Origin of the sequence: Streptomyces sp. NPDC007896, from assembly GCF_042959425.1 — a bacterium.
GTDB lineage: Bacteria > Actinomycetota > Actinomycetes > Streptomycetales > Streptomycetaceae > Streptomyces.
The window spans coordinates 111,595-167,798 of record NZ_JBIBKX010000022.1; the positions used below are offsets into that span (position 1 = coordinate 111,595).

Consider the following 56,204-nt stretch of genomic DNA (forward strand, 5'->3'; position numbering starts at 1 on the left):
TGTCCCGAACGCGTGCCCCTGACCGCACCCAGTAATCGCGAGGCCCTCATGTCTGCTTTCCCCACCTCCCTCTCCTGTACCTCCCTCTCCTTCGCCTGGCCGGACGGGACCACCGTCTTCGACGACCTCCAGGTCGCCTTCGGCCCCGGCAGGACCGGGCTCGTCGGCGTCAACGGATCAGGGAAATCCACCCTGTTGAGGCTGCTCGCGGGTGAACTGACCCCGACGGACGGCACGATCCGCGTCACCGGCGAGGTCGGTTACCTGCCGCAGAACGTCACGCTCGACACCGCCCTGCGGGTCGACGAGGCGCTCGGCATCGCCGCCACGCGTGCCGCGCTGCACGCCATCGAGGCGGGCAACGCGGCCGAGGAGCACTTCGACGTCGTCGGCGACGACTGGGACGTCGAGGAGCGGGCGCTCGCCATGCTCGGCGAACTCGGACTCGGGCACGTCGAGCTGGACCGCACCATCGGCGAGGTCTCGGGCGGCGAGTCGGTACTGCTGCGCCTGGCCGCGCTACTGCTGCGCCGGCCGGACATCCTGCTGCTGGACGAGCCCACCAACAACCTCGACCTGTACGCGCGCCGCCGGCTGTACGCGGCCGTCGAGGCCTGGTCCGGGGTCATGGTCGTGGTCAGCCACGACCGCGAGCTGCTGGACCTGGTCGACCAGATCGCCGATCTGCGGTCGGGCGAGGTCACCTGGTACGGGGGCAACTTCTCCGCGTACGAGGAGGTCCTCGCGGGCGAGCAGGAGGCGGCGGAACGCATGGTGCGCGTTGCCGAGGCCGATCTGAAGAAGCAGAAGCGCGAGCTGGTCGACGCGCAGGTCAAGCTCGCCCGTCGCAAGCGCTACGGCCAGAAGATGTTCGAGCAGAAGCGCGAGCCGAAGATCGTCATGGGTGCGCGCAAACGGGCCGCCCAGGAGTCGGCGGGCAAGCACCGCATCCTGCACGAGGAGAAACTCGCGGAGGCGAAGGACCGGCTCGACGACGCGGTGGAGGCCGTACGGGACGACGACGAGATCCGTGTCGACCTGCCCTACACGGCCGTACCGCCGGGCCGCACCGTCCTCACGCTGGAGAACCTGGAGCTGAGGTACGGCGCGCGCGTGGACGGTGTGTTCGATCTGCGCGGGCCCGAGCGGGTCGCGCTGATCGGGCGCAACGGCGCGGGCAAGACGACGCTGCTGCGGACGATCGCCGGGGAGCTGGAGGCCGTGTCCGGCCAGGCCCTGGCCCATGTGCCGCTGCGGTTTTTGCCCCAGCGGCTCGATGTGCTCGACGGGGAGCTGACCGTGGCCGAGAACGTGGCCCGGTTCGCGCCCGCGGCCACCAACAACCGGGTCCGGGCGCGGCTCGCCCGCTTCCTGTTCAAGGGGGCGAAGGCCGACCAGCGGGCGGCGACGCTCTCCGGCGGCGAACGCTTCCGGGCGACGCTCGCGGCGCTGATGCTCGCCGAACCCGCGCCGCAGCTCCTGATGCTCGACGAGCCGACCAACAACCTCGACCTGGCGAGCGTCCGCCAGCTCACCACGGCGCTGGAGTCCTACGAGGGCACGCTGATCGTCGCCAGCCATGACCTGCCGTTCCTGGAGTCGATCGGAATCACACGCCGGCTGCTGCTGGAAGGAGGAGAACTGAAAGAAACCACGGCGGAAGCTGTCGGGTATCCGACATAGCGCCGGTGCCCGGAGGCTGGCTAACGTCAGCTTTCGGGCACCGCCCCGCGTCACGTTCGGACGCGGGTCCGCCCGCCGTCCGGTCCGGGGGTGCCGTGTCGGGGGCTGTTGTGCGCGCGAACGGCGCTGCATGATGTGCGCCGATGCACCCTGCCGATTCGGAGACCGCTCGTGCCCAGCCAGAAAGCCCTCATCCGCAGGCCCAGTCCCCGTCTCGCCGAGGGACTGGTGACGCACATCGAGCGCGAGAAGGTGGACGTCGACCTGGCCGTCGAACAGTGGGAGGCGTACGCCGAGGCGCTGCGCACGCACGGCTGGGAGACCGTCGAGGTCGATCCGGCCGACGACTGCCCCGACTCGGTGTTCGTCGAGGACGCCGTGGTCGTCTTCCGCAATGTCGCGCTGATCTCCCGCCCCGGCGCCGAGTCCCGGCGCGCCGAGACCGCCGGGGTCGAGGAGGCCGTGGCCCGGCTGGGCTGCTCGGTGAACTGGATCTGGGAACCGGGGACCCTGGACGGCGGCGACGTCCTGAAGGTCGGCGACACGGTGTACGTGGGGCGCGGTGGGCGCACCAACGCGGCCGGGGTCCAGCAGCTGCGGGCGGCGCTCGAACCGCTCGGGGCGCGGGTCGTGGCCGTACCCGTGACCAAGGTGCTGCATCTGAAGTCGGCGGTCACCGCGCTGCCCGACGGGACGGTGATCGGCCATGAGCCCCTGGTGGACTTGCCCTCGCTGTTCCCGCGCTTCCTGCCGGTGCCGGAGGAGTCCGGGGCGCATGTCGTGCTGCTCGGCGGCGGGAAGCTGCTGATGGCGGCGAGCGCCCCGAAGACGGCGGAGCTGCTCACGGGCCTCGGTCACGAACCGGTTCTCGTGGACATCAGCGAGTTCGAGAAGCTCGAGGGGTGTGTGACATGCCTCTCGGTACGGCTTCGGGAGCTGTACGTCTGAGCACGCCCGCTCCCCGCTGGGACCCCCACTGATCAGGCACTCTTTACAGCGAACTTAACCTACGGTTTCGTAACCTACGGATACGTAGCCTACGATGCCGTAGGTTTCGTCTCCGCTCGGTAACCCGCCGAGCAACTCGCTCGGCTGCACGCCCGGCAACACGCTCAGTAACTCGCTCAGTAATTTCACGTCCCCCTGGAGCACCCGTGACGATCACTTCTCCCCACCTTGGCAGCCCGTCCACCGACTGGACCGACGCTCGGCTGCTCTACGCGTTGGAAGAAGTGGTCGAGACCGAGCTCAACCGCCACCTCAAGGTGGCCAAGGACTGGATGCCGCACGAGTACGTGCCGTTCAGCGACGCCCGGAACTTCCCCGGCTTCTTCGAGGACGGCGAGGCCTGGGACAAGAAGCAGTCCAAGGTCACGGAGATCGGCCGGATCGCGCTGGTCGTCAACCTGCTCACCGAGGACAACCTGCCGAGCTACCACCACGAGATCGCCGCGCTCTTCGGCCGTGACGGCGCCTGGGGCACCTGGGTGCACCGTTGGACCGCCGAGGAGGGCCGACACGGCATCGTGATGCGCGACTACCTGCTCGCCTCGCGCGCCGTGGACCCCGACAAGCTCGAGGCGTCCCGTATGGCGCACATGAACGAGGGCTTCGAGTCGGACAACCGCCACTCGATGCTGCACACGGTCGCGTACGTCGCCTTCCAGGAGCTCGCGACCCGCGTCTCGCACCGCAACACCGGTCACCAGTCGGGCGACCCGGTCTGCGACCGCATGCTGGCGCGCATCGCGACCGACGAGAACCTGCACATGGTCTTCTACCGCAACCTGCTCAAGGCCGCGTTCGAGCTGGCCCCCGACCTGACCATGCAGTCCGTCCGCGACGTCATCGTCAACTTCCGGATGCCCGGACACGGCATGCCCGGCTTCGAGCGCGCCGCCGCGCAGATGGCCATCGGCGAGGTCTACAACATGCGCATCCACCACGACGACGTGCTGCAGCCGGTGCTGCGCCACCTGAAGGTCCTGGAGATGGACGGCCTCGGCCCCGAGGGCCTGCAGGCCCAGGAGGAGCTCGGCTTCTTCATGGGCGGCCTGGACGCGGAGGCCTCGAAGTTCGACGAGAAGCTCGCGGCCCGCAAGGCGCGGATGGCCGCGCGCGCCGCCGGCTGACCCTCTCCGGTCGAAGCCGCCTCACTCGTACGCCGTCACCTGGTCCAGCGCCGCGTCCCGCACGTCGGCCACCGGGTGGCGGCGCAGTGCTCTCAGCCGCTCACGCCAGGGCGCGGCCCAGCCCGTGCGGGCGCCGATCGCCCCGGTGACGGCCGCCGCGAGCAGTCCCTCGCCGTGACCGCCGTGCGCGTCCAGCCGCCGCACCACGTCCAGCAGGACGTCGGGATCCCCCTCGTGCGCCTGCCGCCGCAGTCGCTCCCCGAGTTCCTGGGCCGTCCGTGCGGCCAGCGCCGGGCGTCCCTCGGTGAGGGCGGCCAGGCGCCGCAGGTCCCCCGGTTCCCCGTCCAGGTCCAGGTGGAACGCCGTGATCGCGGCGGCCTGCGGTACGAAGGCGTCGTACCCGGCGAGCAGCTCGCCGGCGGCGAGAGCCGCGGGCCGGATGGCTCCCGGGGCGGTTCTGGCCTGCTGGGCGAGGCGCACGACGAGGTGGTCGACGCGCCGCCTGGCCGGTCGGTCGCGCCGTTCGTCGGCATCGGCACGGCCGGTCTCCTCCGTCGCGGCGGCCGTCTCCGCCTCCGCCAGCGCCCGCAGCGCCTGCTGAAGGCCCCGGCCGCCGCGCGGTGAGCCCGCCGCCGCGGTCACCAGTCCATTGGCCGCCGCGCGCCAGCTGATGCGTCCCGTCAGATCGGTGACGGCGTCGGCGAGGACCGTCGGCGACTCGGGGGACCAGGGCGCCCAGCGGGCCAGGGCGTCGAAGGCGAGGGTGGCGGTCTCGGGGTCGTCGGTGGAGGACACGTCGCGGACCAGCCCGGCGTACCGCTCGCGGTGGGGTTCGGGCAGGTCCAGCGGGGTGACGCGCAGGATCGCGGTACGGAGCACCGGCTCGGCGCCCGCGGCGTCGCGCAGCAGGCCCCAGACCGGTTCCTCGGCGAGCAGGCCGCCCGTGAAGGCGACGATGGCCGCGCGGACGTCGACATGGGCGCCCGGCGCCGCGTACGCCTCGGTCAGCAGTGCCACCGCCCGTGGCATCGGGAGCCGTACGGCGGCGAGCCGGGCGGCCTCCTTGCGGCTGGTCACCTTGGCGCGTGGCGCGAGAAGCACCGCGCGCAGCTGCGCGGCCAGGTGCGAGGGTGCCGCGTACCGGGATGCCTGCGTGGCCGCGTAGACCGCGACCCGCGCCCGCTCGCCACCCGCGTGCGCCAGCAGCTCGGGCAGCGCGTCGGCGGGCCGGTCCGTACGGGCGAGTGCGGCGAGCGCCGCCTCGGCGAGCAGCACGTCCGCGGAATCGGTCCAGTGACGTACGAGATCGGCGCCGCGGCCCGGGACGAGGGCGGCCTGCGCGACGGCTGCGGCGCGCTCGAAGAGCGGCAGCGCGGCGTCCTCGGCATGGTACGCCAACTGTCGTGCCACCGCGCGCTGTTGGCGTGGCACCCAGCGCCGTATGTCACGGACCACCGGTACGGTCCAGGGGGTGCCCTTGGTCAGGAAACGGCCGTACGGAGGAGCCTCGGCGAGCAGCGGGTCGAGCAGATCGGTGCGGCGCCGGGTGACGATCCCCACGACGGGCCACAGCACGCCCGCGGACGGTTCGAACGCGAGCACACAGGCGACCCGTTCGTCGCGGGTCGCGGGCGGTTCGAGCCATAGTTCGACCGCGCAGCGCATGGTCACGTCATCGCCGTACCGGATGGCCTGCCAGAGCAGGTCCTGCAGTTCGGGCATACCGGCGGCGCGCCGTCCCACCGCGCGGGCGAGCGTGAAGGCGAGGCTGTAGTCGGCCTTTTCCGCGCCCGCCTCGATCCAGGGGCGCAGGGCCTCGTACACCTGGTGCTCCTGGCCGCGCCGCAGGGTCGTGTCGAGGCGGCCGAGGTCGGCGTCACCGGTGTTGCCGGATATCCGGACCAGGGTGCGCAGGGCCCAGTTCACCAACTCCCGCCGCCCGCCCGCCGCGTGCTCGCGCAGGACGGACAGGGCGAGGCGACTGAGGTTCTGCCGGGTGGCGGGCGAGGAGTCGCGGGCCTCGACGGCGTCCGCGGCGATGCGGTCGAGGTGCGGCTCGGCGTCCTCGGTGAACAGCGCGGGGCGTACCCCGGACAGTGCGCCGAGCGCGGCCGAGCGTACCGGGTCGTGTTCGTTGCGCAGCCGGCCCATCTCCTCCAGGACGGAGGTGACGGCCGCGCTGTCGCCGGAGCGGGCGGCGTTGCGGATCAGCAACGGCCAGGCCTCGGCGCGGTCTTCGGCGGCCGGGCGGCGGGTGGCCTCGACGAGTCGGGCGCGCGCCTCCGCGACGGGCAGGAAGGACTCGGCGAGCAGCAGGGAGTTCCAGAGGGCGCCGCGCTCGCGTGCGACGGCGGCCATGCGGCGGGCCTCCTGCGCCACACAACTGCGCGGCAGGACGTCGAGGATGACCGCGTCGATGGTGACGTGTCCGGCCCCTCGGCCTTCCTGGGCGGCCTGGTAGAAGGCGTGGCGTCGCGCAGGCGGCAGCGCCTTCACGAGCGGCGCGAGATCCCCCCAGTCGGCCAGGACCTGGCCGAACGCCAGGAGTTCGGGTGCGTCGGAACGGGCAAGCCTGCGCAGCACGGCGGGGCTCAGGGCCCGGTGGCGGCGCGCGGCGAATCCGGTGGGGGTGAGCAGCAGTCGCAGCAGTCGGCTCGGGTCGGCCGCCGCGAACCGCGGGAAGTGGTCGTGCAGTGGGAGGGGCAGGCCGGCGGGCCCGAAGCGTTCGAGAAGGTCGAGCACGCGCAGGGGCTCCGCCGCGACCGTGGCGGCCACTCCTGGGACGTACCGGCCCCACCAGGTGTCCCGCAGGGCCTCGGGGAGCGCCGCCAACTCGTCTTCGGCGACGTCGAGAAGGGTTCCGGGATGCCGCTTGGCGAGGGTCTTCCAGCCGGTGACGGCGTGGAAGAGTTCGGGCAGCAGCCGGGCGACCGTCTCCGGCGCGCACGCCGGCAGCAGGCGGGCCGCCTCCGCGTCGCCCCAGTCCCGCCGCAACCCTGGCAGCAGCCGGTCGGCCAGTGCGGTGCGCCGTCCCACGACGACCGCGCGCAACAGCTCCCTGCGGACCGCCTCCGGGGCGTCGTCGAGCGCCGACTCGTAGGCGGAGTCGGGCACTTGGAGGCTGTCCGCGACCCGGAGAGCCTGTCCGCGCACAAAGGCGTCCGGGTCGGCGATGCGGTCCGCGATCCACTCGGCGTCGCCGCCGACGGCGGCCGCGACGACGGCGATCCCCCGTTCGTACGGTCCGCGGGATGCGAGTTCTTCCAGCAGGGGCCGCAGGGGGACCGGCTCCCGCACCCGCAGGGCGAGTTCGCGCATGCGCTGGGGGAAGGGCAGCGGGTCGAGGGCGTTGAGCAGACTTTCGGCATGCCGCTGCGGGGTGCGATCCATGCGGGGATTGTGCCTGCTGGAGTACACGCGGCGTACTGATTTCCCGGTGCGCTCCGGCGGGCCGGGGCCATCGTCCGAAACCCGGGGGGGAAGGGGGCGGGGCGGCTGGATTCGAACCATCGTGTTCCGGTTTTGGAGACCAGGTGCGCCTGCCTCTGCGCTACGGCCCCGCCCTTGAGGCCTAGCGTAGCGGCGCCGTGCGGTGGACGCTGCGTACGGCGGCGACGTCGGCGGGGACCGACGGCATCGGGATGTGCGCGCTGAGCGCGTCCAGGCGCCGCTTCACACTGGTCGCGATGGACTGTCCCAGCACGAACCGGGTCGCGGTCGCGGCGCGCGGGGCGGTGTCGAGGAGACGGTGGGCCTCTCGGCTGCGCATGCCGGTGTGGGCGAGGACGAGGTGGGTGAGGCGGTGTTCGGCGCTCGCGAGGGTGTGTGCGATGTCGGTGGCCGCCGTGAGGTCGACGCTGTTGTCGGCGGCGCCGAGCACAGCGGCCGCCCGCACCCGCCCGAGGTCGAGCAGGGCGACCCCCGCCGCGGTCGCCGCCGCCACCAGCCGGGCGGCGGCGTTCGGCCCGATGCCGTTGCTGGCGACGGAGAGCCGGGCGAGCCGTCCGTGCGGTGCCCGTGCCAGCGTGTCGGCGAGACGCAGCGCGCCCGCGTCACCCAACTGTGCGGCGGATACGTAGAGTTCGTCGACCGCGCCCTCGGCGATCAGCGCGGACAGCGGCACCGCGCCCGCCGCGCCCAGCGGATTGCCGCCCACGAACAGCCGCTCGATGCGGCGGCCGTTCTCCGCCGCGGCGAGGAGGGCGTCGGCGAGGACGACGGCGCCCGTCGCGTCGAGCCCGGTCTGCACGAGGTCGAGCGTGCGCAACGACCGTGCGGCCTCGACGAGTTCGGCCGCGGCACGTCCTCCCCCGCTGCCGAGCGGGTTGCGTTTGAGCCAGACGCCCGTGACGACCCGCGGTGAGGCGCGGAGGTTGTCGGCGATGCGGCAGGCGCCGCCCGCGGTGATCCCGTTGCAGCCGAGGTACAGCGTCTCGACCTCGGCACGCGCGGAGACCGCGGCGGCACCCTCGTCGCCGAGCGCGTCGGTGCCGAGCAGCAAGTGGCGTACGGGAGAGGGTCCGTCCGAGACGGTGGACATCTCGGAGAGGGCCTCGGCGACCAGCGCCGCGCCCCGGGCTCCGAGTCCCTGCTTGCACAGGTCGAGGCGCCCGTCGGGCAGCGCCGTACCGGCCGTGAAGTCCAGCCGCTCGCCGGCAGGGCGCCCGTCGCGCAACCAGTCGAGCAGCGGGGCGAGTTCGGTCATAGGGCGCGGTACGACCGCCGGTACGCCCGCGAACCGCGGGTCCGGCTTCCGCTCCGGCTCGGTCACCATTCCGCCTCCTGGTAGTCCTTGAGGAACACCCCGGACACGGGTGTGCCCGCCTCGCCCCGCACGATCGGGTCGTACACCCGGGCCGCTCCGTCCACGATGTCGAGGGGGGTGCGGAACCCCGCGCCCGCCATCCGCTCCTTCTTGGGGGCGGGGTTCTCGTCGGTGATCCAGCCGGTGTCGACGGCACACATGTGCACGCCCTGCTCGGCGAGTTCGGTGGCGCTGGTGCGTGTGAGCATGTTGAGGGCGGCCTTGGCCATGTTGGTGTGCGGATGGCCAGCCATCTTGTTGCGTACGGTGAAGCGGCCCTCGACGGCGGTCACGTTGACGACATATCGCCGCGGGTGGGGCGAGGCGAGCAGCAGGGGCAGCAGTCGGTCGCAGAGCAGTGCCGGGGCGAGCGCGTTGACCAACTGGGTCTCCAGGACCTCGGCCGGGTCGAGTTCGCCCAGCCGGGCCGACCAGGAGTTCTCCGGGGAGGGATCGGGCAGCAGCCCGGCCTCGTCGGCCTCCCGCAACGCCGCGGGGAGCGCCGAGGGACCACCACCGGCCAGCGCGCGCATCGGTGTGAACCCCGGTGCCTCCCGGGCCCCTTCGGGCAGTCCGGCGCGCTCCCCGGCGGCCAGCAGCGCGTACGAGTCGGCGGGCCGCCGTACCGTCTGAGCGGCGTTGTTGACCAGGATGTCGAGGGGCTCGCCCTCCTGCCTCAACTGCTCGCAGATCCCGAGCACCTGGCGCGGATCACGGAGATCCACCGCCAGCACCGTCAGTCGGTCCAGCCACTTCGCGCTGCCCGGTTCGGCGCGGAAGCGACGCATGGTGTCGTGCGGAAAGCGGCTGGTGACCAGGAGTTCGGCGCCGTCGCGCAGCATCATCAGGGCCAGCTGGAAACCGATCTTGACCCGGCCTCCGGTGAGCAGCGCGCGACGGCCGCTCAGGTCGGTGGTGAGCGCACGCCGGGCGGTGTTGTCCGAGGCGCAGTCCGGGCACAGCCGGTGGTAGAAGGCGTCGACCTGTCGATAGGACGTCTTGCAGACATAGCAGGAACGGGGCTTCACGAAGACGCCGCCGCCCCCGGGACGGTCGAGCGGTGCGTCCTCCCGCCGGTCGAGCGCTCCCGTCGCGGTCGCGGCCATCACGGCCGCGTCGGCGGCGGAGAGTTCGGCGCCGCGCACCTTGCGCCTGCGCACCCGCCCGTCCCGCGCGAAGGACGCGGCGACCTGCTCGGCGCGCAGCCTCACCGGGTCGTCGACGGGCAGCGCCCGCAGCTTGCCGACCATGCGATGGAATGCCGCCAGTTCGTCCTGCGTGATCGCGCCGCCGTCACCCATGTGTCCCCGCCCCGCGTGTGCGCCGCCGTGGCCCTGACCGGATTCGAACCGGCGTATCCGCCTTGAGAGGGCGGCGAGTCTGCCTCTGCTCTACAGGACCCTGCTGTCCCGGTCCGTCCGGCCGGACGCAGCCCGGACGACCGGATTCGAACCGGCGTATCCGCCTTGCCAAGGCGGCGAGTCTGCCTCTGCTCTACGCCCGGGTGCGCCACGGCGATCGTAGCCACCGCCACCGGATCGCCCCACCGAATTACGGCAGGGCCCCGGACCGGCCAGGACACCGGACCGGGCAGGACACCGGTCCGGGGCAAGGCGCGGCCCGGACGCGGCTGTTCACGGCGTCCGGCGCGGGGCCCTGCGTCGCAGGGGCCGGTTTCGGCGTCGTTGGGGTCAGTTCTGGTCCGCGCGTCGGAGGCTGAGCCGTTCCTTCTCGGACAGGCCGCCCCAGACGCCGAAGCGTTCGTCGTTGTTCAGCGCGTACTCGAGGCAGGCGGAGCGCATCTCGCACATCCCGCAGATGCGCTTTGCCTCACGCACAGAGCTGCCCGGCTCGGGAAAGAAGAAATCGGCCCCGGTCTGCGCGCACAACGCCTGCTCCTGCCAGGCGGAGTCGGCCGGGGTCATGGTGTCGGTGTGCATGACGAGGATCGTGCCGCGCGGCGAAAAACGTTCGATCAACGTGGGATCAACGCCATGTTCCGAGATACCAGGCGGCTCGCCGCAAAGTATGAAGACAAAACAAACAGAACCGATCACCCAGGGTAATCACAATGGTCCCTCCTGCCCACGGCGGGAGTCCTGGCAGCGATTGTCAGTGGGCGGTGCCAGACTCGGCAGTACAGGCAACGGGACCCCTCAAAGGAGGGCACAACATGCTCACCACCCGCTTTGTCACGGGCGCTCCGAACTGGCTCGATGTCGGCACCCCCGACATCGAAGGCGCCACATCCTTCTATGGCGGCCTCTTCGGCTGGCAGTTCCAGTCGGCAGGGCCCGACGCCGGCGGCTACGGTTTCTTCCAGCTCGCCGGAAAGACCGCCGCGGGCGGTATGCAGACCACCGAGGAGCAGGGCCCGCCCTCCTGGACGGTGTACTTCCAGAGCCCCGACGCGCAGGCCACGGCCAAGGCGGCCGAGCAGGCCGGCGGCAGTGTGATCGTCCAGCCCATGGACGTCATGGGCCAGGGCCACATGGCGATTCTCGGGGACGAGGCGGGTGTGCCCTTCGGTATCTGGCAGCCGGCCCTGACCAAGGGCATCGACGTGGCGGGTGACCCGGGTTCGCTGTGCTGGGTCGAGCTCTACACCCCGGACGAACCGGCGGCCGCCGCGTTCTACAACTCCGTGTTCGGCTGGGAGACCTCGGCCGCCGCGTTCCCCGGGGGCACGTACACCTGTATCAACCCCGCCGGGGCGGAGGAGTCGGACATGTTCGGCGGCGTCGTCCCGCTGGCCGACGACCCGACCGAGGCCCAGTCGGGCGCGTACTGGCTGCCGTACTTCGAGGTCACCGACACGGACGCCACCGTCAGCAAGGCCCAGGAGCTGGGCGGCACGGTCCGCATGCCCGCCACGGACCTTGAGGGCGTCGGCCGCATGGCGAAGCTCGCCGACCCGTACGGGGCGCGCTTCGCGGTCATCAAGAGCGCGTCGCGGGAGGGCTGAACATACGGGCCGAGTCGGTGGGGCCCCTGCGCTTGGGCCCCACCGGCCTCCTCATGGCCGGAGCCGCCGGGCCCCCCGTCCGGGGAATGCACCCTCGGCCCCCGCGCCGAGGGCTCCGCGCCCCCGGCGGCTCCGACGAGCCCGACGAGCCCGACGAGCCCGACCGATATCATCAGTTCCGGGGAGTACTCCCCGGTACTTTCGGGAGGCGACATGGTGAAGGTCGACGTGAACGGGCCCGATCCGGTGCGGCGGCGCGACGCGCGGCGCAACCGTGAGCTGTTGGTCGAGGCGGCTCGCGAGGTGTTCGCCGCGCAGGGCCTGGACGCGCCGCTCGATGTGATCGCACGCCGGGCCGGTGTCGGAAACGCCACGCTCTACCGGCACTTCCCCAGCCGCGCCGCACTGGTCGACGCGGTCTTCCGCGACTCGCTCACGCAGACCATGGACGCAGGAGACCGGGCCCGGACCGCCGAGGACGCCTGGGCGGGTCTGCTGGGATACGTCGAAGAGGTCTTCGAGGGCCTCGCCGCCGACCGCGGCGCCAACGATCTGATGACCACCCACCTGGAGGGCGTCCACTCCCTCGACTCCGTGCACGCCCACAACCGGGAGACGGTGGAGGTGCTCCTGCGCCGCGGCCGTGAACAGGGCACACTCCGCGACGATCTCACCACCGAGGACCTCCTTGTCGCGCTGGCCGTGCTCGGCCGCGCCGTCCCGGCCCTCACGAGCACGGCCCCGGACGCCTGGCGCCGCCCGCTCGCCCTCCTCCTCGACGGCCTGCGCGCCTCCCCCACCGCCGCCCCGCTGCCCGAGCCGTCGCTCACCGCGCCCCAGCTCGGCACGTTCCTGGGCAACTTGGGACCGCACCGGGACTGACGGAAGCGAACGGAGGCGCACCGGAGCGGACGGGCGGGCCACGGGGAGCAACGGTCCTACGCGGAAAGCCGCCGTACCAACGTCGTCGGCAGCACCACGCCGGCGGGGGCGCCGTCCGCCCCCTGCTTGCCCGCCCGGCGATCGAGGTCCCGCAGCAGCAACCTGGCCATCAACCGGCCCATTTCCTCTATGTCCTGACGGACCGTCGTGAGCGGTGGGTCCGTCTGTTCGGCGACCGGCAGCATGTCGTCGAAGCCGATCACGGCGACGTCGTCCGGCACCCGCCGCCCCCGCTCGCGCAGCACCCGCAGGGCTCCCGAGGCCGTCAGATCGTTCGCCGCGAACACCGCGTCAACCTCCGGGCAGCGCTCCAGCAGCTCCCGCATCGCACGCTCGCCGCCCGCGGGCGTGAAGTCGCCCTCGACGACGAGCCGCGGATCGGCGTCGCCCATGACGTCCCGGAAGCCGTCGAGCCGGTCGACCGCGGACGTCTGGTCGAGGGCGCCGGTGATGTGCGCGACACGCGTGCGGCCGAGTCCGACGAGATGGCGCACGGCCTCGCGGGCGCCGCCCCGGTTGTCGCTGTCGACGTAGACGGCCCGCCGCGCGCCGTCGCCCCAGCCGGGTCGCCCGCCGAACACGGTCGGCACGCCCGCGCCGTGGATCAGCTCCGGCAACGGATCGTCGAGGTGCAGCGAGAAGACGAGCGCGCCGTCGACATGGCCGCCGGCGAGATAGCGGCCGACGCGCGCGTGGTCGTCGCGGCCCTCGGTGAGCAGCAGGACGAGCTGCGAGTCGTGCGCGGTCAGCTCCTTGCTGATGCCGCGGAGCTGGAGGGCGAAGAAGGGGTCGGCGAAGACCCTGGTCTCCGGTTCGGCGATGACGACGGCGACGGCGTCGTGGCGCCGGGTGACCAGGCTTCGGGCGGCCTGGTTGGGGACGTAACCGAGCTCCTCGACGGCCCGTCTGACCCGCTCGACGAGCGGTTCGCGCACTCCGTCGCCGCCGTTGACGACGCGCGAGGCGGTGGCCCGTGAGACCCCGGCCCGCGCGGCCACGGCCTCCAGCGTGGGGCGCGACGCTGTCTCGGTCACCTCAGGGCTCCTCCTCGGCGGTTGCCAAGAAGGATAGCCCCGGGCAGCACACGATGAGAGCGCTCCCCGACCGACGTCCACCCCGCCCAAAGCCCGTTGCGCGGGCAGCTCCCCCGGCGAGGATCACACCATGACCATGAGAAAGGCCCATGTCGCCTGACCGCCCGACCACCTCCGCGAGAATCCGTACGACGCGCTCGTCGTCACGGTCGAGGAAGGTGGGCGACCGTACGAGACAGAGTTCAGTGCGGTACGAGCACGGTTCGCCCGGCGTGGGCGACGCCATCGCAGATCTCCTGGTCGACGAGGCCGGTGACATCTGGGTCGGGCCGCCACCGCAACGACAACTCCACAGGCCCTAGGGCCTGTCCGGCGGATCATGCCGGAGACGCGGGGTCTGGCACGCCCATCTGCGCTTATGAGGCGGCGGTACTTTCCTCCGACCTGATCCGCCGGACAGGCCCTAGCCGTCCTCGCGCTTGGCTCGGCTCGGTTGTACCCGTTTGGGCTCGCCCGGCATCTTCGGGTACTCGGGGGGATACGGCAGGTCCCCGAGACCGTGGTCGTGTTCGTCGCGGCTGGCCAGCTCCAGGAGCGCTTCGAGGGAGAAGGCGTGGTCGTCCATGTCGGCGTGCACATCGCCGAGTTCGGCGAAGCGCTTGGGCATGGTCGCCAGGTCGAAGTCCTGGGGAAGCGCGTCGCCCACCTCGTCCCAGCGCAGGGGCGCGGAGACGGGGGCGTGCGGGCGGGGCCGTACCGAATAGGCGGAGGCGATCGTGCGGTCCCGCGCGGTCTGGTTGTAGTCGACGAAGATCTTCTCGCCGCGTTCCTCCTTCCACCAGGCGGTGGTCACCTGCTCGGGCATCCGGCGTTCGAGTTCGCGCCCGGCGGCGATCGCGGCCCGGCGGACCTGGGTGAAGGTCCAGCGCGGCGCGATCGGGACGAAGACGTGCAGCCCGCGACCGCCGGAGGTCTTGGGCCAGCCGCGCAGATCGCCGTACTCGTGCAGGACCTCGCGCAGTTCATGGGCTGCGCGCACGGCGTCGTCGTAGTCCGTGCCGGGCTGTGGGTCGAGGTCGATGCGGAGTTCGTCGGGGTGGTCGACGTCGTCGCGGCGCACCGGCCACGGGTGGAAGGTGAGGGTGCCGTACTGCGCGGCCCACACCACGGCCGCGACCTCGGTGGGGCACATCTCGTCGGCGGTGCGCCCACTGGGGAAGGTGATGTGCGCGGTCGGGATCCAGTCGGGCATGTTCTTGGGCGCCCGCTTCTGGAAGAAACTCTCGCCCGTGACGCCCTCCGGGTACCGCTCCAGGGTGGTGGGGCGGTTGCGCAGGGCGCGCAGGATGCCCTCGCCGACGGACAGGTAGTACTGGGCGAGGTCCAGCTTCGTGAAGCCGCGCTCCGGAAAGAAGATCCTGCCCGGGCTGGACAGACGTACGGTCCTCCCGGCTGCGTCGAGTTCCACCGCATCGGCCATGCGAGCCACGGTAGGCGCACCTCGCACACCTCGCACACCGGGCGAAAGGCGTCGTGTCGCCGCAGAATCGAAGCATGGATCTGCCGGTGATGCCGCCCGTGAAGCCGATGCTCGCCAAGTCCGTGGCGAAGATCCCGCCGGACATGCAGTACGAGGCGAAGTGGGACGGGTTCCGCGCGATCGTGTTCCGCGACGGCGCCGAGGTCGAGCTCGGCAGTCGTACCGGCAAGACGTTGACCAGGTATTTCCCCGAGCTGGTGGCGGCGTTGCGGGAGCGGCTGCCGGAGCGCTGTGTGATGGACGGCGAGATCGTGATCGCCAGGGAGGGCCGGCTCGACTTCGACGCGCTCACCGAGCGCATCCATCCCGCGGACTCCCGGGTACGGATGCTGGCGGAGAGGACTCCCGCCTCCTTCGTGGCCTTCGATCTGCTGGCGCTGGCCGACGAGTCGCTGCTGGACGTGCCGCTCGGGGACCGGCGGGCTCTGCTGACGATGGCGCTGTCGGGGGTGACGGCCCCGGTTCACGTGGCACCGGCGACCACGGACCGCGAGGTGGCGGAGCGGTGGTTCGAGCAGTACGAGGGCGCGGGCCTCGACGGGGTCATCGCCAAGCCGCTCAACCTGCGCTACCGGCAGGACGAGCGGGCCATGTTCAAGATCAAGCACGAGCGCACCGCGGACGTCGTCGTCGCGGGGTACCGCCTTCACAAGAGCGGGCCCGTCGTCGGTTCCCTGCTGCTCGGTCTGTACGACGACGGGGGCGCCCTCCAGCACGTGGGGGTGAGCGCCGCCTTCCCGATGAAACAGCGGGCACAGCTGGTGGAGGAGCTGGAGCCGCTGCGCATGGAGGACGTCGAGCGGCATCCCTGGGCGGCCTGGTCGCAGGAGTCGGCGCACGAGTCCGCGCGGCTGCCGGGCGCGCCCAGCCGGTGGTCGACGAAGAAGGACTTCTCCTGGGTGCCGCTGCGTCCCGAACGGGTGGCGGAGGTGGCGTACGACCACATGGAGAACGGCGTGCGGTTCCGTCACACGGCCCGCTTCCGCCGCTGGCGCCCGGACCGGACCGCGGAGAGCTGTACGTACAGCCAGTTGGACGAGCCCGTCGGGTACGACCTCGCGGAGATCCTCGGCCCGCAGAACTGACTCCGTCACCCGCACAACCGACCCGCGCTCCGATCGGTCCAACAAGTGGGCTGATCGGCCCAACTCGGCGCACGCGATAGAAGTGAGCGGGTATGGCCACCGATGAACCTATGAGCGCACCATCGATGGCACGGGACAGGGTGGCACGTTGAGCATGCGACAGATGGCGCGGACGCGGTGCGGCGCGATGACGGCGGCGCTGCTGACCGTCGCCGCGGCCGGCTCTCTGATGACGGGCTGCTCCTCGGGCGGTAGCGCCACCGACGACGGACGTGCCCCGGCACCGAACCGCATCCAAGGGCAGGAGACGGGACCGGCCCAGACCCCCTCGGGCGCCGCCAGTGCCGGTCCCGTACTCGCCGTGAAGATCGACAATGTGACTGCGGCGCGCCCTCAAACGGGTCTCGACGCCGCGGATGTCGTCTACGCGGAGCAGGTCGAGGGCGGTCTGAGCCGGCTGATGGCCATCTACGCGAGCAAGCTGCCCAAGGCCATCGGGCCGGTGCGCAGTGCGCGCGAGTCGGACCTGGAGCTGCTGCGCCAGTTCCACACGCCGACGCTCGCCTTCTCGGGTGCCCAGCACAAGCTGCTGCCGGTCATCGCCAAGGCGCCCCTGCACGCGGTGTCGGCCGACGAGGGCTCCAGCGCGTACTACCGCAGTGCCTCCAAGGTCGCCCCCCACAACCTCTTTCTGCACCCGCAGCAGCTCATGCGCTCCGCGCCGGGGGCCGCCGCCCTCACCACCGGGTTCCACTTCGGTGCCGCCCCGGCGGGTGGGAGCCCGGAGACCTCCCGCACGGTGCGCTTCCCCGCGGCCCGCTTCACCTTCGCCTGGTCGGCGAGCAAGCACCGCTGGCTGGTGTCGATGGACGGGACGCCGACGGTGACGACGGACGGGAAGCGGGTGGCGCCCGCGACCGTCGTCGTGCAGTACGTGAAGGTGCGCAACTCCAAGTACCACGACGTCCTCGGCAACAACACGCCGTACACGGAGACGGTGGGCTCGGGCACGGCGAAGGTGCTGCGCGACGGCAAGGTCTTCGACGCCGACTGGAAGCGCCCGACCGCCGGCGACGGCACGGACTTCACGACCACCGACGGTGCGCCGATGAACTTCGCGAAGGGGCAGGTGTGGGTGGTCTTCGCCCAGGCATGACGACGAAGCCGTGACCGTGGCGGGCGACGGGACTTGTGGGACTCATGGGGCTATCGGGCTCATCGGGCGGCGGGGCCTACCCGATGACCACCACTCGTGCCCACGCGGGCGGTGAGTCCGGTGTGTAGTCCGGATCGTCCTCGTCCCCCGACCCGGCCGCCGACTCCCGGGGGAACAGACCCACCACCGTCCGGCACGGTGGCCGGTCCGGCCACGGCGTCTGCCCGTCCGTCAGAACCACGACGACGTCCGGTCGGGGCTGCGCCCGGAGCGCCTTGGCGAAGCCCGTGCGCAGGTCCGTACCCCCGCCGCCCACCAGCGGTATCCCCTCGGCACGGCACAGCGGGTGCGCGATCGGGGCCGCCGCGTCGCAGGGCACTACGGTGACCAGGTCGCGGCGGCCGCCCACGGCGCGGGAGATGGCGGTGACCTCGAGGAGCGCGCTGCCCAGTTCGGCGTCACTGACCGACCCGGAGGTGTCGATGACCACGCAGACCCGAGGCGGCCTGCGCCGCAGGCTCGGCAGCACGGCCCCGGGCACCCCGGCCGAACGCCGCGACGGCCGGCCGTACGTGTAGTCCTCCCCCACGCCGGAGGCCGAGGCCGCCGAGCGGACCGCCGCGCCCAGCAACTCGCGCCAGGGCTGCGGCGGGTGGAACGCCTCGTCCGCCCACCGCCGCCACCCGTTCGGGGTGTCTCCCGGACGGGCGGTGATGCCCTGCGCCACCCGGAACCGGACCGCGTCCTGTTCCTGCGGGCTGAGGCCGTGCGCGCCGTCCGGGCCGAGGTCCCACTCCCGTTCGAGTCCGTCGGCGCCGCTTCCGCAGTCCAGCCAGGCCAGGCTCTGGGTGAGCGCCCCGAGGCGGAACTGGCGCAGGTAGTCCTCCATGAGCTGTCCCTCGGGCAGCTTCAAGAACCCTGGCGTGACGACGCCTTCGGGCCGGAGCAGTCCGTCGCCGAACGCGTCGTCGTTGATCTCGCAGTCCGCGGCGATGTTCATCCGCAGCCGTTCCCCCGGGCCGGTCAGTCCGCGCTCCCGCGCGACCCTGTCCCCGCGCCCGTGATGGTCGCGCAGGAGGTGCGACACCTCGTGCACCCACACCCCGGCCAGTTCCTCCACCGGGGTCCGGTCCACGAACGCCGGCGAGGCGTAGCAGCGCCAGTGCCGGTCGACGGCCATCGTCGGTACGCGCCGCGACTCCACGGTGTGCAGGGCGAACAGCGCCGTGGCCAGGTAGGGCCGGACCCGGGCGGCGTGCAGCCGGGCGGCGAAGAGCTTGTCGAGGTCCAGTGTCCCCGGTGCGGGCGCGGGCGCCGTCATCGGCCGGCCTTCGCGGCGGCCGCGGTCCGGGCCGCCGCCCGGTCCGCCCGTCGGGACAGGGACACCGCTCCGGCAAGCCGCTCGATCGCTGCCGGAACGTCCCAGTCCTCCTGGCGCAGCGAGGCGAGTGTGGTCGCGGGGACGACCACGAGGTCCGGGGCTCCGGTCTCCAGCGCCCGCACCAGAAGCGCCCATGCCGCGTCCCAACGGGACTTCTCCGGACGCCCACGGACCGCGGCCACCACACCGTCGAGCACGGCTTGGCGGAGGTCCCCCCGCTCGGGCAGGTCGGCACCCGCCGGGTCGGCGAGCAGCGTCTCGGGGTCCGGGAGGTCCATCCGGTCCAGGCTTGCCAGCAGTTCCAGCCCCGGACCGTCCCCCACTGTGCCCCTGACCAGCAGGGAAAGCACTTCCCGGGAGGAGCCGGCCGCGGTGGCGAAGGCGATGAGGCCCAGGGTCATCTCCCAGCTTCGGGGCGACGGCCAGGGGCCGCCCCGGCGCGTCTCGTTGCTGGGCAGCCGGTGCACGAGCCCAGGCCGGGCGGAGAGGAGCCCGCACACCGCGCGGCGGGCGACGTCCACGGCCTGAGGCAACCGCTCCGGGTCGAGCCGGGGCAGCGTCGCCCGCGGCCACGTCCCACCGAGGCCGCGTACCACGACCTCGTGGTCGTGGGTCCACTGAAGATGCACGAACCGGTTGGCCAGCGGCGGACTCAGCTCCCAGCCGTCGGCAGCCGAGGACCGCGGATTGGCGGCAGCCACGATCCGGACCTCGGGCGGCAGTTGCAGGGCGCCGATCCGCCGCTCCAGGACGAGGCGAAGCAGGGCGGCCTGGACGGCCGGTGGCGCGGTGGACAGCTCGTCCAGGAACAGCAGCCCTCGGCCCGCCCGTACCAGTCGCACGGCCCAGTCCGGCGGGGCCATCGGGACACCCTGCTGCGCGGGATCGTCTCCGACGATGGGCAGTCCGGAGAAGTCGGACGGCTCGTGCACGCTGGCGATCACGGTGGTCAGCGGAAGGTCCAGGGCCGCGGCGAGCTGTGTCAGGGCCGCGGTCTTGCCGATCCCCGGCTCACCCCACAGGAGCACGGGCAGGTCGGCGGCCACGGCCAGCGTCAGTGCCTCCAGCTGGATGTCGGGGCGCGGTTCGGTGCCGGCGTCACGCAGCAGGGCCAGCAACGCGCCGGCGACGTCCATCTGAGAGGCGGGGGCCGGGTCGGACGGAGTGTCGGTCACAACGAATGGTGTACATGTGGGCATATTTCATCACCTTTGGGTCGTGGTGGAACAAGCGGGTGGGTGCTTGGCGGGTGGCCGGTGGGTGCTCGGTGGCCGGGTCGGCCCAGGAGGGGGCGGAGGTCCCCGGGTCAGCGAGAGGTCGTATGGCGCGGGTGCGCTCGGTGCCCACGGGGGCGGTCGGGGCCGGGGAGCAGGCGGCCGGATCCGGGGCCGGGGCCGGTCATGCCCGCCCTGAACAGGCCGTACGTGATCCGCCGTAGCGCGGCCGCCTCGAGCTCGTCCCGTAGAGGGCCGCTGCGCAGCACCGCGTCCGGACCCAGCAGTCTCTCGACGACGTCCAGCGCACCGGCGGTGTCGCCATGGATCAGGCGTTCGCGGACACCGGTGAGACAGTCCGGACGACGGTGCGCCTCGTCGATGGCCCGCAGGCAGGGAAGCGGCGTCCCGCTCAGAGCGACCAGCAGTTCCTCCCGACGGATCTCGGCCGGGTCGTGGTCCAGCGGCGCCAGCACCCCGTCGACCAGGCCGATACGGTGCTGGGCTCCCCGGCAGTCCACCAGGCGCGCCTGCCCGGCCTGGTCCGATGCCCGGGAGGCACCGGCCGGGACATGCCCCAGCGCCCGGGAGGAAGCCGTCGGCGAATGATCCGGCACCAGTGCCGAGGCGACCAGCGGATGCAGCCGATCGACCTCGATCGAACCGGTGCGGATCAGTTCCAGATCGGGCAGCAGCCAGGTGGCCGCGTCGGGCAGGACGGGCAGCGCGGAGACACTGCCGTCCCTGGGCACCGCCGCGATCCGCATATCCGGCGGCCCGACGCCGTCCCTGTCCGCGACCACGTCCAGGACCAGCCGGTCCCGGGCCCCGAGCCGCACGGTGACGGTACCGGCCGTCCGCCCCTCGGCGTGGAGCAGAATCCCCGCCTCGGCCGCCCACCGATCTACGGCACACCCGCGCCCCCGCGGCACGAACCCCAGCGGATCCGGGTTCTCGGGGCGGTCGTCGGCGGGCAGCCGGTCGGCCCCGGACCGCATCCGCAGCTCATCGGTCCTGCGCGCGTCCCACAGATGGCGGTGCAGGTCGAGACGGAACCGGCGGCTGGGACGGGGGTGCGGATGCCGGCGGACACCGGCCTCGAAGTGGGATCGGCCGTGAGATCCGTCGTGCGGCCCATCTCGGGGTCCGTCGCGGGGTCCGTCGCGGGGTCCGTCGTGCGGTGCGGCCCACAGGGCGAGGCTGATCCGCTGGCCGCCGTCCGCCCAGGCCGGCGGAGTGCGGACCACGAGGTGCACCGGACCTACGCCGTCACGGCCTTGGGCGTCGTACCGAGCCAGGGCGATGGTCAGCCCCGGACGGAGCAACCCGTGCGGAGCGATCCTCGGCATGTGCCAGCGCAGCAGGTCGGGAGCCAGATGGCGGAGATCGGCCCGGACCCGAGCCGCGAGGTCGTGGCCGTAAGTACGCGCCACGGAACGCAGATTGAGATCGACATCGATGCCTGCGGCGGCGCACGCCCCCGCCCAGTCCCCGGCACGGCGGCGGGCGGTCGCAGTCTCGATCATGGCGGGCGGCACGGCGAACTCTCGCACGGGCAGCCAGAAGGAAAGGCGGGCATCCCCATTCGCGGTCTGAGTGAGCATCAGCACTCACCTTGCGCGGATGGGACCCCCGTTCTGCCGACAGAGTGAGTCATCATCGCGGGGAGCGTAGCGCTCCTGACCGTGATCTGTCAGATGTTTTCGCCTGGCACCTTCTGGTGAGGGAACGCCTAGCGTTGCGCAGTGAGGGGTTCCGTCGGGTTGCGCAGCCCCTCCGCGGCGTCCGAGACACGCTGGATGAGGTCGAAGAAGACGGTCTGCTCCTCGGCGGAGAGCGGGGCCAGGAAAACCTGGTTCATACGCGCCGTACGCACGGTCAGCTTGCGGTGTGTACGCGCCCCCTCGTCGGTGAGGCGCAGCAGGAAGCGCCGGCCGTCCTGCGCATCGCGCACCTTGTCGAGCAGGCCCCGGCGACTGAGCCGGCTGATGACCTCGGCGATGGTCGACCGGTCCAGGCCCACCCGCTCCCCCACCGTGCGCTGATCCAGTCCCGGCTCCGCGACCAGCGCGTTCAGGACTGCGAACTGCGGCGAGGTGATCTCCTCGGAGACCATCGTGTTCCACAGCAGATAGTGGGCCTGCTGGAGTCGCCGGGCGAGGTGCCCGGGGTGGGTGGTGAGGTCCACCGCGGCCATGTGCGCTCCCCCTGGGTGAGTCCGTCATTTCGTTGGTGCACTGAACGATACCGCGCATCGCCCGGATGCGTACGGGCGTGCCCATGACCGTCCACCCGCCGATCTCCTGGAGGTCTTGACGGCTCGGGCCGCTGATGGCAGCGTGAGTGAAACCTCGCAGAAATAATCAGTGCCCTGAGTAATTGAGGGTCTGGACGCTTGGAAGAGATGGGGCTTCACGGATGGACAAGGTGGTCGCCACAGCCCTGGAGGCGGTGGCCGATGTGCCGGACGGCGCGACCCTCGCGGTCGGCGGTTTCGGGCTGAGCGGTGTGCCGAACGTGCTGATCGAGGCGCTGTACGAGCGCGGGGTCGGCGGCCTGGGCGTGGTCTCCAACAACTGCGGGGCGATGGAGTCCGGGCTCGCGGTGCTGCTGTCCGCCGGGCGGATCGCGCGCGTGACCGGCTCCTACATCGGGGCGAACAAGGAGTTCGCGCGGCAGTATCTGGCGGGTGAGCTGGAGGTGGAGATGATCCCGCAGGGCACGCTCGCGGAGCGGTTGCGGGCGGGCGGTGCGGGAATCCCGGCCTTCTACACCCCGGCCGGGGTGGGCACCCAGGTCGCGGACGGCGGCCTGCCCTGGCGCTACGACGGCTCCGGCGGGGTGGCGCTGGCGTCGCCGCCGAAGGAGGTGCGCGAGTTCGACGGCACCGAGTACGTGATGGAGCATGGTATCCGCACCGACTTCGCGCTGGTCCGGGCGGCGAAGGGCGACCGGCACGGCAACCTCGTCTTCAGCAAGTCCACCCGGAACTTCAACCCCCTCGCGGCGATGGCGGGCAGGGTGACGATCGCCGAGGTGGAGGAGCTGGTCGAGCCCGGCGGGATCGACCCGGACGCGGTGCATCTGCCGGGGGTCTTCGTGCAGCGGGTCGTCGCGCTGACTCCGGAGCAGGCCGCCGCGAAGATGATCGAGAAGCGGACGGTGAGCGGCTGATGGCGTGGACACGCGAGGAGATGGCGGCCCGTGCGGCACGCGAACTCCAGGACGGCCAGTACGTCAATCTCGGCATCGGACTGCCGACGCTGATCCCCAATTACCTCCCGGCCGGCGTCGAGGTGATCCTCGAGTCGGAGAACGGGATCCTCGGCACCGGCCCCTACCCCACCGAGGATCAGGTCGACCCGGACCTCATCAACGCCGGCAAGGAGACCGTGACGGTCCTGCCCGGCGCCTCCTTCTTCGACTCGGCGCTGTCGTTCTCGATGATCCGGGGCGGGCACATCGACGTGGCCGTGCTCGGCGCCATGCAGGTGTCCGCGGGCGGCGACCTGGCGAACTGGGCCATCCCGGGGAAGATGATCACCGGGATCGGCGGCGCGATGGACCTGGTCCACGGTGCCCGCACCGTCATCGTCGTCATGACCCACACCGCCAAGGACGGCACCGCGAAGATCCTTCAGGAGTGCGCGCTGCCGCTCACCGGCAAGGCGTGCGTCAACCGGATCATCACCGACCTCGGCGTCCTCGACGTCACCGACGAGGGGCTGGTGCTCATCGAGACCGCGCCCGGCGTCACGGCCGGAGAGATCATCGCCAAAACCGACGCCAAGCTGACCGTCGCGGAGGGCCTGCAGTGAAAACCGTGTACATCGTCGACGCCGTACGAACCCCCATCGGCCGCTACAACGGCGCCCTGGCGAGCGTCCGCCCGGACGACCTCGCCGCCCACGCCGTCCGGGAACTCCTGGCCCGCACCCCGGACCTGGACCCCGCCCGGATCGAGGACGTCTACCTCGGCAACGCCAACGGCGCCGGTGAGGAGAACCGCAACGTCGCCCGCATGGCCGCCCTGCTCGCCGGCCTGCCCACCACGGTGCCCGGGGTGAGCGTCAACCGGCTGTGCGCCTCCGGACTCGAAGCCGTCATCCAGGCCGCCCGCGCCATCGCCGTCGGGGATGCCCACATCGCCCTGGCCGGCGGTGTGGAGTCCATGACCCGCGCCCCCTACGTCCTGCCCAAGAGTGACCGGCCCTTCCCCGCCGGACATACCGAGCTGTACTCCACCACCCTCGGCTGGCGCATGGTCAACCCGAAGATGGACCCCCAGTGGACCATCCCGCTCGGAGAGTCCGCCGAACTCATCGCGGACAAACACAAGATCGGCCGCGAGCAGCAGGACGAATACGCCCTGGGCAGCCACCGCAAGGCGGCGAAGGCCCAGCAGGAGGGCCTGTTCAACCGCGAGATCACCCCCGTGCCGATCCCCCAACGCAAGGGCGACCCGGTCGTCTTCGCCGCCGACGAATCCGTCCGCCCCGACGCCTCCCCCACGGCCATGGCCAGGCTCAAGCCGTCCTTCCGCACCACCGACGGCACCGTCACCGCGGGCAACGCCTCCCCCCTCAACGACGGCGCCGCCGCCCTCCTCCTGACCGACGAGGAAGGCCTCGAAGCCACCGGCCGTGAGCCCCTCGCCCGTATCCGAGCCACCGGCGTCTCCGCGACCGACCCCCAGTACTTCGGACTCGCCCCCGTCGAAGCCGTCACCCGCGCCCTGGCCAAAGCCGGCAAGACCTTCGCGGACCTGTCCGTCCTCGAACTGAACGAGGCCTTCGCCGCCCAGGTCCTCGGCTGCCTCGCCGAATGGCCCGAGTTCGACCCCGCGATCCTCAACCCCCAGGGCGGCGCGATCGCCCTCGGCCACCCCCTGGGCGCATCCGGCGCCCGCCTCGCCGGCACGGTCGCCCACCAGCTCGCCCGTCAGGGCACCGGCACCGGCGTCGCCACCCTCTGCATCGGCGTCGGCCAGGGCCTCGCCCTCGTCCTCGAACGATAGGAAGTCGACCATGGCCCTCACCCAGTCGGACATCGACGTCGAGATCAAGGATCTCCAGGACGCGTACGACAAGGCGGTCGCCGGCCAAGCGCCGGTTCGAAACCACCCGTCGCGCGACTACCCCCCGTACCGCAGCTCCCTGCTGCGCCACCCCAAGCAGCCGCTGGTCGCCGTCGACGGCGGCGACCCGGAGACGGTCGAGCTGTCGGGTCCGGTGTTCGGCGTCACCGACATCACCGAGCACGACAGCGACCTGACCATCCAGCACCGGGGCGAGCCGATCGGCGAGCGCATGACCGTCTCGGGCCGGCTGCTCGACCGCGACGGGCGTCCCGTGCGCGGTCAGCTCATCGAGATCTGGCAGGCCAACGCCGCCGGTCGTTACGCCCATCTGCGCGAGCAGCACCCGGCGCCGCTGGACCCCAACTTCACCGGTGTCGGGCGCACTCTGACGGATGATCAGGGCCGGTACAGGTTCACCACGATCAAGCCGGGCCCCTACCCGTGGGGCAACCACACGAACGCGTGGCGGCCCGCACACATCCACTTCTCGGTCTTCGGTACGGCGTTCACCCAGCGGCTGATCACCCAGATGTACTTCCCGAGCGACCCGCTGTTCCGCTACGACCCGATCCTGCAGTCCGTGACGGACCAGGCGGCGCGCGACCGTCTGATCGCCGCCTACCGGCACGATCTCTCCCAGCCCGAGTTCTCCATGGGCTACGAGTGGGACATCGTCCTCGACGGTCCCTCCGCCACCTGGATCGAGGAAGGTCGTTGACCATGACCGAGCGGTTGCTCCCCACCCCGTCCCACACCATCGGCCCCTTCTACGGCTACGCGCTGCCCTTTCCCGGCGGCGGTCAGGTCGCGCCGCAGGGCCACCCCGAGGCGATCACCCTGCACGGGTACGTGCTCGACGGCGCGGGCAAGGTGATCCCGGACGCCCTCCTGGACTTCTGGCAGGCGGCGCCCGACGGCTCCCTCAAGGGTGCCCCCGGCTCGATGCGCCGCGACCCGTCGACGGGCGGCTTCCTCGGCCGGAGCGGCGTCGACTTCACGGGCTTCGGCCGGGTCGCCACGGACGCCGACGGTCAGTACGCGCTGCACACCCTGCCGCCGGGCAATGCCGGACTTCCGTACATCAGCGTGTGTGTGTTCGCGCGCGGTCTGGTGCACCACCTCTTCACCCGCGCGTACCTCGCCGACGGCGCCGACCCGCTGCTCGACTCGCTCCCGGCCGACCGGCGCGCCACGCTGATCGCGGCCGAGGGCGCGAACCGGACGTACCGTTTCGACATCCGCCTTCAGGGCGAAGGCGAAACGGTCTTCCTGGAGTTCCAGTGACAGCTGCCGGCCCGGTCCGTTCCGAGTCCGATGGCGACGCCGACACCGGGCTGCTCGCCCCCGGGTGGGCGGGCTCCCCCGCGGCGTCCGTGACCACGGACGGCGCGTTTCTGGGGGCGCTCCTCGACGCGGAGGCGGCGCTGACCCGCGCTCAGGCGGGGCTCGGGCTCGCGCCGGACGCGGCGGCGTCGGCGGTGTCCGCCGTGGCCGCGGCGGACCTCGATGTCAGGTCGATCGCGCTGCGCGCCCGAGGCGGCGGCAATCCGGTGATTCCGCTGGTCGCGGATCTGACGGCGGCGGTCGGCAAGGAGCACGGGCCCTATGTCCACCGGGGCGCGACCAGCCAGGACATCCTGGACACGGCGCTGATGCTGGTCGCCCGTCGCACGCTGGACCTGGTCCTGGCGGATCTGGAGCGGACGGCGCGGGCCCTGGGCCGACTCGCCGCCGCGCACCGGGACACGGTGATGCCGGGGCGGACCCTCACTCAGCACGCCGTACCGACGACCTTCGGGCTGAAGGCGGCGGGGTGGCGGTCGCTCGTGCTGGACGCACGGGACCGGCTCGCGGTTCTCCGGCTCCCCGTCCAACTGGGCGGGGCCGCAGGGACGTTGGCCGCCTTCACGGCGTTCGGCGCCCTGGATCCGGGCGCGCTCGTGACGGCGTACGCCGGCGAACTCGGCCTCGCGGAACCGGCGTTGCCCTGGCACACCCTGCGGACTCCGATCGCCGACCTGGCCGGCGGCCTGGCCTTCACGGCCGGGGCCCTCGGCAAGATGGCGGCCGATGTGCTCACCCTCTCCCGCACGGAGATCGCCGAGGTCTCGGAGGGGAGCGGTGGCGGGTCGTCCGCGATGCCGCACAAGGCCAACCCGGTGACGGCCACCGTGATCGCCGCCGCCGCGCGACGCGCGCCGGGACTCGCCGCCACGCTCTACGGGTCGATGGTCGCCGAGGACGAGCGGCCGGCCGGTGCCTGGCATGCCGAGTGGGAGCCGTTGCGCGAGCTGTCGAGGCTGGTCGGAGGCGCCGCCCACCACGCCGTCGAGCTGGTCGAAGGGCTCCGGGCGAACGCGGACGCCATGCGCCAACACCTCGGTCTCACCCATGGGTTGATCGTCTCCGAACGCCTGGCCGTCGAACTCGCCCCGGTGCTCGGGCGGGCCCGCGCCAAGGAGCTGCTGACCCGGGCCGCCGAACGGGCCGTCGCCGAGCGGCGGCCCCTCGTGGACGTACTCGGCGAGGAGGCGGAGCTCAAGGAGCTCGACCTCGTGGAACTCACCGACCCCACCCGCTACACGGGCTCCGCGGGAGCCCTCACCGACCGTGCTCTGGAGCGAACGTGACCCGCAAACTGCTCAACCACCTCGCCGAGGGCCCCGAGACCGCTCCCCCTTTGCTCCTCGGGCCCTCGCTCGGCACGTCCTACGCCCTGTGGGACGAGGTCGCGCCCGAGCTGTCCGCCACCCACCGGGTGGTTCGCTGGGATCTGCCGGGACACGGGGGGTCGGCGCCGGACCTGATCGGGCCGGGAGCCACCGTCGAAGACCTCGCCGCCCTGGTCCTCGACCTCGCCGACTCGCTCGGCGTCGACCGCTTCGCCTACGCGGGCGTCTCGATCGGTGGCGCGGTCGGTCTGCACCTCGCCGTCCACCACCCGGAGCGTGTGTCGTCCCTCGCCGTCATCTGCTCCTCGGCGCACTTCAACGGCTCCAAGCCGTGGGAGGAGCGTGCGGAGCTGGTACGCCGGGAGGGGCTGGCCGCGCTCGCCGAGAACGCGAACTCCCGTTGGTTCACGCCCGGTTTCACCGTGCCGCGGTTGATCGAGGACCACCGCGACGCGGACCCTGAGGCGTACGCCGCCTGCTGTGACGCGCTCGCCGCCTTCGACCTGCGCGACCGGCTCCCCGAGATCTCCGCGCCCACCCTGCTGATCGCGGGCCGCCAGGACCCGGCGACGCCGCCCGCCCACCTGCGGGAGATCGCGGACGCGGTGGCCAGCGCCACGCTCGTCGAGCTCCCTGGAGCCTCGCACCTGGCGCCCGCGCAGTGTCCGGCGGCGGTGCTCACGGCGCTGCGGGCCCACTTCGACGGGGGCGCCAAGCGGGGCATGGAGGTGCGGCGTGAGGTGCTGGGCGACGCCCATGTGGACCGGGCGCAGGCCCGGCAGACCCCCTTCACCGCCCGCTTCCAGGACTTCATCTCGCGCTACGCCTGGGGCGAGATCTGGACCGATCCGACGCTCTCGCGCCGCGAACGCAGCATGATCACCCTGACCGCGCTGGTCGCGCACGGTCACTACGACGAGCTGGCCATGCACATCCGGGCGGCGCGCCGCAACGGGCTGACCCCGGAGGAGATCGGCGCCGTACTGCTGCAGACGGCCGTGTACTGCGGTGTCCCGGCGGCGAACTCGGCGTTCGCGACGGCTCAACGGGTGCTCGCCGAGGAGGAGGGCGACGACGGCGCAGGCTGAGCCTGCCCGTCCGCCGCGGACACCTCGTTCTCACGCACGGCCTGGCGGCTACCTCAGCCCTCTCCCCGTCGCCAGGACCTCCTCCGCCCTCGCCACCAGCCCGTCCGCCCCGCACGAGCGCGCCAGCGTCAGGCCCTTGCCCAGCTCCGAGACCGAGCGCGCCGCGATGCCGTACTCGACGCGGGCCGCCGCGTGTTCGTACTGGCACGGCGAGGCCTCCAGGTAGGTGACGGCCTGGGCGGCCAGGCGTACCGCGCGCTGGCCCGATTCGAGGGCCGCCGCGCAGCGCAGTGCCTCGCCGATCGCGGTGTCCGTGCCCAAGCGCTCGGCCTGGCGGCGGGCGTCGGTGGCCAGTGCGCCGGCGCGGGCCGGGTCGTCCGAGGCGAGCGCGCGGGCGAGGTCGAGCGCCCAGGGCGCCATCACCGTGTTGTGGTGGCCGCGCGCGGCGGAGGCCTTCTCGGCGGCCTCGAGTTCGTTGATGCCGTCCTTGACGCGGCCGACGGCGAGCAGCAGCCGGCCGCGTACGGACCGGGTGTCGGGCAGCACGATGGTGGACGGGTACGGGGGTGCGAAGCCGTACTGCTCGGCGATCGCCCAGGCCTCCTCGACGTCGCCGCGGGCGAGCAGCGTGTCGACGAGGCCGCAGGTGGCGGACCAGTACAGGGGCAGCCCTCGCCCGACCCGCTCGGCGATGCGCAGTGACTCGCGCAGGGTGGTCTCGGCGTCCCTGAGGCGGCCCCGCCTGCGGTGGGCGAGACCGAGGAAGGCGTGCGCCAGGGCGAGGTGGCCGCCGCTCCATCCGGCGCTCGTGTAGGAGCGCAGCGCCTCGGAGAAGAGGCTCTCGGCCCGGTCGAGCCGGTCCGCGTAGGCGTACGAACTGCCCAGCATCATGAGGAGTTCGATGCCCCACTCGGTGTCGGTCCAGCCGAGTCCGGGCGCGAGGCGGCCGTTGACGAGGGCGCGGTCGCAGAGTTCCACGACCTCCTCCGCGCTCTCGCCACGGGTCATCGCGTCGAAGCCGCGCAGTATCAGCAGGGCGCGCTCGGAGTTGTCGCGTCCGGTGCAGGTCTTGACGAGTTCGGCGAGGCTTCGGGAGCGTCCCGGAACGTGGTCCTCGCCCGCGTGGATGCCCTCCCACATGTAGTGGACGGCCTGAAGCCGCATCCGGGCGGGGCCCGGGTCGAGCCGGGCGGCCTCCGTGTCGACCGTGCGGACGGCCTCGTCCAGTTGATCGTTGTGGACCAGGGCCTGGGAGAGGCGGAAGACGGCGTCCACCCGCAGATCGCCGTCGAGGCCGGACTGGTCGAGCGCGGTGCGCAGATGGCGGATCGTGGTGGCGGGAGCGGTCAGGAGGGTGGCGCAGCCCAGTTCGTAGAGCACACGCGCGTGGACCTCCGGAAGCGGGGGTTCCGCCAGGGCGCGCTCCAGGCAGCGCCTGGCCGCGTCGGGTGCGCCGACGGCGAGGTGTTCGCGGGCGGCCTCGCGCATCTGCTCGACGAGTTCGGGGTCGTCGTCCGGGTGTACTTCGAGGAGGTGGCGGGAGGCGGCAGCGGCGCCGCGGCCCGATTCGGTGACCGCCCAGGCGGCCTGGCCGTGCATCGCGGTGCGCAGCGCGTCGGGGATCGAGCGGTAGACGGCGCTGGCGATGAGGGGGTGTACGAACTCCAGGTCGCCGCCGGTCAGTTCGCGGCTCGCGGGTTCGGTCGCGGCGAGGATGCGGGCCGCGCCGAGCAGTTCGGCGCAGCGCACGGCCTCCTCGCGCTGCATCCCGGCGAGCTGGGCGGTGAGGTCGAGGGAGATCCCGGTGCCGAGGATCGCGGCCGCCCAGGCGAAGCGGGTGGCGTCGATGCCGAGTCCTTCGAGGCGGGCGACGAGTCCGCGGCCGCGTGCCGAGCGGTTCAGGGCGCGCAGTTCGGCGGCCGAGGCCTCGACCGGTTCCAGCTCGCTGTCCTGCACCTTGGCGAGCAGTTCGACGGTCTCGTACGGGTTGCCGCCGGTGACCGCCCACACCTCGCGGCAGAACGGGGCATCCGCGTGCTCGCCGAGCGTGGCGCGGGTCAGCCCGGCGGTGGCGTCGGGGGTCAGCGCGCTGAGCGTGCGGACCGGGCGGGCCGCGGCGGCGACGGCCTCCAGCTGGCGGGCCCGCTCACCGCTGACGTCACCCGGCCTGCGGGCGACCACGACGAGGACGGGCAGGTCGTCGAGGCGCTCGGCGAACGCGACCAGCCACTGCAGGGTCTCCTGGTCGGCCCAGTGCGCGTCGTCGACGATCAGGACGAGGGGCCACTCGCGCTTGGCCAGCCGCCGCACCGCCGCGACCAGGCCGTCGCACACGCCCTGCGGGTCCGCCTGGCGCTCGCCGGGTTCGGCGATGCCGAGCGCGGGTCCGGCGATGTCGTACCAGTCGCCCAGGTATTCGCGGGCCTCTTCGGGCATCAGCGAGACGATGGCGGGCTGGAGGAGTTGCCGTATGACGTTGAAGGGAACAGAGGTGACGGTCTCGCCGCCGCGGGCCGACCACACCGTGCAGCCGTGGGCCTCCGCGATCCGGCGTGCCTCGGCGAGCAGCGCCGTCTTGCCGATGCCCGCCTCACCGCTGAACACCAGCAGGCTGCCGGAGGACGAGGCGTCCGCGCGCAGGGCCCTGACGGCCTCCACGACGTCGGCGATCTCCGCCTCGCGCTCCCACAGGGAGGACGAGGCGGCCGGTTCCGGCCGTGCCTCCGTCATGCCGCTACCTCCCCAGGTCGCCCGTACGACGTACAGACATTGAGCCTAGCCGTCCGGATGCCGATGTGGAGGCGGGTGGGCGCACCTGTTGCCGAGACGGGTGACGGGAGGTGTCCGCAGGCGACGCGGTGGGGCGCCGACCAGCCGTGGTGAAAGTTGTCGACAGTCAAAAGCCCCGAGAATGGCGCTGACTTTCCCATGGACAGCGAGGAGGAGGGACCCATGAGCGGCGCCCGCGTGCACGACTCCGTCCCGCACACCGCCCGTCCCGCGCGCCCGCGGCGCGGGGCGCTGCTGGCGGGCTCGGTCGGCAACTTCATCGAGTGGTACGAGTTCGGGGTCTACGGCTACCTCGCGACCGTCGTCGCGGCGCGGTTCTTCACCCCGGAGGGCGGCAGCGAGACCGAGGGTCTGGTGAGGACGTACGCGTCCTTCGCGCTGGCGTTCTTCTTCCGGCCGGTGGGCGCCGCGCTGTTCGGACGGCTGGGCGACCGCATCGGGCGCCGCCCGGTGCTGATCCTGGTGATCGCGCTGATGACGGGCGCCACAACGCTCATCGGCGTGTTGCCCACCTACGCCACGGTCGGCGCCCTCGCACCGTGGCTGCTGACCTTCCTCCGGGTGGTCCAAGGGCTTTCCGCGGGCGGGGAGTTCGGGGGCGCGGTCTCGGTGATGACGGAGTTCGCGCCGCCGGGCAGGCGGGGGCTGTACGGGTCGTGGCAGTCGTTCACGGTGGCTCTGGGGCTGCTCGGTGGTGCGGGCGTGGCGGCACTGCTGGCGACGGTGCTGACCGAGGGGCAGTTGAACGACTGGGGCTGGCGGCTGCCGTTCCTGCTGACACTGCCGCTGGGGCTGGTCGCGCTCTGGCTGCGGCTGCGGCTGGAGGAGACGCCGGCCTTCCGGCACGAGGGGAAGCGGGAACACCCGCCCGTGCGCGAGGTCGCGCGGACCGTCGTCCTCGGAGCGGGGCGCGTGATGGGCTGGTCGGCGGCCGGCTACACCTTCCTGGTCGTGCTCCCCTCGTACCTCCAGAACACGCTGCACGCCGGCTTCCGGCAGGCGCTGCTCGCCACGGTCCTCGCCAACCTCGGCTTCGCGGCCACGATCGTCCCGGCGGGCCTGCTCAGCGACCGGATCGGGCGGCGCCCGGTGCTGCTCACCGGCGCGGGACTGGTCGTGGTCCTGTCCGTTCCGCTGCTCAACCTCCTTCAGGACACGGGGACTTCGAACGCGGTGAAGGGTGTCGCCGTGTTCGGGGCGGGTGCCGTCGTCGGGCTCATGGCGGGACCGGGGCCCGCCATGCTCTCCGAGATGTTCCCCACGAGCGTCCGCCACACCGGCCTGGGACTCGCCTACGCCCTGTCCAATGCGGTGTTCTCGGGCTGCGCCGGCCTCATCATCACCGAGACGATGAAGCGGACCGGAAGCGTGGACATCCCCGCGTACTACGCGGCGGCGACGTGCGCCGTCAGTGCGCTCGCCCTGGCCACGCTCCCCGACAACCGAGGGAGTTGAGCACGTGCGGGTGATCGGCCTGATGTCCGGGACGTCGTACGACGCGATCGACGCGGCGGCGGCGGAACTGACCCTCGAAGGCGAGGACCTCACCCTGCGGCCGCTCGGAATGGTCGGTGAGCCGTACGACGGCGCACTGCGCCAGGCGCTCGCGGCCGCGCTGCCCCCGGCGGCCACCACGCTGGCCGAGGTGTGCCGTCTGGACACCCTGATCGGGCAGGCGTTCGCCGCGGCGGCGATCCGGGCCGACCGTGAACTGTGCGACGGCGGAGCCGAGTTGATCGCCTCGCACGGACAGACCGTCTACCACTGGGTCGAGGACGGCCGGGTGCACGGCACGCTCCAGCTCGGTCAGCCCGCCTGGATCGCCGAGGCGACCGGGCTGCCGGTGGTCGCCGACTTCCGCCCCAGGGACATCGCCGCCGGCGGTCAGGGCGCGCCCCTGGTGAGCCTGGTCGACCTGCTGTGGCTGCGCGGCAGGGCGGGGACTCCGGTGGCGCTGAACATCGGAGGCATCGCCAACCTCACCGCGCCGGACGGCACCGCCTTCGACTCCGGGCCCGGGTGCGCCCTCGTCGACGTGGCCGTGCAGGGGTTGACCGGGGGACGTCTGCACTACGACGTGGACGGCGCCCTCGCCGCCCGCGGCACGGTGCACGAGCCGTTGCTGGAACGCCTGCTCGCGGAGCCGTACTACGCGCTGCCCGCGCCCAAGACCACCGGCAAGGAGCTCTTCCACCTCGGCCATCTGCGCGACGCGCTGACCGGGTTCGGCACGCTCACCGCCGAGGACGTCATCGCGACCCTCACCCGGCTCACCGCCCGTACGGTCGCCGACGCGGTGCGCTCGGTGGATGCCACGGAGGTGATCGCGTCCGGCGGCGGCACCCGCAATCCGGCGCTGATGTCGATGCTGGGCGCGGAGTTGCCGGGAGTGCCCGTGCGCACGTCCGACGCTCTGGGCCTGCCCGCGGCCGCCAAGGAGGCGTACGCCTTCGCCGTGCTGGGCTTCCTGACCCTGCACGGGCTCACGGGCACCGATCCGGTGAGCACCGGTGCCCGGCATCCGAGTGTGCTCGGCTCGATCACGCCGGGGCGCGGCGGGCTGCGGCTGCCGCCGAGGGCGGCAGCGGCGCCGGTGCGACTGGTCCTGGCATGACATCCGCCGGTCGTGACGCGACACCCGGCGGCGCTTCCGGGGCGTTCTTGAAACGAATCTTCCGGATCCCTCTCATCCGCCTTTCACCCACGGCTCATACGGTGGGGCCATGACGCAGGTGACTCCTCCCGGTTGGTATCCCGACCCGGGGCAGACAAGTGACAGTCCCGCCACCGAACGCTGGTGGGACGGCAAGACATGGACGGACCAGACCCGCCCCGTCGGGTCCGCCGCCGCATGGGGTCCCCCGACGCACCCGCCGGCCGCCGGACCGTATCCGGCGCTCGCTCCGGGCGCCCCGCGGCGCGGACTGCGCACCGGCATAGCCGTCGCCGCCGCGATCGCGGTCCTCGCGGGCATCGGGGGCGGGGTGTACGCCCTGACCAAGAGCGACGGCAACGGCGGGAACAGCGCCACTTCCCAGGCCCCCGGCGGGCAGAACGGCGGCCAGGGCGGATTCGGCGGGCAGGGCGGCGGCAATGGGGGCCTGGAGGGCGGCCAGGGCGGCGTTCCCGGCGGCTCCGGAGGCTCGGGCGGTTCCGGGGGCCAGACCCCGGCACCGGGCCAGTCCGGGCAGCCGCAGCTCGAGGACGGCTACGCCACCGATCTGATCAGCGGCATCAGCATGCCCGTGCCCGACAACTGGACCGGCGGGAGCACCACGAAGGGTGCCGTGCTGTCGACCAAGGACACCTACAAGTGCCCCGGCGACACCTCGCAGGACTGTCAGCGCGGCGGCGCGTACTCGGCAACCGCCGCAGCACAGAAACTGAAGGCCACCACGGCGGAGGCGGCGGCCAAGGAGGACATCTCCAAGAACGCCACCGAGTCGTACGGCAAGGGCTACGGCACGATCACCTCGCACACGGAGCTCGCCTCCAAGGCGGTCACCGTGGCCGGCGAGAAGGGCTACCTCGTCCGCTGGAAGGTCGTCACCAGCAAGGGTGACGACGGCTATGTCGAGTCGCTCGTCTTCCCGTCCCCCGCCGACTCCAAGTCACTGATCGTCGTCCGCTTCGGCATCGACGTCAGCTCCAAGGCGCCCAAGGAGTCCGTGATCGACGACATCACCAAGGGCATCAAGGTGGCGTCCGGCCTGAGCGGCAACGGGCAGAACGTCTAGCCCGTAAGTCCAGCCCCGGACATGGATCGGCCGGGTGGGGTGCCCCTCCGCTCAAGAGGAACCCCACCCGGCCGGGGGGTGCGCGCCGCCCCCGTCCCCACGGTGCGGCGCGAGCAGGCCGACGTCCGGTCATCCCGCGGACGGCGACCTGAGTCTCAGGTCAGGCCGAGGGCCGGAATCACGACGGCCTCGACGAATTGTGTGAGATACGCCGCATCGGCGTCCCGCCCTTCCAGCACGGGACGAACCCGCACCACACCGAACAGCTGCGCCGGGATGAACTCCAGCGCCGGGTGGTCCGCGGCGACCTCGCCCCGGGCGACCCCGCGAGCCAGGATCTCCTTGACCGCGCGGATCTCGGGCTCGACGAGCGCGTCGCGCAGCGCCTCCTGCAGTTCCTTGTCCTGGAACACGGCGTGGCCGAGCGCCTGGTGCAGCTGGCTGTCGCGGCCCGACCAGTTCCCCGCGGCCTGCGCCATCGCGCGCAGGTCCCCGGCGAGCGTGCCGGTGTCGATGCCCGAGAAGCGCGGACAGCTGTTGGCGCGCAGGGCGGCGGCCACGAACTGCGGCTTCGTCTTCCACTGGCGATAGAGCGTGGACTTGCTGCACCGGGTGCTCGCGGCCACGCCCTCCATGGTGAGCGAGTCATAGCCGCACTCGCGGATCTGCTCGAGCACGGCGTCGTAGAACTCCTGCTCACGCTCGGGCGTGATCTTGGAGCGGCGCGAGGCGACGACCGTCTCCGGTCCGTCCGCGGCCTGCGACGTCATGGCTCATCTCCTCGCTCGTGTGGGTGGCTCGCCTGGTGTTCCGCTTCACACAGTGTATATCGATACGCCACTGTACCGGTACGCGTCCGTATCGGTACAGTGGCGTATCGGTACACCTTCGTATCGGTACACTTCCGTATCGGTACACTTCCGTATCGATGAGCCTTGGACAGGACCCACTCCGCTGTCGAGTGAATCTCGAGTGATCGAGTGGATTCTGTCCTGGGCTCACCGCGCACCACCCCAAGCAACACCGTCAGCAAAGGGGCCGGGGGATGGAATCCCGAACCGAGCCTGCGGAAGCAGAACCAGAGCCGGCCGCGGCGATACGGCGGCCGTCGCCGCACAGCACCGCGGCGCGGCCGCCTCTCGTACGTGAGCTCCTGCTCGTCGTAGGGCTCTTCGTCGTCTACAAGGTCGGCAGGCAGCTGGCCGACGGCCACACCGCCGAGGCCTTCCGCAACGCGAACCGCGTGTGGGACTGGGAGCGGACGCTCCACCTGCCGGGCGAAGGCTCCGTACAGGGCGCGCTGCTGCACAGCGACACCCTGGTGCACCTCGCGAACACCTACTACGCGACCGTGCACTTCCCGGCCACCGTGGCCTTCCTGGTCTGGATGTACCTGCGGCGCCCGGTCCACTACGTGTGGGCCCGCCGGGTCCTGGCCGCGGTCACCGCCGCCGCCCTGGCTCTGCACCTCACCTTCCCGCTCACCCCGCCCCGGCTGCTGGCCGCCGCGGGCCTGGTGGACACCGGACAGGTGTACGGGCCCACCGTGTACGGGGCGCACCCCGCGACCGACGAGATGGCGAACCAGTTCGCGGCGATGCCCTCGCTGCACTTCGGCTGGGCCCTGATGGTGGCGATCGGCCTGATCGCCGCGACCCGCTCCCGCCTGCGCTGGCTGTGGCTGCTGCATCCGCTGCTCACCCTGCTGGTGATCGTCGGTACGGCGAACCACTACTGGCTCGACGCGATCGTGGCGACCGCGCTGCTCGGCATCGCGCTGGCCGTGATCCGTCTGCCGCGCGAGGCCGGGGCGACCGAGGCGCACGCCCTTGTCGCCGCCGACGAGGCATCTGACGAAGCCGACGGAGAAGCCGGGAATTCCGGCGGGGCCGGCGGTGCTGGCGAAAAGGAATCCGTACCGGAGCTCGTGGGGGCAAGACGATGAACGCCACACTCGCCGCCGTGGTCCTCTCGCTCTTCTCGGCCGTGGCGTACGCCGCCGCGGCCGTGGCCCAGGAGCGGCTGGCCTCCCGGAACACCGACTCGGGCATGCTGCGGCTGCTGGGCAGCGGGGCATGGTGGTGGACCGTCGTACTGAACGCCTCCGCCGCGCTGCTGCACGTCGCCGCACTGAAGTACGGCACGCTCACGCTGGTACAGCCGCTCGGCGCGCTCACGCTGGTGGCCGCGGTGCCGCTCGGCGCACGGGTCGCCGGACGGCGGGTCAGCGCGGTCGAGTGGCGCGGTACCGCGCTCACCCTGATCGGACTGTCCGCGCTGCTGGTCACGGCGTCCGGGCCCGCGCCCGACGACGTTCTGAGCGTGCCGCAGGCGCTGGGCGTGGCGGGCGCGACGGCCGCCCTGATCGGCATGCTGTCGCGGCCCGGCACCCGGCCGGGGCTGCGGCACGCGACCGCCTCCGGGTTCGCCTCGGGTGTCGCCTCCGCGCTCACGCAGACGGTGACCGTGGCCGTGACGGACCGCTCCGGCCCGCTGCTCAGCGCCCAGGTGATCGTGGTGGCCCTGCTCGTCGCCGCTTTCGCGGCAGGCGGACTGCTCCTGTCGCAGACCGCCTACCGGGGTGGTCTCGGCGCCCCGCTCGCCGTCGTGACGCTCGCCAACCCGGTCGCCGCCGCGGCGATAGGCCTCTTCCTGCTCGGGGAGCAGTTGCAGGGCGGCCCGGCCGGCCTGCTGTTGGCGGCCATGGGCGCGGGCGTGGCGGCGTGGGGTGTGGTGACGCTGTCCCGCTCGGTGCCGGAGCCGGCGCTGCCCGAAGCTCTGGTGGGCAGCGCGGACGAGCACCCCGTCGCCGCGGTACTGGCGCTGGAGCCAGGATCGGCGGCGTACGAACCCTCGTTGCTGCCGAAGCAGTCCGACTCGGGTCAGCTGACGCCCCTTTAGGACTCCACGAGGGCTCCAGGAAAACGCACGACAAGAAGGGTGGCCGCGGAGAGTTCCGCGGCCACCCTTCTTGTCGTGCGCCGGTTCAGCCCAGCCCGCGGGCGTCCTGCTTGAGCGCCGTGTCGACGGTGAGCGCCGTCGCGACGACGAGGCTCAGCAGGGGCTCGGGAAGCTGGTAGTGGATCTGGAGGACGTAGTTGTCCGCCGTGGTGAACATCGTCTTGGCGAGGCCTTCCCAGGTCTTGGTGATCCGGGCGACCTCGTTGTCCGTGTGGTCGACGATGGCGAAGTTCCAGGCGCGCCAGTTCTCCGCCTTGATCGCGCCGACCTGCTGGCCGTTGACGTTGATCGCGAAGTTGATCTTCCCGATCATGTTCTGCTGCACGATCTCGCCGACGGGCTGCCCGTCCGGACGTTCCACGACCACCCGCGACTTGATGAACTTCGCGGGACGCGTGAGCCGCAGCACCGGCTGCCCGTGGGCGTCACGGATCTCCAGCTTGTGCGTCATGTACTGGTCGAGGCTGGAGACGAAGCGGAGCGCCTTCTTCAGACCGCTCTGGCCGACCTCGACGACCGCGCCGAGCAGGTTGCCCTGCTGGTCCATGACCTTGTACTCGTTGGTCAGCTCGATCAGCTTGGCCTTCTGGTTCACCACCAGGACCGGCTCGGTGAACAGGGTGCCACCGCCGGCACCACCACCCGCGACACCCGCCTGCTGCTGCACCTGCTTCTGCACGCGGGGGTCGGGACCGGCCGACGGCTGTCCGTACGGCTGCTGGGCCTGCTGCGGAACCGCCGGCCCCGACGGGGCCGCCTGGTCCGCATTGGTGTGCTCGGTCCACTGCGAGCCGTCCCAGTAACGCAACGTCTGGGGCGCCCCGTGCGGGTCCGGGTACCAACCTGCAGGTGTGTTCGAATGCGTGGTCACCGGGGCACACTACCGTGAGTTGGCCGGAATTTGACCAGAGGCGAGATATCCATCAGAAGGTGAGGATCGCCGGGTCACTCACACCCGCGTGACCGTTCTCGACATGTCCGGCGAACCGCCGCAAGAACCCCGCGTCCGCCGTGGACACGACGGTCAGGTCGTACCAGCGACGGCTCGCCCGCAGGTCCACCGTGTGCCGCACGGTCGCGCCCGCCCGCACCTTGAACGAACTCGGCCGCCCGCCGTAGCCGTTGGTGAGCTTGAGCTCGGCCGTGCCGGACCCCTTGTTGGTGAAGGTCAGCTCCACGTTCCCGTCGACGTGGCGCGCGGTGACCTCGGGTCCCGCGGACTTGCCGGGGCCCTTGAAGACGCGCAGGAAGCCGTTGGGGCCGTGCACCGTCAGGTCGTACGAGCCGCTGGAGTACGCCGAGTTCCAGGTGTCGGAGACGGTCTTGCCGGCCTCGGTGGTGTACGTCCAGGGGCCGTCGGTGCGGTTGCCGGAGGTGACGAAGAAGGCGGCGCCGGCCTTGGCACCCGAACCGAAGGCGAGCGTGAACTTCCCGGCCGCCGCGTCCGCCGAACCGTCCACGAGGGGCGCGTACTTGAGCGGGCGGGCCGGGCGCGAGCCGCGCTCCTGCCGGGGCAGCACGGGGTTCGCGGGCGGGGTCGGCACATAGTCGGGGTGCCGGTCGTGGTCCGGCGGCTGGTAGCCGTCGGTGTCCGGCAGTGCGACCGGCTTGGTGTCCTTGCGCGAGAAGTCGAAGGCGGCGGTGAGGTCGCCGCTGATCGCGCGCCGCCAGGGCGAGATGTTCGGCTCGTGCACGCCGAAGCGGCGCTCCATGAACCGGATGATCGAGGTGTGGTCGAGGGTCTCGGAGCAGACGAACCCGCCCTTGCTCCATGGCGAGACGACGAGCATCGGCACCCGCTGGCCGAGTCCGTACGGTCCGGCGGCACGGCTCGCGTCGCCCTTGTAGAGGTCCGGGCCGACGTCGACCGTGGACTTGCCCTGCGCGGCCGACTGCGGCGCGAACGGCGGCACGAGGTGGTCGAAGAAGCCGTCGTTCTCGTCGTAGGTGATGAACAGGGCCGTCTTCGCCCACACCTCGGGGTCGGAGGTCAGCGCGTCCAGAACCTGAGCGATGTACCAGGCGCCGTAGTTCGCGGGCCAGTTGGGATGCTCGGTGAAGGCCTCGGGCGCGACGATCCACGAGATCTTGGGCAGCTTCTTACCCTTGACGTCGGCCTTCAGCTGGTCGAAGAAGCCCTCGCCCTTGCGGGCGTCGGTGCCGGTGCGCGCCTTGTCGTAGAGCGGATCGCCGGGCTTTGCATTGCGGTACTGGTTGAAGTAGAGCAGCGAGTTGTCGCCGTAGTTGCCACGGTAGGCGTCCGGGATCCAGCCCCAGGAGCCGTTCGCGTCGAGGCCGTCACCGACGTCCTGGTAGATCTTCCAGGAGACCCCGGCCGCCTCCAGTCGCTCCGGGTACGTCGTCCAGTCGTAGCCCACCTCGTCGTTGCCGAGGACCGGGCCGCCGCCCTTGCCGTCGTTGCCCGTGTAGCCCGTCCACATGTAGTAGCGGTTCGGGTCGGTGGAGCCGATGAACGAACAGTGGTACGCGTCGCAGATGGTGAACGCGTCGGCGAGCGCGTAGTGGAACGGTATGTCCTCACGCGTCAGGTACGCCATCGTCGTCGACGACTTGGCGGGCACCCACTTGTCGTACTTGCCCGCGTTGAACGCGGCGTGCCCGTCGCTCCAGCCGTGCGGGAGGTCCTGGATGAACTGCAGGCCCAGGTTGTCGGCGGTGGGCCGGAAGGGCAGGACCTCCTTGGTGCCGTCCGACTGGTGCCAGACCGACTTGCCGCTGGGCAGCGTGGACGGGCGGGGGTCACCGAAACCGCGGACGCCTCTGAGCGAGCCGAAGTAGTGGTCGAAGGACCGGTTCTCCTGCATCAGCACGACGATGTGCTCGACGTCGTCGATCGTGCCGGACCCGTGGTGCGCGGGCAGCGCGGCGGCGCGCTCGATGCTGTTCGACAGCGCGGTGAACGCCGCGGTGCCACCGGCGAGTTGGAGGAAGCGGCGTCGGTTCACTTGAGGCATGACTGGGTGACCTCTTGTCCTGACGTGGTGCTGTGGATGGGACCTGCGCGGGGGGAGTGTTCCAAGAGGAACGAATGTCGGGGAAGACCCCGTGGCGGTGGTGTGACGCACAGGAGTCTGCGATGCGAACACCAGCGTGCGCGCTGTCCGCGCCGATGCGCGGTCTCAGGCGCCCTTGCGGAGCAGGGCGGCCCGGGCCACGGATTCAGGCGCCCCAGCGGTCCAAGACGGCACCGAGCCACGCGTTCACGCACCCTTGCGGAGCAGTGCGGTGATCTCCAGGCCGGCTTCCCGGTCCAGCCTGCCCGGGCAGTCCACGCCCAGCGCGAGGGCCAGGTCACGGCCGTGGAGGTCCACCGCGGACTCGACCAGTTCGGCGAAGGCGTCCATCGCCGACCGGCCCCGGCGCGCTCCGAGCGTCGCCAAGCCCAGCGCGATCACGGCGGACGGCCACCACCAGACGGCGACCAGCAGGTACGGCAGGCTCCAGGCGGTGAGGCGGACGGCGGCGTCGTAGGCCTCCCGCGCGGTGCGCAGTTCGGTGCGGGTGTCGGCGGACAGGACGAGCCAGAGCCGGGACCAGGCCGAGTCGAGGTCGAGCCGGTAGGCCTGGTGGACGCGCAGGTCGAGGGCGCGGACGCGGTCGCCGGTCCAGCAGGGGTGGGCGGGCTCCACCAGGGAGATCCGGTTGCGTACCGCGGCGAGCCGCGCGAGCTCGCGGACCGTGCCGGGATCCAGGGGCGGCCCCTGCTCGACGGCTCGCGCGTCCACCCGCGCGTAGGCGTCCTCGGCCGCCCGCCACCTCCCTCGGCGACGCTCGGTCAGCCGCCCGCCGAGCGGCCGTACCGGTGGGGGCCAGTGCCCCGTCCAGAGCCGCTCCACCGCCCCGCCGAGCGACTGGACGAGCAGGCCGAGTCCGGCCGAGGCGATCACCGTCGCGGAGGCCGCCAGCACCACACCGCCGGTCGACCGGCTCGCCGGATGCCCGGCCAGTTCGTCGAGCGCGCGGGTGACCCGGCCGACGTCGTACCAGTGCGCCTGGCCCAGCAGCCGCCCCGACCCGGCGACCGCGAGGAACAGCAGCCCCGAGGGGACGAGGTGGGTGAGCCAGCGCGCGGCCAGGTTCTTGCCCAACTCCGCGAGCACGGCGTTCATGACAGCCTGCGGCGGCGCATCGGCTCGCCGTACAGACGGCAGGTCTCCGGCACCGGTTGGTTCCGGGCCGGGGCCCGGCGGTCGCAGCGGTCCCCCGGGCAGACGTACGCCTCCACCACCGGGTGCCCCTCCACGGCCGCCGGGAGCCCACCGATGCCCGCGCCCCGGGTGAACGCGCGCAATCCGGTCGCCACCCCGCAGCGGCGCAGGAGTCGGTGGAGGGCGGCCTGTGGACCCGCCGGGTCGCCGCTCCCCCGCAGCGCCCCGAGGATCTCCTCCAACTCCGGCCGGCGCTCGACCGGCACAAAGCCCCTGATCTCGTCCAGCCGTGCGCAGATGTCCGACCGCACCGCCCTCGATTCGCCGTCGCCGCCGCCGGTGCGGATTTCCGCCATCCTTGCAACCTCCCTACACAGCAACCGAGTTGAGAGGATACTGGGCGATCACCGACGGTCACGGGGGGTGATGCCGATGTTCTGGCATCGACGCACGCGGGCACGGAGAGCGGAGCAGGACGGATCGGACGGACCGCGGTTCACGTTCCGGGCGATGCCGTCGGAGGCCGAGCTGCGCCGGGCGGCCGAGACGGGCTCCCCGCAGGCGCTGAACCAGTACGGCGTCAAGCTGCGGCTCGACGGGCGCCTCGAGGAGGCCGTCGAGGTACTCACCGAGGCGGCGGAACAAGGCAGCCAGGACGCCACCGCCAATCTCGCCCTGACCCTCCTCTCGCTGGGGCGCGACGACGAGGCCGCCGCATGGTTCGACCGGAACGGGCCGATGGGCGCGCTGATGGCCCGACGCATCCGCGAGAAGCGCGACGAGCGTGACGCTCCGGGCTCTCCCGGGCAGCACGGTTCCTGATGTCCGCCCCGTACGACCTGTTCGGCGCACCCGGGTACGAGCAGTTGCTCGCGGTGCTCGGCGCCGCCGAGGAGTCGCACACCCGGTACGAGCGCACCGGTCGGCTCCCGGACCTGGAACGGGCCCTGGTCCTCTTCGACGCCGTGCTCGACAGGACACAGAACATCGACCTCCGCGGCGCCGCCATGAACGGGGTCGGCACATCCCTGTGGTCCCGCTACGAACGGTTCGGCGAACCGGCCGACCTGGACGGGGCCATCACCCTGTTCCGCGAGGCCCTGGCCCCGTACGGGGCGGAGGTCACCGTCGCCACGCCCTCCTATTGGACGAACCTCTCGGGCGCGCTGCGGCTGCGGTGGCTGCGGACGCACGACGCCCGGGACCTGACCGCCTCCGTCGACGCGATCCGGACAGCCCTCGACTCGACCCCGCCCGGGGGCGCGCGACGCTCCAACCGTCTGGACAGCCTGGGTGACGCGCTGCTGAGCCTCTATCACCTGCACGGCGACTCCGCCGCGCTCGCGGAGGCCGTCGGAACCTTCCGGGCGGCCGTGGCCTGCGCCGAGCCGGGCACGCAGGAGCAGACCTGGGCCCGCTCCAACCTCGCCGAGGCGCTGCGTCTGCATCACCACCAGTCTCCCGACGGCGCCCCGGAGGCGCTCGACGAGGCGGCTGCGCTGGCGCGGGCGGTCCTCGCCGCAGTCCCGCGGCGTCATCGGCTGTATCCACGGTTCCTGTCGAACCTCGCCTCGATCCTGGCCGAGCGCCATCAGGCCCGGGCGGACCCCGCCGACCTGCGCGAGGCCGCCCGGGCCGCCCGCCGGGCGGTCGCCGCGACCCCGGCGGGGCATCCCAACCTGGTGCAGCGCAACGCGGTGCTGGCGACCGTACGGCGTCTGGAACTGATCGGCGCGGCAGATGTCGCCGCGCCCGCACCCGGGGTTCTCGACGGTGGCGGCAAACGCCGTCCGACGCGCCGCGAACGGCGGGCCGTGCGCGCATGGGTCCGGGCGACCACCGAGGCGTACGCCACCACCCCCGAAGGGCACGCGCTGCGCGGGATCGCCCTGCTGAACCACGGTTCCGCCCTGGGCACGCTGGCGGTGACCGAGGGCGATCCGCACGCCCTTGCGGCGGCGATCGACCTGTACCGGAAGGCCGCGTCCGACCCGACCATGGACGTCAGCGTCCGGGTGGGCTGCGCGCACCTGTGGGCGCTGAGCGTCATCGGCGGCGGTGAGAGCCGCTCGCCCGACGACCACGCCGCGGCCATGGAACCGTTCCGGCTCGCGGTCGAACTGCTGCCGCGCACGGCGTCGTACCGCATCGGACGCATGGACCGCGCACGCCAGTTGGGCAAATTCACGGGTCTCGCGCAGGACGCGGCGGCCTGTGCGCTGGAGCTGGCCGACCCCGAACTCGCGCTGCGGCTCCTGGAGCAGGGCCGTGGCGTGCTGCTCGCCCAAGCCCTCGACGCCCGCACGGACACCACGGACCTTCTGAGCCGGCTACCGGACGAACTCGCCGCCGAGTACGCCCGGTTGCTCCCCCAGCTGGACCGCCCCGAAGCCGCCGCCTTCATCTCGTCCGGACCGGCCGGGACCGGCGCCGGCCACCCGGCGCCCGGCACCCCGCTCGCGGGCGAGGACCGGCACGCCCTGGCCGAACGGTGGGACCGGCTCGTGGCGGCGATCCGACGCGAGCCGGGCTTCAGGGACTTCCTGCGGCTCCCCCGCACCGCCGAGATGCTCGCCGGACTCGGTGACGAGGGCCCGGTGGTGATGGTCAACATCAGCCCGCTGCGCTGCGACGCGCTCGTCCTGCGCGAGGGACGGGTGCGGTGCGTACCGCTGACAAGGCTCAGCCATGCGGAGGTGGTCCGCCGGGCCGACGCCTTCCTCGTCGCCGTCCGTACGACGGGCGACGCCACCCAGCCGTTGTCCCGCCAGCGCGACGCCCAGTCCGAGATCCGGGAGACGCTCGCCTGGCTGTGGACGGCGGTGGCCGAACCGGTCCTGGACGCGCTCGGGCGCCGCGCCGACGACGGGCCCGGCGGGGAGTCCCCGGGACGGATGTGGTGGATCCCCACCGGTCCGCTGACCGCCCTGCCCCTGCACGCGGCCGGGCGCCACGAGAACGACCGGGACAACCTGCTCGACCGTGCCGTCAGCTCGTACGCCCCGACCGTCAACAGCCTCGTCCACGCCCGGCGCCGCCAGACCGCACGACCGGACCGGCGGCCGACCGCCCCCACGGCCCCGCTGGTGGTCGCCGTGCCGGCGCCGCCGGGCGCGGGGCTCGTGCCGCTGGAGGGCGCGCGGGCGGAGGCCGCCCTGCTGGCCGCGCGACCGGGCGCCCGTCTGCTCCTGGACGAGCAGGCGGTACGCCGGACCGTGCTCGACGCGCTCCCCCACCACCCCTGGGTGCACTTCGCCTGCCACGCCGTCGCCGCCGACGACGGGGCCGCGACCGGCCAGGTCCTGCTGCACGACCACGACACCACCCCGCTCACCCTCACCGACATCGCCCGGCTCCGGCTCCCGGCCGCGGAGTTGGCATACCTCTCGGCGTGCGAGACCACCCGCGGCCGCGGCGAGTACGCCGACGAGGCGCTGCACATCACCGGCGCCTTCCACATGGCCGGCTTCATCCACGTCATCGGCACCCTCTGGGCCGTCGACGACGACACCTCCCAAGAACTGGCCGACCACTTCTACTCGGCCTTCGCACCCCGACACCCCTTCCCCGTCCATACGGCATACGCCCTGCACACCGCGGTACACGCCCTCCGGGACGCCGACGAGGGCTACCGCCTGAACCCGAGCCTGTGGGCGCCGTACATCCATGTGGGGCCCTAGGCGTATCGGCCCGAAGCACGCGTGAAGATTCTCCGCGGCCGAAGGTGCAGCCGGGTTCCCAGAGCGATGCCGAACTCACACGGCCCGGTACTGGAGGTCGGGCACGGTCGAGGGGGCGGGCACGGGCGCACGGGGCGGCGGCGAGGGCTGAGGGGCGCTGGTGCGCAAGGCGGACATGCGCCGCTCCTCCTGGTGCGTGCCGGGGCGCCCGGCGGCCGTCCATGCGGCGTACTCCTGGCGCACGTAGAGGCGGCGGCTGCGGTCGAGCGTGATCGCGTCGGGGTGGTGCGGGCCGGCCACCAGGCCGGGATGACGGCGGTCGTAGAGCACGAGTTGTTCGGCGGTTTGTGCGGCGGCGCCGTCCGGGCCGGGGCCGGGGCCGGCCAGGGCCATTCGGTCCATGAGAGCAGCCCTACGCAGCAGCCAGGCGCGTTCGGCGGCCGTCGCGTCGACCGGCGGGCCGGTGACGGTCCGGACTTGGCGGCCGTCGCGTTCGGCTCCGAGGGCGAGCACCTGATGCATCTCGCGGCGCAGGTCGGGGGCGTTCGCGTACGCCTCGTGCGCAGGCGGCGCGTCGATGGCCTCTGCGGTATTCGGGGTGACCCTCATGCTCACACCTCCGCCGGTACACCGAGGCCGCAGCGTTTGCAGAGCACCGTGTCCTGGTCGGGGTCGCCGTGGTCGAGGACCGACAGGTTCGCCGGGGAGGGCACGAGCACCTGCGCCGGGCCCGGGCAACGGTCGATGGGGCACGGCCTATGGGTCGCGAAGGCCCACGCGGTGGGGCCATCGGGTGATCCGGGGCCGGTCATGCCGAGCAACTCAGGCAGGCGCGGACTTCGCGTCCGCCGCGCGTCTGGTGGACCTCGGTCGACTGTGCGAGGTGCTGCACGATGCCGGTGCCGCGGCCGTGTTCGTCCGGGGCGATGTCGGGGCGAACGTGCTCCACGGCCGTTCCGGAGTCACTGACCACTATGTGCAAAGTGCCGTCGTCGAGGACGAGCAGCAGAGTCATGCGCTCGCGTCCGTACTGGGCGGCGTTGGCGGCGAGTTCGTCGACAATGAGAACGGCGGAGTCCCGTTCGCTCGCGGGAACACTCCAGGTCTCCAGCAGATCGGCCGCGAAGTGACGAACGGCGGAGACGTGCACCTCCTGCGCGGGCAGGGTGAGCAGCGCCTGGTGACTGCAGTGCCGGGTGGACAGCGAGCTCGGGCGGGGGGAATCGGTTACAAACATGATCATCTGGCTCTTCCGTGGATGTGCGGAGACCGGAAAGTGGAGAACCGCCAATGACTTCGAGGGGCGGTCGGTAGGCCGGATCCTGCAGGGGAGCGCTCATTCAGTTCCACGGGCGGCGCATGCCGAACGGTTCGGGTTGTTCACGCCTTTTGCTCAACTTCTTGCGAGTCAGGTCAATGCCGATGGCCGGGCCGAGCTCACTCGCCTCGGCCAGGCCCTTCTGAACCTCCGGACGCCGTCACCGGCCATCCGGAGGGCGTGCACGTCTGTCGGGGCACTCACGCATCAAGTGCGGCTGAGGACCGGCCCGTTTCGCGGGAGCCGACAGTCAGGGCGATCGGCTCCCGGGAGCCGTCGGGCACGTCCCGAGTAGGACCGGGGCGCCGCCTTCGACCTCCTCCGGGCGGAGGTTGAGGAGAACGCCACAGACCCCCACAGCCGAGCCCACCCACACACAGCCGGCGCGCCTTCCTCCAGGCACACCGTGAGGAGTCGGCCGGATACGCAGAGAGCCCGCCCGACGCGTCGTCGGGCGGGCTCCACGCCCCTCACGCCTGCATCGTGACCAGCTTCTGACCGTTGCCTGCGACGATCTCGAAGTGCTCGATGGCTTCCGGAGACATGGCAACCGCCCCTGGGATCGTGGTGCCGGGAGGGTACTCGCCTGCCCGCCAGGTGGCGCCGTCCGCCCTGGCCCCGCCGGGCCCGACCGCCTGCAGCCGGCAGGTGATTCCGGCGGGCGCCCCCCTGGCGGAGACCTGCAGGACACTGCCCCAGGCAGAGGGTGAGACCTTCACCGAGGCGGTTACGCCGGTGGCGGGATCGCTTCCGGAGAAGGTACGCCAGGCAGTAGGCGCGGTCGGCCCAGGCGGTGTCGCCTGACTGCCCACCGTTCCGACAGCCGCCAGCCATGTGCCGCCGACCGCTGCCGCGATGAACGTCAGGGAGGCGGCGGCACCGGCCAGTTGCAGACGCCAGGTCCTGCGGCGCCGGGCCGCGGCCTGCTGGAGCAGCCTCTCCAGCACACCCGCCTGCTGCACCGCAGGCACGGTGGGCCGTGCAGGCGAGGAGCCCTGAGCGCTCTCGGCCGCCCGCGCCACCAGCCGGTCGACCAGGTCCTCACCGGCCGCCGGCACCGTCTGGCCCGCAGCTTCGGCTGCGGTCACCGTCGCCAGCAGCGCGGGCAGTCCCGCCAGTTGGGCGTGTTCCGCCCGGCACTCGGCGCATTCCGCGAGGTGGGCGCGCGCTTGTTCCATTTCCGCCGGGGGCAGCGTGCCCAGGACGTATCCTCCCAGCACCACCCTGAGGACGTCGTGCTCCGCGCTCATGTTCGCCACCTCCTGCATGCCACGGTCATGGCTCGATGCCCCGTTCCAGCAGCGCCAGCCGCAGGGCGTGCAGTGCGTAGTACGTCCGCGATTTCACGGTGCCCAGCGGGATGCCCAGCACCCGGGCGGCCTCCGCCATGGTCCGGCCCCGGTAGTAGGTCTCCAGCAGGATCGCGCGATGGTCCGGGGACAGCGTCCGGATGGCATCGGCCACCGCCCAGCTCTGCAGTGCCTTCTCGATCTCGTCCTCGCCAGATACCTGCTCGGCGGCTCGCTCCAGCGCCTCGCCACCGGCCTCGGCCGGTCTGGCCTTCCGGGCCCGGTGGGCGTCGATGACCAGGTGCCGGGCCACGGTACACAGCCATGCCCGGGCCGGGCCGCGTGCCGGTTCGAACGCGGCCGGATGCTGCCACGCTCGCAGCAGCGTCTCCTGCACGACATCCTCCGCCCATTGCCAGTCTCCTGAGGTCAGTCGCAGCACGTAGTGGAACAGGGGGCCTGCGTGCTCCGCGTACAGAGTGCGCAGCAGTTCCTCGTCTGCGGTCGAAAGGGTCCCTTTACCAGAGACACGGTGCGCGGAGTCATCCGGATCGGTCCTTTGATCACGTTTTCGGGAACTCCAGGGCATAAGTCGATCATCGCGCATATGTATTGCTTTGTCGTGTAACGCGTGGCGTGGTGACAGCGACACTCTGTGAGCGCTGCGGGCGGCACGCCCCTGCCGGGTCCGACGACACCGCCAAGACCACGCGAGCGGAGCACCTGGGGCCGGCCGATCTACGAAGATCATCAAGAATCATCATAAAAAGTGCATATCTACCGAACCGAGCGCCCTCGCCGCCCGTGGAACCGGACAAGAGCCGATTTACGCGGCACTCCTCCTCCATCCGTCAAAGGCACGCGGCCGTGACGCGGCATCCACCACACATCACTGCGGTGGCGTGCGCTCAGCGGGCACATGCCCCCGTCTCTGCCTGATCAGCGAGGAACGAACACCATGCACCTGAACTTTCGTACACCAAGTCGGCGATCACGCGCCGCGGCCGGGCTGGCCGTCGCCACCGCCTGCGCGTTGGGGCTCCTCGGCGCATGCGGCCAGTCGTCGCATTCCTCGTCCACCGGAACCGGCGCCATCACACCCGGAGCAGGTCAGCACCAGGTGGCCGGGATGCCCGGTGCCGTCGGACCGGGGGATACGGCGAGCTCCGCTCCCGGCACCTCGCCGATGCCCAGCATGAGCATGCCCATGAGCCCCCCGAGCACGGGCGCGGCTGCCGCGCCGGTGGCCGGGGACGCCGTGGCGATCAAGAACTTCGCGTTCGCCCCGGCCACACTCAAGGTCAAAGTGGGCACGACGGTGACCTGGACCAATCAGGACACCGACGCCCACACGGTCACCAGCACGGGTTCGGGCGGCCCGTTGCAATCGCCAGCCCTGAACACCCACGCAACCTACAGCTACACGTTCACCAAGCCCGGCACCTATTCCTACCTCTGCACCATCCATCCGTTCATGACCGCCACCGTGGAGGTGACCCGATGACCGGCTACTACGACAGTCACGACAGCGCACCGGCCGACGATACCGAGCAGCCCACCACGGAGCACGGTATGTCCCGGCGCCAACTCATGCGCCACGCGGGGTGGTTCGGCGGCGCCGTGGTGCTGACCGTGGCCAGTGGAGAGGTGATCAGCCACATCGCCGACTCCCGGGAGACCAACTCCATGGCCGCCGCCGGCGCCACCGCGGCGGCGAACGGCTCGCTGCGGTTCGTGCAGGTCTCCGACAGCCATATCGGGTTCCATGGCCCGGCGAACACGGACGTGGTCGGCTCATTCACCGAAGCGATCAACCAGGTCAACTCGCTCGGATTCAGGCCCGACTTCGTCATGCACAGCGGCGACCTGACCCACCTGTCCACGGCCGGCCAGTTCGACCAGGTCAAGCAGATGCTGACCGGTATGCAGACAGACCGTGTCTTCACCGTACCGGGCGAGCACGACTCCATCGGCGATGCAGGCCGCGCCTACCGGAAGACCTTCGGCATGGGCACGCTCGGCGATGGCTGGTACAGCTTCGACACCCACGGTGTGCACTTCATCGCCCTGGTCAACACCCTGAGCCTGGAGAAGCTCGGCCATCTCGGCAACGACCAGATCGACTTCGTCCGCAAGGACATCGCCGGACTGTCGTCGGACACCCCCATCGTGGTCTTCAGCCACATCCCGCTGTTCGCCATGTACCCGAAGTGGGGCTGGAGCACCGATGACGCCCTCAAGATCATCGCCCTCCTGCGCCGCTTCTCCTCCGTCACCTGTCTCAACGGGCACGTCCACCAGCTGTTCACCAAGACAGACGGCAACATCACCTTCCACTCCGCCACCACCACCGCCTACCCCCTGCCCAAACCGGGCCGTGGCCCCGCTCCCACTCCGCAGGTCGTCCCCGCCCGGCAGCTCAAGGACGCACTCGGCATCCGCACCGTCGGCTACCGCCAGGGCGACCGCGAACTGGCCGTCAAGGATCAGAGGCTGGCATGAACACCCAAAGACTCCTTGCCCCCACCCTGCGATCGGCGAGCGCCGCCGCCCTCGCCGCCGGCGGATACATACACGCCCAGCTCTACGTCGACGAGTACCGCTTCATCCACATCATCGGTCCGCTGTTCCTGCTCCAGGCCAGCGTCTCCTTCGCCCTCGCCGCCCTGCTGCTGATGGGGACACCACCCCTGCTTCTGAGGGCCGCCGCAGCCGGCGTCACGCTCGGCGCCCTCGCCGGCTTCGCCGCCTCACGCACCGTGGGCGTCTTCGGATTCACCGAACGCGGCCTGCAGCCTGCCCCACAAGCCCTCCTCAGCCTCCTCACCGAAACCGGCACGCTGCTGCTCCTCTCGATCTGGCAGATGACCGTGACAAGACAACACCGCGCCGCCCGAACACCCGTCAGGACACCCCTCCGGGAGCGGGCCACCAACTGAACCACCACGGCCAAGCCGCTCGGGATGGCCCGGTTGGATGGCCCAGAACCAAGGAGTATCCCCATGCACCTGGAACCGCGCCCAGGAACCGCCCGGTCGAGCCCGCACCTCCGCGAACTGAAGGATGCCGTGCGCGCCCTGCTCGGGCTGGACGACGACACCGCCGTCATAATCCGCCAACTCACCTGCAGCGAAGTCGGCCGCCCACCGCTGGCAACCGTCGTCGCCGTGATGCCGATGGACGGCGAGGTCCACCGCTGGACACTTCACCGCCCCGCCGACCAGATCACCGAGAACTACCTGAGGGCCGCCCTGCTCCACCACGGACCGAGCTGACCAGAACAACCGAACGGCTTCCTCGGCCCTGGGACCTCGCACCTGAACAGCCGTTTCGCGGAAGCCCTTCCGCCTGGCAGAAGCCGCCTTGCCGAGTGGCCGCAAGCGTCACGACCCTGAATCCAACCACGGCACGCGGGGCGAGTGCGCCCCGCTCTCAGGGACGGGAACGCCATGCCTCACATGACCGCCTTCGCCAGGAACCAGTGGTACAGCTAGCGCACCTTTCTGACCTGCGCTTGTGTGGGGGCGATGAGGCTGTGACCTGCTAGGACGGGTTGCAGAGGCGTTCGGAGGCAGTCAGAGGAAATCGCTCTGATTCGACCCCGGTTCGACCCGGGTCGCTCGGAGGCAGTCAGAGGCAGCGACCTCTGCAACTGGGCTCCGGGGGACCTGAGTTGGCCGGTGTGGATCACGTGTGTGCGACTCTGGCGGTGCTCTGTTTCGATCTCGGTCGAGCTGCGATGGGGATGCCTGCCTCCGCTCGGTCCGGGCTTACGAGGGCTTCCAGGACGGCCATCCTGGGGACCTTGCCGGCGCCGATGGAGGTCGGTTCCGGATGCCACCCATGGTTTTAGCGGGCCTGGGTGGCGTCCACGTCTTTGCGAGACGACCCCACCGTGGCAGACAGCACCCATCACGCCCTCTCTCAACGAAACTCCACCGCATTCCGCGGCATTGTCAGCCACGCCCAACTGCCGTCGGCCGCAACCGATCTCATTCTGCTCGGCGACCTCACCGGCCGCTACGCCACCGGCAGTTACAGCCGACTCGCCTCCGACGGGCGGACCGTGATCCCGCGCGGGGACCGCCAGGGCGCAGCCGAGCACGGCCACCGGATCACCGCGGCCATCGCCTGCCACGTCGCCCGCGCCGGCGGCAGCATCGACCAGCTCACCCAACTCCTGCTGCACCCCGAGCACGAAGGCGGACGGCACACTCGCGGCATCGCGCTGCGCTCCGGGCAATCGCGCGCCCTGGACTACATCCGCCGGGTCTGGAACAGCGCTTCCAAGACGATCAGCACCACCATCGCGCTGAGCTCCCGGCACTACGCGTACGAGGTCCTCGCGTCACTGCGCGACCGGATCGAGACGACACCGTGGCGTGGTGAGCGAGGACGGACCGCGCTGCGGGTGCTGCGGGCACACCTGAACTTCGCCGAGATCGCGGGCGGCCCCCTGCACCACGCCAGTGAGCGGCAGACCGCCGAAGAAGCTGGCATCTCCCGCACGACGCTGCGAGCCGTCTATGAGACCGTCCTCAAGCCCCACGGCTGGCTGCGCCGACTGCGGGTCGGCCACGGCCGCGAAGGCTCGACCTGGTACCTGGACGCTCGGCCGTCTCGTTTCCGGACCACTCAGTACCCCCCCGACCCGGCACTTGAGGAATGGCCCACCCCTGAGACGGCCACGACGGCCGACATCGACTCCACCGTCCTCGGCCGTCTGATGGGCCACGACGCCTTCGCCCACCACGGCCTCGGCAGCTCCGCCCTCGTGATCATCAGTGCTCTGCACCAGCGCCCGGACCAGACCATCGGCGAGCTCGTCGGTACCTCCTCGGTCCCCCGCGCAACCACCTACCGGACCCTCAAACGCCTCGCCGACCACGGCCTCGTCCAGCACACCGGAGAAACCTGGGCCCTCGCGCCTCGTGCTCTGGAGGGCTTCGGTGACAGCCTCCAAGACCCGGACACCGGCCACACCGCAGCGCCGGCACAGGGCTGGGACATGATCGCCGAGCAGCACGGCACCAGTGGCGTCGCGGCCCATCGCAAAGCTCTGTACACGGCCGAGCGGGCGGCCTACCAGGAGGCACTGGACCGGATTGCGGAGCACCGCAGCAGGGCTCTCGTCGTCGTCCGCGACGGCAACCCAGTCCTGGTCCCAACGCCGCGCCCTGACGAGATCCCACCCACGTGGCACACCCCCGACGGGCGGGTCCTCGACCCGGTCACAGGCCATCCGGCCGCCGACTGGCGGGTCGCCACCGACGGCCGCCTGATCCTCATCACGCCCGCAGACCAGCGCAGTTACGACGAGCTGGCCGCTGCCCATGCCGAAGCCCTCAGCGAATGGGAGTCCGTCGCATGAACCCACGTCCCCCACTCACCTCCGACGCGAGCGAGGCGGTGACGCCCCGGGCCCTGCGCGAGCAGTACGAGTCCGGTGCCACGGTCGACGAACTCGTCGCCGCCAGCGGCCTGTCCTACGGCACCGTCCTCAACCGGCTGCACGACGCCGGGACCGTGATGCGCACGTCGTGGCAGACCCGCAGGATGCGCCAGGACCCACAAGCCCGCAAGCGACTCGCAGCCCACCTGCGCACTCTCTACGAGCAGCACGGCGCGACCCTCACCGAACTCGCGGCAGGCGCCGGAGAGACGAGACGTGCTGCCCGGCGCCTGCTGATCGAGGCCGGCGGCACCGTGCGCACCACCCAGCAGACTCTGCGGATGCGCGCCGCAGCGCGGGCCGCCGAACGGCACAAGCTCGCGCTGTCCCTGCGCGCCCGGTACGAGGCCGGAGCCACGGTGCCGGAACTCGCCAGGGAGCACAGCTACTCCGTCGCCACCGTCTACCGGCTCCTGCACCAAGCAGGCACCCCCATGCGGCCCCAACACCGCCACGGCCCCACTCGCCGTGAAAGGGAACGGCCATGAGCACACCCGACGGCGCTCTCCATCGCTCCGCCCACCGAATTCCTCAGCTGCGCCGCCTGTCCGAAGGCCATCCCGGCTGCAGCCACGGCGCGCGGGCACCTCCCCTGTCCGCACGCCGACGTGCCTACCGAACAGCTCCGCACGAGACAACACCCCTTCCCGATTCAGGAGATCAAGCACACGTGAACGAGAACACCCGTCACAAGACGCTGGCCGCAGCCACAGAACACGTCTGGGACGCGTTCGTGATCGTCGTCGGCATGCTCAAGGGCGGCACCGGCAAGACCACCTCGGCCTGGTTCATCGCCCTCTACTACGCCGTCGTCCTCGGCCTGCCCACGTTGCTGCTGGACGCCGACGCCACCAGCCAGTCCGCCTACGACTGGTTCAAGGTCGCCCAGGCCGCCGGCTTCGAGATCCCGGCCAACTTGGTTGTCGAGCGGTACCCGTTCGACGACATCGCCGAGTACATCCGCGCCAAGCGCGCCGAGTTCGGCGCGATCGTGGTCGACGCCGGCGGCGGCAGCGCCCGCATCTTCCACGAGGCTGTCACCGAGGCGAACCTGCTGCTCGTGCCGGTCGCCCCCACCAAGATCGAGCGCCGCAAGCTCGTGGCCACCTTCGACGAGGCCGAGCGCGCCGCCGCACGCAACGAGCACGGCGTCACCGCCCACGTCGTGTTGGTCAAGGCCGACGACCGCACCAGCCTGCCCAGCCGGGCAAAGGACCAACTCCTCGACCCTGACCAGGGCGAGGGCATCGGCCCGGACCGCGACGAGGCGTTCCCGCTCGCCGAGACCACCATCCACTCCTGGGTGTACTACATGGAGGCCTTCGGCGAGATCCCGACCGAGCTGAGCGAGTACGCCGAGCTGATGAAGGAACTCACCGCATGAGCGAGCGCATGAAGCCCCCAGCCCGCCGCACCGGTCGCACCCTCGGCGGGGCCAAGAAGACAACCCCGCCGCCCCCTCCCCCAGCCGCCGAGCTCACCCCCGAGCAGTTCGCCGCCGAACAGGCCGCTGCCCCGGGCGAAGGCCGTCCCGCTGTCGGCGAGCCGCAGGCTCAGCCCGCACCTTCCGCCGTTCTCGTCGAGAAGGCGGCGCAGGGCCGGACCGGCGCGGTACCCGAAGTGGCACAGGTCTCCGTGCAGCCGAATGCCGAGACGCCGAGCGGCCCCGTGCCGGAGCCGGCCGTAAGTCAGTCGGTTCGCCCGGACGTCGTCGCCCCTGCGGCGGGGACAGGGACCAGTGGCGAGCCGGTGGAGCGGCAGATGCCGCCTGTGGTCCCGGCTGCCGAGCCTGGACCACAGGCGGTCCAGCCCACGCAGCCGACCGAACCTGTTGCACAGCATGGCCCGTCGCCTGTCACGTCCGCGGCTTCCGGTGCGGCTCCGGCAGCCGAGGTGGCCATTCGCCCGGCCGCTCCTACGGTCCCAGGCGGTACCGCTTTCCCGGTGAGGACCGATGGCCCGGGATCACATCAGGAGCGATACGTGCAACCGGAGGCAGCACCCAGCGAGGGAACACCGTGGGCTCACGGCC

50 protein-coding genes and 3 tRNA genes (1 of these 53 running past the window's edge) are annotated in these 56,204 nt (G+C 71.7%); 29 read left to right on the forward strand and 24 right to left on the reverse strand.

The genetic code is table 11. The features are described from left to right. Window positions 1-48: 48 nt before the first annotated feature. The 3 genes from ACFZDJ_RS46405 to ACFZDJ_RS46415 all read left to right on the forward strand — a co-directional run bounded on the left by ACFZDJ_RS46405 (window position 49) and on the right by ACFZDJ_RS46415 (window position 3,815). Window positions 49-1,683, forward strand: a complete 1,635-nt coding sequence (locus ACFZDJ_RS46405) for an ATP-binding cassette domain-containing protein (protein WP_391068455.1) — start codon at window positions 49-51, stop codon at window positions 1,681-1,683. Window positions 1,684-1,854: 171 nt separating this feature from the next. Further along, window positions 1,855-2,631, forward strand: coding sequence for a dimethylargininase (gene ddaH, locus ACFZDJ_RS46410; protein WP_391068457.1), 777 nt, complete (start codon window positions 1,855-1,857; stop codon window positions 2,629-2,631). Window positions 2,632-2,837: 206 nt separating this feature from the next. Beyond that, window positions 2,838-3,815 (forward strand): acyl-ACP desaturase, encoded by a 978-nt coding sequence (locus ACFZDJ_RS46415; protein ID WP_190168283.1) that lies wholly within the window; start codon window positions 2,838-2,840, stop codon window positions 3,813-3,815. A gap of 21 nt (window positions 3,816-3,836) precedes the next feature. Here ACFZDJ_RS46415 and ACFZDJ_RS46420 read toward each other — a convergent pair whose 3' ends face one another. The 7 genes from ACFZDJ_RS46420 to ACFZDJ_RS46450 form a co-directional block, all read right to left on the reverse strand. Then, window positions 3,837-7,205: a hypothetical protein gene (locus ACFZDJ_RS46420; protein WP_391068460.1), complete on the reverse strand. Its 3,369-nt coding sequence runs from the start codon at window positions 7,203-7,205 to the stop codon at window positions 3,837-3,839. A 95-nt stretch (window positions 7,206-7,300) separates the two neighbouring features. After that, window positions 7,301-7,377 (reverse strand) — tRNA-Trp (locus tag ACFZDJ_RS46425). A 9-nt stretch (window positions 7,378-7,386) separates the two neighbouring features. Further along, a complete protein-coding gene (locus ACFZDJ_RS46430) occupies window positions 7,387-8,589 on the reverse strand; it encodes a ribonuclease inhibitor (RefSeq protein WP_391068463.1) in 1,203 nt (400 codons plus the stop codon). After that, window positions 8,583-9,920: an SDR family NAD(P)-dependent oxidoreductase gene (locus ACFZDJ_RS46435; protein ID WP_391068465.1), complete on the reverse strand. Its 1,338-nt coding sequence runs from the start codon at window positions 9,918-9,920 to the stop codon at window positions 8,583-8,585. Before ACFZDJ_RS46435 ends, ACFZDJ_RS46430 begins: the two co-directional genes overlap by 7 nt. 28 nt (window positions 9,921-9,948) lie before the next feature. Beyond that, window positions 9,949-10,020: transfer RNA gene (locus ACFZDJ_RS46440), tRNA-Glu, on the reverse strand. Between the two features lie 31 nt (window positions 10,021-10,051). Next, a tRNA-Ala gene (locus ACFZDJ_RS46445) sits at window positions 10,052-10,123 on the reverse strand. Window positions 10,124-10,310: 187 nt separating this feature from the next. Further along, on the reverse strand, window positions 10,311-10,559 hold the full coding sequence (locus ACFZDJ_RS46450) for a WhiB family transcriptional regulator (protein WP_177324188.1): 249 nt from the start codon (window positions 10,557-10,559) through the stop codon (window positions 10,311-10,313). A gap of 233 nt (window positions 10,560-10,792) precedes the next feature. On the opposite strand from ACFZDJ_RS46450, the gene ACFZDJ_RS46455 reads away from it, so the two are divergent. Beyond that, window positions 10,793-11,584 carry a VOC family protein gene (locus tag ACFZDJ_RS46455; protein WP_391068468.1) on the forward strand — a complete coding sequence of 264 codons (792 nt, stop codon included), beginning with the start codon at window positions 10,793-10,795 and terminating at the stop codon, window positions 11,582-11,584. A 213-nt stretch (window positions 11,585-11,797) separates the two neighbouring features. Further along, window positions 11,798-12,466: a TetR/AcrR family transcriptional regulator gene (locus ACFZDJ_RS46460; protein WP_168513638.1), complete on the forward strand. Its 669-nt coding sequence runs from the start codon at window positions 11,798-11,800 to the stop codon at window positions 12,464-12,466. Window positions 12,467-12,522: 56 nt separating this feature from the next. Here ACFZDJ_RS46460 and ACFZDJ_RS46465 read toward each other — a convergent pair whose 3' ends face one another. Together ACFZDJ_RS46465 and ligD are read right to left on the reverse strand one after the other, a co-directional pair. Then, window positions 12,523-13,560: a substrate-binding domain-containing protein gene (locus ACFZDJ_RS46465; RefSeq protein ID WP_390928927.1), complete on the reverse strand. Its 1,038-nt coding sequence runs from the start codon at window positions 13,558-13,560 to the stop codon at window positions 12,523-12,525. Window positions 13,561-14,023: 463 nt separating this feature from the next. After that, window positions 14,024-15,040: a non-homologous end-joining DNA ligase gene (gene ligD / locus ACFZDJ_RS46470; RefSeq protein ID WP_384915004.1), complete on the reverse strand. Its 1,017-nt coding sequence runs from the start codon at window positions 15,038-15,040 to the stop codon at window positions 14,024-14,026. 74 nt (window positions 15,041-15,114) lie between these two features. Between ligD and ACFZDJ_RS46475 the strand changes: the two genes are divergently transcribed. Together ACFZDJ_RS46475 and ACFZDJ_RS46480 are read left to right on the forward strand one after the other, a co-directional pair. Beyond that, window positions 15,115-16,185: an ATP-dependent DNA ligase gene (locus ACFZDJ_RS46475; RefSeq protein WP_168513632.1), complete on the forward strand. Its 1,071-nt coding sequence runs from the start codon at window positions 15,115-15,117 to the stop codon at window positions 16,183-16,185. Between the two features lie 154 nt (window positions 16,186-16,339). After that, entirely contained in the window at window positions 16,340-17,341 is a 1,002-nt protein-coding gene (locus ACFZDJ_RS46480; RefSeq protein ID WP_391068543.1) for a DUF3048 domain-containing protein, read from the forward strand. 76 nt (window positions 17,342-17,417) lie between these two features. Here ACFZDJ_RS46480 and ACFZDJ_RS46485 read toward each other — a convergent pair whose 3' ends face one another. From ACFZDJ_RS46485 to ACFZDJ_RS46500, 4 genes are all read right to left on the reverse strand, one after another. Next, window positions 17,418-18,662: a VWA-like domain-containing protein gene (locus ACFZDJ_RS46485; RefSeq protein WP_384915079.1), complete on the reverse strand. Its 1,245-nt coding sequence runs from the start codon at window positions 18,660-18,662 to the stop codon at window positions 17,418-17,420. Next, the gene (locus ACFZDJ_RS46490) at window positions 18,659-19,921 is read right to left on the reverse strand and encodes an AAA family ATPase (protein ID WP_391068471.1); all 1,263 of its coding nucleotides are present in this window, start codon (window positions 19,919-19,921) and stop codon (window positions 18,659-18,661) included. Before ACFZDJ_RS46490 ends, ACFZDJ_RS46485 begins: the two co-directional genes overlap by 4 nt. A gap of 107 nt (window positions 19,922-20,028) precedes the next feature. After that, window positions 20,029-21,540 (reverse strand): hypothetical protein, encoded by a 1,512-nt coding sequence (locus tag ACFZDJ_RS46495; RefSeq protein WP_391068474.1) that lies wholly within the window; start codon window positions 21,538-21,540, stop codon window positions 20,029-20,031. Between the two features lie 128 nt (window positions 21,541-21,668). Next, entirely contained in the window at window positions 21,669-22,133 is a 465-nt protein-coding gene (locus tag ACFZDJ_RS46500; RefSeq protein ID WP_391068477.1) for a MarR family transcriptional regulator, read from the reverse strand. 221 nt (window positions 22,134-22,354) lie between these two features. Between ACFZDJ_RS46500 and ACFZDJ_RS46505 the strand changes: the two genes are divergently transcribed. Genes ACFZDJ_RS46505 through pcaD form a run of 7 tightly spaced genes read left to right on the forward strand, consistent with a single transcriptional unit; the run spans window position 22,355 to window position 28,776 of the window. Beyond that, window positions 22,355-23,110: a 3-oxoacid CoA-transferase subunit A gene (locus ACFZDJ_RS46505; RefSeq protein WP_391068480.1), complete on the forward strand. Its 756-nt coding sequence runs from the start codon at window positions 22,355-22,357 to the stop codon at window positions 23,108-23,110. Then, the gene (locus ACFZDJ_RS46510; RefSeq protein WP_390928935.1) at window positions 23,110-23,754 is read left to right on the forward strand and encodes a 3-oxoacid CoA-transferase subunit B; all 645 of its coding nucleotides are present in this window, start codon (window positions 23,110-23,112) and stop codon (window positions 23,752-23,754) included. The genes ACFZDJ_RS46505 and ACFZDJ_RS46510 overlap by 1 nt, the downstream gene beginning before the upstream one ends. Then, the gene (locus ACFZDJ_RS46515; RefSeq protein ID WP_391068483.1) at window positions 23,751-24,953 is read left to right on the forward strand and encodes an acetyl-CoA C-acyltransferase; all 1,203 of its coding nucleotides are present in this window, start codon (window positions 23,751-23,753) and stop codon (window positions 24,951-24,953) included. The genes ACFZDJ_RS46510 and ACFZDJ_RS46515 overlap by 4 nt, the downstream gene beginning before the upstream one ends. Before the next feature lie 10 nt (window positions 24,954-24,963). Next, complete coding sequence (gene pcaH / locus ACFZDJ_RS46520) at window positions 24,964-25,734, forward strand: protocatechuate 3,4-dioxygenase subunit beta (RefSeq protein ID WP_385380988.1); 771 nt, start codon at window positions 24,964-24,966, stop codon at window positions 25,732-25,734. A 2-nt stretch (window positions 25,735-25,736) separates the two neighbouring features. Next, window positions 25,737-26,300, forward strand: a complete 564-nt coding sequence (gene pcaG / locus ACFZDJ_RS46525; RefSeq protein WP_385380990.1) for a protocatechuate 3,4-dioxygenase subunit alpha — start codon at window positions 25,737-25,739, stop codon at window positions 26,298-26,300. Further along, window positions 26,297-27,646, forward strand: a complete 1,350-nt coding sequence (gene pcaB, locus ACFZDJ_RS46530) for a 3-carboxy-cis,cis-muconate cycloisomerase (protein WP_391068487.1) — start codon at window positions 26,297-26,299, stop codon at window positions 27,644-27,646. The genes pcaG and pcaB overlap by 4 nt, the downstream gene beginning before the upstream one ends. Then, a complete protein-coding gene (pcaD, locus tag ACFZDJ_RS46535; protein ID WP_390928945.1) occupies window positions 27,643-28,776 on the forward strand; it encodes a 3-oxoadipate enol-lactonase in 1,134 nt (377 codons plus the stop codon). Before pcaB ends, pcaD begins: the two co-directional genes overlap by 4 nt. 48 nt (window positions 28,777-28,824) lie before the next feature. Here the strand turns inward: pcaD and ACFZDJ_RS46540 are convergent, their stop codons facing one another. Continuing rightward, window positions 28,825-31,506 carry an AAA family ATPase gene (locus tag ACFZDJ_RS46540; protein ID WP_390928947.1) on the reverse strand — a complete coding sequence of 894 codons (2,682 nt, stop codon included), beginning with the start codon at window positions 31,504-31,506 and terminating at the stop codon, window positions 28,825-28,827. Between the two features lie 222 nt (window positions 31,507-31,728). On the opposite strand from ACFZDJ_RS46540, the gene ACFZDJ_RS46545 reads away from it, so the two are divergent. From ACFZDJ_RS46545 to ACFZDJ_RS46555, 3 genes are all read left to right on the forward strand, one after another. Further along, a complete protein-coding gene (locus tag ACFZDJ_RS46545) occupies window positions 31,729-33,021 on the forward strand; it encodes an MFS transporter (protein ID WP_391068490.1) in 1,293 nt (430 codons plus the stop codon). Window positions 33,022-33,025: 4 nt separating this feature from the next. Further along, a complete protein-coding gene (locus ACFZDJ_RS46550) occupies window positions 33,026-34,180 on the forward strand; it encodes an anhydro-N-acetylmuramic acid kinase (protein ID WP_391068493.1) in 1,155 nt (384 codons plus the stop codon). Between the two features lie 109 nt (window positions 34,181-34,289). Further along, on the forward strand, window positions 34,290-35,303 hold the full coding sequence (locus ACFZDJ_RS46555) for a DUF2510 domain-containing protein (RefSeq protein WP_391068496.1): 1,014 nt from the start codon (window positions 34,290-34,292) through the stop codon (window positions 35,301-35,303). Window positions 35,304-35,458: 155 nt separating this feature from the next. Here ACFZDJ_RS46555 and ACFZDJ_RS46560 read toward each other — a convergent pair whose 3' ends face one another. Then, window positions 35,459-36,073 carry a TetR/AcrR family transcriptional regulator gene (locus ACFZDJ_RS46560; protein ID WP_168513608.1) on the reverse strand — a complete coding sequence of 205 codons (615 nt, stop codon included), beginning with the start codon at window positions 36,071-36,073 and terminating at the stop codon, window positions 35,459-35,461. 275 nt (window positions 36,074-36,348) lie between these two features. Between ACFZDJ_RS46560 and ACFZDJ_RS46565 the strand changes: the two genes are divergently transcribed. After that, on the forward strand, window positions 36,349-37,248 hold the full coding sequence (locus tag ACFZDJ_RS46565; RefSeq protein WP_391068500.1) for a phosphatase PAP2 family protein: 900 nt from the start codon (window positions 36,349-36,351) through the stop codon (window positions 37,246-37,248). Beyond that, window positions 37,245-38,204, forward strand: a complete 960-nt coding sequence (locus ACFZDJ_RS46570) for a DMT family transporter (RefSeq protein WP_391068503.1) — start codon at window positions 37,245-37,247, stop codon at window positions 38,202-38,204. Before ACFZDJ_RS46565 ends, ACFZDJ_RS46570 begins: the two co-directional genes overlap by 4 nt. A gap of 85 nt (window positions 38,205-38,289) precedes the next feature. Here the strand turns inward: ACFZDJ_RS46570 and ACFZDJ_RS46575 are convergent, their stop codons facing one another. From ACFZDJ_RS46575 to ACFZDJ_RS46590, 4 genes are all read right to left on the reverse strand, one after another. Then, complete coding sequence (locus ACFZDJ_RS46575; RefSeq protein ID WP_391068506.1) at window positions 38,290-39,135, reverse strand: phospholipid scramblase-related protein; 846 nt, start codon at window positions 39,133-39,135, stop codon at window positions 38,290-38,292. A gap of 52 nt (window positions 39,136-39,187) precedes the next feature. Continuing rightward, a complete protein-coding gene (locus ACFZDJ_RS46580) occupies window positions 39,188-41,239 on the reverse strand; it encodes a phosphocholine-specific phospholipase C (protein ID WP_391068509.1) in 2,052 nt (683 codons plus the stop codon). A gap of 246 nt (window positions 41,240-41,485) precedes the next feature. Beyond that, window positions 41,486-42,394: a hypothetical protein gene (locus tag ACFZDJ_RS46585; protein ID WP_391068512.1), complete on the reverse strand. Its 909-nt coding sequence runs from the start codon at window positions 42,392-42,394 to the stop codon at window positions 41,486-41,488. Then, window positions 42,391-42,789 carry a hypothetical protein gene (locus tag ACFZDJ_RS46590; RefSeq protein ID WP_391068515.1) on the reverse strand — a complete coding sequence of 133 codons (399 nt, stop codon included), beginning with the start codon at window positions 42,787-42,789 and terminating at the stop codon, window positions 42,391-42,393. Before ACFZDJ_RS46590 ends, ACFZDJ_RS46585 begins: the two co-directional genes overlap by 4 nt. 154 nt (window positions 42,790-42,943) lie before the next feature. On the opposite strand from ACFZDJ_RS46590, the gene ACFZDJ_RS46595 reads away from it, so the two are divergent. After that, on the forward strand, window positions 42,944-43,255 hold the full coding sequence (locus ACFZDJ_RS46595; protein ID WP_099944492.1) for a hypothetical protein: 312 nt from the start codon (window positions 42,944-42,946) through the stop codon (window positions 43,253-43,255). After that, a complete protein-coding gene (locus tag ACFZDJ_RS46600) occupies window positions 43,255-46,113 on the forward strand; it encodes a CHAT domain-containing protein (protein ID WP_391068517.1) in 2,859 nt (952 codons plus the stop codon). The genes ACFZDJ_RS46595 and ACFZDJ_RS46600 overlap by 1 nt, the downstream gene beginning before the upstream one ends. A 75-nt stretch (window positions 46,114-46,188) precedes the next feature. Here the strand turns inward: ACFZDJ_RS46600 and ACFZDJ_RS46605 are convergent, their stop codons facing one another. From ACFZDJ_RS46605 to ACFZDJ_RS46625, 5 genes are all read right to left on the reverse strand, one after another. Continuing rightward, a complete protein-coding gene (locus ACFZDJ_RS46605; protein ID WP_391068520.1) occupies window positions 46,189-46,722 on the reverse strand; it encodes a hypothetical protein in 534 nt (177 codons plus the stop codon). Between the two features lie 199 nt (window positions 46,723-46,921). After that, on the reverse strand, window positions 46,922-47,356 hold the full coding sequence (locus tag ACFZDJ_RS46610) for an ATP-binding protein (RefSeq protein WP_390928971.1): 435 nt from the start codon (window positions 47,354-47,356) through the stop codon (window positions 46,922-46,924). A gap of 545 nt (window positions 47,357-47,901) precedes the next feature. Next, complete coding sequence (locus ACFZDJ_RS46615; RefSeq protein WP_390928972.1) at window positions 47,902-48,681, reverse strand: zf-HC2 domain-containing protein; 780 nt, start codon at window positions 48,679-48,681, stop codon at window positions 47,902-47,904. Between the two features lie 25 nt (window positions 48,682-48,706). Then, window positions 48,707-49,309, reverse strand: coding sequence for a sigma-70 family RNA polymerase sigma factor (locus ACFZDJ_RS46620; RefSeq protein ID WP_390928974.1), 603 nt, complete (start codon window positions 49,307-49,309; stop codon window positions 48,707-48,709). Window positions 49,310-49,830: 521 nt separating this feature from the next. After that, window positions 49,831-49,989, reverse strand: coding sequence for a hypothetical protein (locus ACFZDJ_RS46625; RefSeq protein ID WP_391068523.1), 159 nt, complete (start codon window positions 49,987-49,989; stop codon window positions 49,831-49,833). Here ACFZDJ_RS46625 and ACFZDJ_RS46630 point away from each other — a divergent pair. The 8 genes from ACFZDJ_RS46630 to ACFZDJ_RS46665 all read left to right on the forward strand — a co-directional run. Further along, on the forward strand, window positions 49,979-50,224 hold the full coding sequence (locus ACFZDJ_RS46630) for a plastocyanin/azurin family copper-binding protein (RefSeq protein ID WP_391068526.1): 246 nt from the start codon (window positions 49,979-49,981) through the stop codon (window positions 50,222-50,224). The two genes, ACFZDJ_RS46625 and ACFZDJ_RS46630, sit on opposite strands and share 11 nt — an antisense overlap. Then, window positions 50,221-51,222, forward strand: coding sequence for a metallophosphoesterase (locus tag ACFZDJ_RS46635; RefSeq protein ID WP_391068529.1), 1,002 nt, complete (start codon window positions 50,221-50,223; stop codon window positions 51,220-51,222). Before ACFZDJ_RS46630 ends, ACFZDJ_RS46635 begins: the two co-directional genes overlap by 4 nt. After that, complete coding sequence (locus tag ACFZDJ_RS46640) at window positions 51,219-51,659, forward strand: hypothetical protein (protein ID WP_391068532.1); 441 nt, start codon at window positions 51,219-51,221, stop codon at window positions 51,657-51,659. The genes ACFZDJ_RS46635 and ACFZDJ_RS46640 overlap by 4 nt, the downstream gene beginning before the upstream one ends. Before the next feature lie 63 nt (window positions 51,660-51,722). Further along, window positions 51,723-51,995 carry a hypothetical protein gene (locus ACFZDJ_RS46645; RefSeq protein WP_391068534.1) on the forward strand — a complete coding sequence of 91 codons (273 nt, stop codon included), beginning with the start codon at window positions 51,723-51,725 and terminating at the stop codon, window positions 51,993-51,995. A gap of 620 nt (window positions 51,996-52,615) precedes the next feature. Then, on the forward strand, window positions 52,616-54,091 hold the full coding sequence (locus ACFZDJ_RS46650; protein WP_390928984.1) for a helix-turn-helix domain-containing protein: 1,476 nt from the start codon (window positions 52,616-52,618) through the stop codon (window positions 54,089-54,091). Next, window positions 54,088-54,660 (forward strand): helix-turn-helix domain-containing protein, encoded by a 573-nt coding sequence (locus ACFZDJ_RS46655; protein ID WP_390928986.1) that lies wholly within the window; start codon window positions 54,088-54,090, stop codon window positions 54,658-54,660. The genes ACFZDJ_RS46650 and ACFZDJ_RS46655 overlap by 4 nt, the downstream gene beginning before the upstream one ends. A 182-nt stretch (window positions 54,661-54,842) precedes the next feature. Continuing rightward, window positions 54,843-55,556, forward strand: coding sequence for a ParA family protein (locus ACFZDJ_RS46660; protein WP_390928988.1), 714 nt, complete (start codon window positions 54,843-54,845; stop codon window positions 55,554-55,556). 599 nt (window positions 55,557-56,155) lie between these two features. Continuing rightward, on the forward strand, window positions 56,156-56,204 hold the beginning of the coding sequence (locus ACFZDJ_RS46665) for a hypothetical protein (RefSeq protein WP_319648249.1). It continues 209 nt past the right edge of the window; 49 of the gene's 258 nt are visible here — the first part of the coding sequence; the start codon lies at window positions 56,156-56,158; the stop codon falls past the right edge of the window.

Bases quoted from the DNA above. Each gene is read 5' to 3' on its own strand.
- ACFZDJ_RS46405 (WP_391068455.1), top strand. From the start codon at position 49: ATGTCTGCTTTCCCCACCTCCCTCTCCTGTACCTCCCTCTCCTTCGCC.
- ACFZDJ_RS46420 (WP_391068460.1), bottom strand. From the start codon at position 7,205: ATGGATCGCACCCCGCAGCGGCATGCCGAAAGTCTGCTCAACGCCCTC.
- ACFZDJ_RS46430 (WP_391068463.1), bottom strand. From the start codon at position 8,589: ATGGTGACCGAGCCGGAGCGGAAGCCGGACCCGCGGTTCGCGGGCGTA.
- ACFZDJ_RS46435 (WP_391068465.1), bottom strand. From the start codon at position 9,920: ATGGGTGACGGCGGCGCGATCACGCAGGACGAACTGGCGGCATTCCAT.
- ACFZDJ_RS46450 (WP_177324188.1), bottom strand. From the start codon at position 10,559: ATGCACACCGACACCATGACCCCGGCCGACTCCGCCTGGCAGGAGCAG.
- ACFZDJ_RS46455 (WP_391068468.1), top strand. From the start codon at position 10,793: ATGCTCACCACCCGCTTTGTCACGGGCGCTCCGAACTGGCTCGATGTC.
- ACFZDJ_RS46460 (WP_168513638.1), top strand. From the start codon at position 11,798: ATGGTGAAGGTCGACGTGAACGGGCCCGATCCGGTGCGGCGGCGCGAC.
- ligD (WP_384915004.1), bottom strand. From the start codon at position 15,040: ATGGCCGATGCGGTGGAACTCGACGCAGCCGGGAGGACCGTACGTCTG.
- ACFZDJ_RS46475 (WP_168513632.1), top strand. From the start codon at position 15,115: ATGGATCTGCCGGTGATGCCGCCCGTGAAGCCGATGCTCGCCAAGTCC.
- ACFZDJ_RS46480 (WP_391068543.1), top strand. From the start codon at position 16,340: ATGCGACAGATGGCGCGGACGCGGTGCGGCGCGATGACGGCGGCGCTG.
- ACFZDJ_RS46485 (WP_384915079.1), bottom strand. From the start codon at position 18,662: ATGACGGCGCCCGCGCCCGCACCGGGGACACTGGACCTCGACAAGCTC.
- ACFZDJ_RS46490 (WP_391068471.1), bottom strand. From the start codon at position 19,921: ATGCCCACATGTACACCATTCGTTGTGACCGACACTCCGTCCGACCCG.
- ACFZDJ_RS46495 (WP_391068474.1), bottom strand. From the start codon at position 21,540: ATGCTCACTCAGACCGCGAATGGGGATGCCCGCCTTTCCTTCTGGCTG.
- ACFZDJ_RS46500 (WP_391068477.1), bottom strand. From the start codon at position 22,133: ATGGCCGCGGTGGACCTCACCACCCACCCCGGGCACCTCGCCCGGCGA.
- ACFZDJ_RS46505 (WP_391068480.1), top strand. From the start codon at position 22,355: ATGGACAAGGTGGTCGCCACAGCCCTGGAGGCGGTGGCCGATGTGCCG.
- ACFZDJ_RS46510 (WP_390928935.1), top strand. From the start codon at position 23,110: ATGGCGTGGACACGCGAGGAGATGGCGGCCCGTGCGGCACGCGAACTC.
- pcaH (WP_385380988.1), top strand. From the start codon at position 24,964: ATGGCCCTCACCCAGTCGGACATCGACGTCGAGATCAAGGATCTCCAG.
- pcaG (WP_385380990.1), top strand. From the start codon at position 25,737: ATGACCGAGCGGTTGCTCCCCACCCCGTCCCACACCATCGGCCCCTTC.
- ACFZDJ_RS46540 (WP_390928947.1), bottom strand. From the start codon at position 31,506: ATGACGGAGGCACGGCCGGAACCGGCCGCCTCGTCCTCCCTGTGGGAG.
- ACFZDJ_RS46545 (WP_391068490.1), top strand. From the start codon at position 31,729: ATGAGCGGCGCCCGCGTGCACGACTCCGTCCCGCACACCGCCCGTCCC.
- ACFZDJ_RS46555 (WP_391068496.1), top strand. From the start codon at position 34,290: ATGACGCAGGTGACTCCTCCCGGTTGGTATCCCGACCCGGGGCAGACA.
- ACFZDJ_RS46560 (WP_168513608.1), bottom strand. From the start codon at position 36,073: ATGACGTCGCAGGCCGCGGACGGACCGGAGACGGTCGTCGCCTCGCGC.
- ACFZDJ_RS46565 (WP_391068500.1), top strand. From the start codon at position 36,349: ATGGAATCCCGAACCGAGCCTGCGGAAGCAGAACCAGAGCCGGCCGCG.
- ACFZDJ_RS46570 (WP_391068503.1), top strand. From the start codon at position 37,245: ATGAACGCCACACTCGCCGCCGTGGTCCTCTCGCTCTTCTCGGCCGTG.
- ACFZDJ_RS46580 (WP_391068509.1), bottom strand. From the start codon at position 41,239: ATGCCTCAAGTGAACCGACGCCGCTTCCTCCAACTCGCCGGTGGCACC.
- ACFZDJ_RS46585 (WP_391068512.1), bottom strand. From the start codon at position 42,394: ATGAACGCCGTGCTCGCGGAGTTGGGCAAGAACCTGGCCGCGCGCTGG.
- ACFZDJ_RS46590 (WP_391068515.1), bottom strand. From the start codon at position 42,789: ATGGCGGAAATCCGCACCGGCGGCGGCGACGGCGAATCGAGGGCGGTG.
- ACFZDJ_RS46595 (WP_099944492.1), top strand. From the start codon at position 42,944: ATGCCGTCGGAGGCCGAGCTGCGCCGGGCGGCCGAGACGGGCTCCCCG.
- ACFZDJ_RS46600 (WP_391068517.1), top strand. From the start codon at position 43,255: ATGTCCGCCCCGTACGACCTGTTCGGCGCACCCGGGTACGAGCAGTTG.
- ACFZDJ_RS46605 (WP_391068520.1), bottom strand. From the start codon at position 46,722: ATGAGGGTCACCCCGAATACCGCAGAGGCCATCGACGCGCCGCCTGCG.
- ACFZDJ_RS46610 (WP_390928971.1), bottom strand. From the start codon at position 47,356: ATGATCATGTTTGTAACCGATTCCCCCCGCCCGAGCTCGCTGTCCACC.
- ACFZDJ_RS46615 (WP_390928972.1), bottom strand. From the start codon at position 48,681: ATGAGCGCGGAGCACGACGTCCTCAGGGTGGTGCTGGGAGGATACGTC.
- ACFZDJ_RS46620 (WP_390928974.1), bottom strand. From the start codon at position 49,309: ATGCCCTGGAGTTCCCGAAAACGTGATCAAAGGACCGATCCGGATGAC.
- ACFZDJ_RS46635 (WP_391068529.1), top strand. From the start codon at position 50,221: ATGACCGGCTACTACGACAGTCACGACAGCGCACCGGCCGACGATACC.
- ACFZDJ_RS46640 (WP_391068532.1), top strand. From the start codon at position 51,219: ATGAACACCCAAAGACTCCTTGCCCCCACCCTGCGATCGGCGAGCGCC.
- ACFZDJ_RS46645 (WP_391068534.1), top strand. From the start codon at position 51,723: ATGCACCTGGAACCGCGCCCAGGAACCGCCCGGTCGAGCCCGCACCTC.
- ACFZDJ_RS46655 (WP_390928986.1), top strand. From the start codon at position 54,088: ATGAACCCACGTCCCCCACTCACCTCCGACGCGAGCGAGGCGGTGACG.